General features: G+C 55.2%; 54 protein-coding genes (1 of these 54 cut by a window edge). 27 read left to right on the forward strand and 27 right to left on the reverse strand.

Translation table 11 applies throughout. The annotated features are described in order from the left end of the window. Positions 1-77: 77 nt before the first annotated feature. Positions 78-1568: a PQQ-dependent sugar dehydrogenase gene (locus tag JSS75_09285; GenBank protein ID MBS1903884.1), complete on the reverse strand. Its 1491-nt coding sequence runs from the start codon at positions 1566-1568 to the stop codon at positions 78-80. 155 nt (positions 1569-1723) lie between these two features. Here JSS75_09285 and JSS75_09290 point away from each other — a divergent pair, with 155 nt between their 5' ends. Further along, positions 1724-1960 (forward strand): hypothetical protein, encoded by a 237-nt coding sequence (locus tag JSS75_09290; protein MBS1903885.1) that lies wholly within the window; start codon positions 1724-1726, stop codon positions 1958-1960. 33 nt (positions 1961-1993) lie between these two features. On the opposite strand, the gene JSS75_09295 is transcribed toward JSS75_09290, so the two are convergent. Continuing rightward, positions 1994-2293 carry an NIPSNAP family protein gene (locus JSS75_09295; GenBank protein ID MBS1903886.1) on the reverse strand — a complete coding sequence of 100 codons (300 nt, stop codon included), beginning with the start codon at positions 2291-2293 and terminating at the stop codon, positions 1994-1996. A 167-nt stretch (positions 2294-2460) separates the two neighbouring features. Here JSS75_09295 and JSS75_09300 point away from each other — a divergent pair, with 167 nt between their 5' ends. From JSS75_09300 to JSS75_09310, 3 genes are all read left to right on the forward strand, one after another. Then, a complete protein-coding gene (locus JSS75_09300) occupies positions 2461-3252 on the forward strand; it encodes a CHAD domain-containing protein (protein MBS1903887.1) in 792 nt (263 codons plus the stop codon). Positions 3253-3531: 279 nt separating this feature from the next. Further along, on the forward strand, positions 3532-3945 hold the full coding sequence (locus JSS75_09305; GenBank protein ID MBS1903888.1) for a hypothetical protein: 414 nt from the start codon (positions 3532-3534) through the stop codon (positions 3943-3945). Positions 3946-4249: 304 nt separating this feature from the next. Further along, positions 4250-6991, forward strand: coding sequence for a hypothetical protein (locus JSS75_09310; protein ID MBS1903889.1), 2742 nt, complete (start codon positions 4250-4252; stop codon positions 6989-6991). Here the strand turns inward: JSS75_09310 and JSS75_09315 are convergent. Further along, positions 6974-8548, reverse strand: a complete 1575-nt coding sequence (locus JSS75_09315; GenBank protein ID MBS1903890.1) for a DUF814 domain-containing protein — start codon at positions 8546-8548, stop codon at positions 6974-6976. The genes JSS75_09310 and JSS75_09315 overlap by 18 nt on opposite strands. 465 nt (positions 8549-9013) lie before the next feature. Then, positions 9014-9388 carry a helix-turn-helix transcriptional regulator gene (locus tag JSS75_09320; GenBank protein ID MBS1903891.1) on the reverse strand — a complete coding sequence of 125 codons (375 nt, stop codon included), beginning with the start codon at positions 9386-9388 and terminating at the stop codon, positions 9014-9016. Positions 9389-9560: 172 nt separating this feature from the next. Here JSS75_09320 and JSS75_09325 point away from each other — a divergent pair, with 172 nt between their 5' ends. The 6 genes from JSS75_09325 to JSS75_09350 all read left to right on the forward strand — a co-directional run bounded on the left by JSS75_09325 (position 9561) and on the right by JSS75_09350 (position 16014). Continuing rightward, on the forward strand, positions 9561-10412 hold the full coding sequence (locus JSS75_09325; GenBank protein MBS1903892.1) for a T9SS type A sorting domain-containing protein: 852 nt from the start codon (positions 9561-9563) through the stop codon (positions 10410-10412). Positions 10413-10765: 353 nt separating this feature from the next. Next, positions 10766-11005, forward strand: a complete 240-nt coding sequence (locus JSS75_09330) for a hypothetical protein (protein ID MBS1903893.1) — start codon at positions 10766-10768, stop codon at positions 11003-11005. Between the two features lie 125 nt (positions 11006-11130). After that, positions 11131-11403 carry a hypothetical protein gene (locus JSS75_09335; GenBank protein MBS1903894.1) on the forward strand — a complete coding sequence of 91 codons (273 nt, stop codon included), beginning with the start codon at positions 11131-11133 and terminating at the stop codon, positions 11401-11403. 49 nt (positions 11404-11452) lie between these two features. Continuing rightward, complete coding sequence (locus JSS75_09340) at positions 11453-12946, forward strand: hypothetical protein (protein ID MBS1903895.1); 1494 nt, start codon at positions 11453-11455, stop codon at positions 12944-12946. Between the two features lie 62 nt (positions 12947-13008). Next, complete coding sequence (locus JSS75_09345) at positions 13009-14712, forward strand: hypothetical protein (GenBank protein ID MBS1903896.1); 1704 nt, start codon at positions 13009-13011, stop codon at positions 14710-14712. A gap of 90 nt (positions 14713-14802) precedes the next feature. Further along, positions 14803-16014, forward strand: a complete 1212-nt coding sequence (locus JSS75_09350; protein ID MBS1903897.1) for a phage portal protein — start codon at positions 14803-14805, stop codon at positions 16012-16014. Here JSS75_09350 and JSS75_09355 read toward each other — a convergent pair. The 3 genes from JSS75_09355 to JSS75_09365 all read right to left on the reverse strand — a co-directional run bounded on the left by JSS75_09355 (position 16007) and on the right by JSS75_09365 (position 17800). After that, complete coding sequence (locus JSS75_09355; GenBank protein ID MBS1903898.1) at positions 16007-16552, reverse strand: hypothetical protein; 546 nt, start codon at positions 16550-16552, stop codon at positions 16007-16009. The two genes, JSS75_09350 and JSS75_09355, sit on opposite strands and share 8 nt — an antisense overlap. A gap of 42 nt (positions 16553-16594) precedes the next feature. Then, complete coding sequence (locus tag JSS75_09360; protein ID MBS1903899.1) at positions 16595-17092, reverse strand: hypothetical protein; 498 nt, start codon at positions 17090-17092, stop codon at positions 16595-16597. 150 nt (positions 17093-17242) lie between these two features. After that, complete coding sequence (locus tag JSS75_09365; protein MBS1903900.1) at positions 17243-17800, reverse strand: hypothetical protein; 558 nt, start codon at positions 17798-17800, stop codon at positions 17243-17245. Between the two features lie 42 nt (positions 17801-17842). Between JSS75_09365 and JSS75_09370 the strand changes: the two genes are divergently transcribed. The 6 genes from JSS75_09370 to JSS75_09395 all read left to right on the forward strand — a co-directional run bounded on the left by JSS75_09370 (position 17843) and on the right by JSS75_09395 (position 21798). Continuing rightward, positions 17843-18436, forward strand: coding sequence for a hypothetical protein (locus tag JSS75_09370; protein MBS1903901.1), 594 nt, complete (start codon positions 17843-17845; stop codon positions 18434-18436). Positions 18437-18495: 59 nt separating this feature from the next. Beyond that, entirely contained in the window at positions 18496-19716 is a 1221-nt protein-coding gene (locus JSS75_09375; GenBank protein ID MBS1903902.1) for a phage major capsid protein, read from the forward strand. Positions 19717-19840: 124 nt separating this feature from the next. Then, positions 19841-20422: a hypothetical protein gene (locus JSS75_09380; protein MBS1903903.1), complete on the forward strand. Its 582-nt coding sequence runs from the start codon at positions 19841-19843 to the stop codon at positions 20420-20422. Next, positions 20419-20865, forward strand: a complete 447-nt coding sequence (locus JSS75_09385; protein ID MBS1903904.1) for a hypothetical protein — start codon at positions 20419-20421, stop codon at positions 20863-20865. Before JSS75_09380 ends, JSS75_09385 begins: the two co-directional genes overlap by 4 nt. Before the next feature lie 28 nt (positions 20866-20893). After that, positions 20894-21307 carry a hypothetical protein gene (locus JSS75_09390; protein ID MBS1903905.1) on the forward strand — a complete coding sequence of 138 codons (414 nt, stop codon included), beginning with the start codon at positions 20894-20896 and terminating at the stop codon, positions 21305-21307. Positions 21308-21387: 80 nt separating this feature from the next. Further along, entirely contained in the window at positions 21388-21798 is a 411-nt protein-coding gene (locus JSS75_09395; GenBank protein MBS1903906.1) for a hypothetical protein, read from the forward strand. A 76-nt stretch (positions 21799-21874) separates the two neighbouring features. Here JSS75_09395 and JSS75_09400 read toward each other — a convergent pair whose 3' ends face one another. Continuing rightward, entirely contained in the window at positions 21875-22687 is an 813-nt protein-coding gene (locus tag JSS75_09400) for a T9SS type A sorting domain-containing protein (protein MBS1903907.1), read from the reverse strand. 267 nt (positions 22688-22954) lie between these two features. Between JSS75_09400 and JSS75_09405 the strand changes: the two genes are divergently transcribed. Further along, on the forward strand, positions 22955-25270 hold the full coding sequence (locus JSS75_09405) for a hypothetical protein (GenBank protein ID MBS1903908.1): 2316 nt from the start codon (positions 22955-22957) through the stop codon (positions 25268-25270). A gap of 150 nt (positions 25271-25420) precedes the next feature. Next, a complete protein-coding gene (locus tag JSS75_09410) occupies positions 25421-25912 on the forward strand; it encodes a hypothetical protein (protein ID MBS1903909.1) in 492 nt (163 codons plus the stop codon). Between the two features lie 42 nt (positions 25913-25954). On the opposite strand, the gene dacB is transcribed toward JSS75_09410, so the two are convergent. Then, positions 25955-27496 carry a D-alanyl-D-alanine carboxypeptidase/D-alanyl-D-alanine-endopeptidase gene (gene dacB / locus JSS75_09415; GenBank protein ID MBS1903910.1) on the reverse strand — a complete coding sequence of 514 codons (1542 nt, stop codon included), beginning with the start codon at positions 27494-27496 and terminating at the stop codon, positions 25955-25957. Between the two features lie 105 nt (positions 27497-27601). On the opposite strand from dacB, the gene hppD reads away from it, so the two are divergent. From hppD to JSS75_09430, 3 genes are all read left to right on the forward strand, one after another. After that, on the forward strand, positions 27602-28741 hold the full coding sequence (gene hppD / locus JSS75_09420; protein ID MBS1903911.1) for a 4-hydroxyphenylpyruvate dioxygenase: 1140 nt from the start codon (positions 27602-27604) through the stop codon (positions 28739-28741). 117 nt (positions 28742-28858) lie between these two features. After that, positions 28859-29332: a transposase gene (locus tag JSS75_09425; GenBank protein ID MBS1903912.1), complete on the forward strand. Its 474-nt coding sequence runs from the start codon at positions 28859-28861 to the stop codon at positions 29330-29332. 54 nt (positions 29333-29386) lie between these two features. Beyond that, a complete protein-coding gene (locus JSS75_09430; protein MBS1903913.1) occupies positions 29387-30151 on the forward strand; it encodes an alpha/beta fold hydrolase in 765 nt (254 codons plus the stop codon). 1 nt (position 30152) lies between these two features. On the opposite strand, the gene JSS75_09435 is transcribed toward JSS75_09430, so the two are convergent. After that, entirely contained in the window at positions 30153-30905 is a 753-nt protein-coding gene (locus JSS75_09435) for a zf-HC2 domain-containing protein (protein ID MBS1903914.1), read from the reverse strand. Then, positions 30906-31391, reverse strand: coding sequence for a sigma-70 family RNA polymerase sigma factor (locus JSS75_09440; protein ID MBS1903915.1), 486 nt, complete (start codon positions 31389-31391; stop codon positions 30906-30908). 168 nt (positions 31392-31559) lie between these two features. Between JSS75_09440 and JSS75_09445 the strand changes: the two genes are divergently transcribed. After that, positions 31560-32057 (forward strand): DoxX family protein, encoded by a 498-nt coding sequence (locus JSS75_09445; GenBank protein ID MBS1903916.1) that lies wholly within the window; start codon positions 31560-31562, stop codon positions 32055-32057. Here the strand turns inward: JSS75_09445 and JSS75_09450 are convergent. The 14 genes from JSS75_09450 to JSS75_09515 all read right to left on the reverse strand — a co-directional run bounded on the left by JSS75_09450 (position 32044) and on the right by JSS75_09515 (position 46665). Then, entirely contained in the window at positions 32044-32364 is a 321-nt protein-coding gene (locus JSS75_09450) for a rhodanese-like domain-containing protein (protein ID MBS1903917.1), read from the reverse strand. The two genes, JSS75_09445 and JSS75_09450, sit on opposite strands and share 14 nt — an antisense overlap. An 18-nt stretch (positions 32365-32382) precedes the next feature. Further along, complete coding sequence (locus JSS75_09455; GenBank protein ID MBS1903918.1) at positions 32383-34086, reverse strand: NADH-quinone oxidoreductase subunit N; 1704 nt, start codon at positions 34084-34086, stop codon at positions 32383-32385. Between the two features lie 56 nt (positions 34087-34142). Next, positions 34143-35726 (reverse strand): NADH-quinone oxidoreductase subunit M, encoded by a 1584-nt coding sequence (locus JSS75_09460; protein ID MBS1903919.1) that lies wholly within the window; start codon positions 35724-35726, stop codon positions 34143-34145. A gap of 48 nt (positions 35727-35774) precedes the next feature. After that, entirely contained in the window at positions 35775-38207 is a 2433-nt protein-coding gene (locus JSS75_09465) for a S8 family peptidase (protein MBS1903920.1), read from the reverse strand. Positions 38208-38226: 19 nt separating this feature from the next. Further along, a complete protein-coding gene (nuoL, locus tag JSS75_09470) occupies positions 38227-40422 on the reverse strand; it encodes an NADH-quinone oxidoreductase subunit L (protein MBS1903921.1) in 2196 nt (731 codons plus the stop codon). Between the two features lie 75 nt (positions 40423-40497). Then, complete coding sequence (nuoK, locus tag JSS75_09475; protein ID MBS1903922.1) at positions 40498-40806, reverse strand: NADH-quinone oxidoreductase subunit NuoK; 309 nt, start codon at positions 40804-40806, stop codon at positions 40498-40500. Between the two features lie 14 nt (positions 40807-40820). Beyond that, positions 40821-41495: an NADH-quinone oxidoreductase subunit J gene (locus tag JSS75_09480; GenBank protein MBS1903923.1), complete on the reverse strand. Its 675-nt coding sequence runs from the start codon at positions 41493-41495 to the stop codon at positions 40821-40823. Between the two features lie 93 nt (positions 41496-41588). After that, a complete protein-coding gene (locus JSS75_09485; GenBank protein MBS1903924.1) occupies positions 41589-42257 on the reverse strand; it encodes an NADH-quinone oxidoreductase subunit I in 669 nt (222 codons plus the stop codon). Positions 42258-42316: 59 nt separating this feature from the next. Continuing rightward, entirely contained in the window at positions 42317-42556 is a 240-nt protein-coding gene (locus JSS75_09490; protein MBS1903925.1) for a hypothetical protein, read from the reverse strand. An 8-nt stretch (positions 42557-42564) separates the two neighbouring features. Then, positions 42565-43659 (reverse strand): NADH-quinone oxidoreductase subunit NuoH, encoded by a 1095-nt coding sequence (nuoH, locus tag JSS75_09495; GenBank protein MBS1903926.1) that lies wholly within the window; start codon positions 43657-43659, stop codon positions 42565-42567. Between the two features lie 143 nt (positions 43660-43802). Next, entirely contained in the window at positions 43803-45005 is a 1203-nt protein-coding gene (locus JSS75_09500; protein MBS1903927.1) for an NADH-quinone oxidoreductase subunit D, read from the reverse strand. Beyond that, entirely contained in the window at positions 45005-45505 is a 501-nt protein-coding gene (locus JSS75_09505) for an NADH-quinone oxidoreductase subunit C (GenBank protein ID MBS1903928.1), read from the reverse strand. The genes JSS75_09500 and JSS75_09505 overlap by 1 nt, the downstream gene beginning before the upstream one ends. A gap of 88 nt (positions 45506-45593) precedes the next feature. Further along, a complete protein-coding gene (gene nuoB / locus JSS75_09510) occupies positions 45594-46097 on the reverse strand; it encodes an NADH-quinone oxidoreductase subunit NuoB (GenBank protein MBS1903929.1) in 504 nt (167 codons plus the stop codon). A gap of 94 nt (positions 46098-46191) precedes the next feature. Further along, positions 46192-46665: an NADH-quinone oxidoreductase subunit A gene (locus tag JSS75_09515; protein MBS1903930.1), complete on the reverse strand. Its 474-nt coding sequence runs from the start codon at positions 46663-46665 to the stop codon at positions 46192-46194. 200 nt (positions 46666-46865) lie between these two features. Here JSS75_09515 and JSS75_09520 point away from each other — a divergent pair, with 200 nt between their 5' ends. The 3 genes from JSS75_09520 (at position 46866) to JSS75_09530 (ending at position 53139) form a co-directional block, all read left to right on the forward strand. Further along, the gene (locus JSS75_09520) at positions 46866-47858 is read left to right on the forward strand and encodes a hypothetical protein (protein ID MBS1903931.1); all 993 of its coding nucleotides are present in this window, start codon (positions 46866-46868) and stop codon (positions 47856-47858) included. Then, complete coding sequence (locus tag JSS75_09525) at positions 47815-48795, forward strand: hypothetical protein (protein ID MBS1903932.1); 981 nt, start codon at positions 47815-47817, stop codon at positions 48793-48795. Before JSS75_09520 ends, JSS75_09525 begins: the two co-directional genes overlap by 44 nt. 252 nt (positions 48796-49047) lie before the next feature. Next, complete coding sequence (locus tag JSS75_09530) at positions 49048-53139, forward strand: hypothetical protein (GenBank protein MBS1903933.1); 4092 nt, start codon at positions 49048-49050, stop codon at positions 53137-53139. Positions 53140-53239: 100 nt separating this feature from the next. Here JSS75_09530 and JSS75_09535 read toward each other — a convergent pair whose 3' ends face one another. Then, positions 53240-54763 (reverse strand): hypothetical protein, encoded by a 1524-nt coding sequence (locus JSS75_09535; protein MBS1903934.1) that lies wholly within the window; start codon positions 54761-54763, stop codon positions 53240-53242. A 203-nt stretch (positions 54764-54966) separates the two neighbouring features. On the opposite strand from JSS75_09535, the gene JSS75_09540 reads away from it, so the two are divergent. Continuing rightward, positions 54967-56277 (forward strand): MoxR family ATPase, encoded by a 1311-nt coding sequence (locus tag JSS75_09540; protein MBS1903935.1) that lies wholly within the window; start codon positions 54967-54969, stop codon positions 56275-56277. Between the two features lie 55 nt (positions 56278-56332). Beyond that, a complete protein-coding gene (locus JSS75_09545) occupies positions 56333-57370 on the forward strand; it encodes an RluA family pseudouridine synthase (GenBank protein MBS1903936.1) in 1038 nt (345 codons plus the stop codon). A gap of 60 nt (positions 57371-57430) precedes the next feature. Here the strand turns inward: JSS75_09545 and JSS75_09550 are convergent, their stop codons facing one another. Then, positions 57431-57671: the end of a metallophosphoesterase gene (locus JSS75_09550; GenBank protein MBS1903937.1), read on the reverse strand. It continues 839 nt past the right edge of the window; 241 of the gene's 1080 nt are visible here — the last part of the coding sequence; the start codon falls outside the window, past its right edge; it ends in the stop codon at positions 57431-57433.

Below are 57671 nucleotides of genomic sequence, written 5' to 3' on the forward strand. Positions count from 1 at the left end.
TCGAGGGATTCTTCGCTTCACTCAGGATGACACTCGGAATACAGTCGAAACTGAGCCACTACTCGATCACCCCACGTTTACCGCACAACTACGAACGAGCCGGAAACCCAATGGCTCCCACTCTGGATTCGCACATAGTATAATCCCGATGCAAGCGTCTCTATCGGTATTGTCGTCGTGAAGTCCGAACCAAGGGCACGGTCACTCGAACGACGAACCAATCTGCCGACTGCATCCCGCACCTCAAACACCACCGTACCGCTGGTGTGCGCTCCATACAACGATACCGTGATGACGTTCTGACCCGGCCCAACCGGATCAGGCACGATCGCGAGCCGTGCAGTCGGCATTGCGGAATTGCTTGCAACACCGAATGTTGGGTCATACCATATTTTATAGATCGCCGGTGCACTGTGAGCCCCGCCTTCATCGGACGCAACGTAGAGCGCGCCGACACTATCGAAAAATACGGCACATGGCCGCGCCCATCGCTGATAGTTAAGCGAATCGGTCAGGAACCCCGTTGCAAACTCCCGCACACTCCAACTCCCGTTCGATTGCGCACCACGGAGGATTGACGAGCCGTTCGCAATGAATCGTCCATCCGCCGCATGATACGAGCCATGCAACGCAATGAAGGCATTCCCATAATACTCGCTCGGAAACAGGGTCGCGCGATCGATCGCTACGCCAAGAGCCGTCGAGTGTGCAGGGACGATCATCTGAGGTACATACATTGACGCAACGAGCACGGAATCCGCATGCGTGACGGGCAGCAGTGCTTGATACTCTGTACTAGCGTTGAAATCGTCCCACTGGTGATCGCCATACGCAATCGGCCAGCCATAAAACGCACCGGGTTCGATCTTCGCGACAAAATCGCCCGGAAGGTCCTCGCCGAGGCTATTGCGCTCTGCAACCGCAGCCCACACTGTGCCGGTCATGGGATCCTGCGTCAACCCGACCGCATTCCGTAGCCCGGACGCGTAGATCGATCGATGCGAACCGTCGAGATCGAGACGCAGAATTGCAGCGCGGTTGCTGTCATTCTCGCGGCATGCGTTGCACGGTGCACCCACGCTGAGCAAGATCTGCTTGTGTATTGTATCGAAGAGTATTGTTCGCGTATAGTGGTTCGGAACTCCCTCTGCGAGGTACGGGACGTTGTCGATGAAGCGTGACGAATCGGCATAGCGTCCCTCTGCATTCGGATGCTCGTACTTCATCACATATCGCTCGGCGGCGGTATAGAGGGCACTATTATAAAAAGCAAATCCATGCGCACCGCCATCGCCGCTTGCAAGCACGATCGACGTGTCGGCAACACCCGTTCCGCTTCTCTCGAGTAACGCATAGATTATCCCCGCTCCCATATCCGAGCACGCGATGTGGCCGTTCGGGTCGATTGCAAGCGAACGAGGATGAAAATTCGGTGCGCTGTAGTACACTTCACAGCGAAAACCGGGTGGGAGATTGACCGTATGGACCGAATCGAACAGCGACTGAAATCGACCTGCGACGATGAGATCGCTCGACACAAGCGAATCGCTTGCGGTCTGTGCGTTCACCGACATCGCAAGACACATCACTCCAACCACACACCACAGGGCACAACGCATACACGATCTATGATTGAACACAACAATACCAACACCGACAGATCGAGAAAGTCGCACCCTGCGTACTCGACGCTTGTAGTGCCACTCTATCGTATTTTGCATGTATGAACACGACCGATATTGTTGGCTCCGCAGGCGTATTTCTATTGCTGGTGGCATTCTTTCTGAACCTGATGAAGAAACTGCCAACCGATAGCCGTCTGTATTCGCTCCTGAATGTCGTCGGTGGTGCACTGGCTTGCACCGCATCGATCATGTTGCATTACATTCCGTTCGTCGTGTTGGAGGTCGCATGGACCGTCGTTGCAATGGGCGGATTATTTCGACATGCCAAAAAATAACAAAGCCTCCGTATGTCGGAGGCTTTGCCTGTGTTAGAGATCCACGCTCTTCCACATCTCGCGGTACGATGACTCGCAGAGTGGTTTGAATTTTTCGTACCAGCTTTTCCATGCCGGGTCGCTCATACCTTTTGCCATCTCGGATTCGTACATCGCAAGATTCGGATATTGCGTCTCGAGCACCATGCGATACGCCTGCCCTGTCAGATCGACACTGACCGACATCGGCGTGCTGGTCGCTGCCTTCATAACCGGTGCGATCTCCTTCATTGTGGCAATCGCATCGCGCGCCATGCCGAATTTGAGCTGGAATACATCTCGGACAATGACCATACTACTGCCTCCTCTGGATGAATGTGAATGATCTGCAAAGATACAGTGAAATTTCCTCTGTTCCAAATCCTCGTGCAACCGCGGTATTATCAATATGTTACCGCATGCCAACATAGAATTAATATATGATGAGGCGACATCCCGGAGCCACAGAATGTTTTGAACGCGTGGATTCACTTACTTCATATTACCACTCCCTGCTGCGAACTTATCGCAACACGCTCGATGATGCGTTATCATCGGCGAACGAAGATGCCGTTCACGACCTTCGAGTAACAACGAAACGCCTTAACGCTATCTATCAACTGGTCTCGTTCGTTGATCCGCAATTCAAGGCACAGAAATCCTTCCGGCCGTTCAAAACAATCTTCGATTCGTTCGGTAGTGTCAGGGACCTCGATATCGCTGCAGCAGTCGTTCACCGTACAAAACGCCTCCCCGGGTCCACAACTGCACGACTGGAGCAGTACTTGGTATTACGCAGAGATAAAACGCTCGATTCACTTCGTTCAACGATCAGAAAGCAGAGGAAGCTCGGCGAACCGTCATCTTCCGTCGAAGATATCCTGTCGTCAATCGACGAGAAAGGACTCGGTAGGTTTTTACGGGGGATACAATCCGAAATTGGTGAACAGACAAGGCACGATGCATCGGTTCGCCGACTACATCGGGCACGGAGACTCTATAAAATATATTTGTATCTGAGTGAAGCGGCAGACATGCGTGGCGCCGCACATCCTCTGCGGTTGGAGCGAATTCAATCGACGCAACGCTCGCTCGGCAAATGGCACGACCTTGTAATCGTGATTGAGTGTCTTGAGGAACTGCGCAAGCATGTGCCGATCTCGAAATCGGATTTAACAACAGTGATCAACGAGATCAAAGCCAGGGAACGGAGAACTCGCAAACGAATTCTCAAAACAATCGCAACACAGAAGATCCGGAGCACGGTTTCATAACCAACGGTATACTCACTGCCGGTGTCCGCCCTCGACGTTGTAGCTCAGATTAAGACCTGCATTCCTATTGTCATTCTGAGCAGATTCGCTTCGATCAGGGTAAACTCCACGAAGAATCCCTTGATAAAACCCTGTGAGGCTCCGCCAAAGGGATTCTTCGCTTCGCTCAGAATGACAACTCCTTGCCGTTTCAAACTGAGCCACGATCAGTCCTCGACGGTAGAAACTATTGTATATCCACTATGTTCAAAGTAACATAGACGGTCAACGGAGGATAGTATGAGACCGAATGTACTGTACGGTGTGATTCTTATTTTTTGTGCTGGCATATTCTTGTCCTGTTCGAATAGCAACGGACCGGCAAGCGGTGGAAATGGAACGCTCGCACTCCATGTGCTCACGAACATCGGCGGCCCTGCGGTCGGCCCTTTGGCAGGCGCACCGATCCAGATCGAAACACTCTCGGGTACTGTCGCATCGACACTCGTGAGCGATTCGAGCGGTAATGCTACCACACAGCTTGCTAGCGGCGCGTATATCGTTCATCCGCTCGTCGTTCCGTCTCGACCGGATTTCTATCATCCCCCGACACCGACCCGAATCACGGTCACGACAAATGTGACCCTGTTTGATACTATCTACTACACCAACCCGATCGTTCGCCCTTCGGGGGGTCATGGTTCGACGTGGTGATATGGAACGGTGGGATACGCTGGCAGTCATTACGATCGGAATTGCGATGTTCGGGATGGTCAGTGTTGTCATCCGTTGGCTAAACCCACCGCTGAAGCCGCCCGAAGATGAATGGGATAAGTGGTCGAAGCTGTGAAGCGCATTTATACAGTGTAGTTGAGATTCAAATATCCATCCCCGTCGCCCAGAATTTATGAGCAGTGCGCTGCATACCCGTCTATTCTCCGTTTCCGTCTTTGTGTCTATCGTAGCGACGCTATTGTTTCCACACAACGTGCGCTCGCAATACCAGAACGAACCGACAATGCTTCGGACCTTCCAAGACACCCGCAATCTCCTACGCGAACCACTCGACGAAGCGAGCGACATCGACGGCGAAGCAACGCGCTTTCGCAGATGGGAATATCGCATGGTACCGCGACTTCTGCCCGGCGGATACTTCCCGAAACCATCGATCCTGCTCGACGAACTCGAACGTTACCAGCGTTCGCACGAGCGCTCGAATGCACTGCCGGCAATGCAGGGCGGCAACTGGCGTGTACTCGGACCGAGTTTGTTCGATGCACTCGATAACAATAACGGAGCCACCGGACGCGTGAGTGTCATACGCTTCGCTCCGAACGATACCAATACGATCTTCGTCGGTACGCCCGATGGCGGGGCGTGGCGTACTACCGACGGCGGAACAAACTGGAAGCCGCTCACCGATCGCATCCCGAATCTTGGTGTCTCGGACATTGCAATCGACCCGTCGAATCCCTCGAATATCTATCTTGCAACCGGCGATGCAAAAGATGCCGGCATGTACGGCAACCCGTATTCGTATGGCATTCTCAAAAGCAGCGATGGCGGTGCGAGCTGGGCAATGTCCGGCCTGAGCTGGGATGTGTCGGAGCGCGTCACCATCCCTCGCCTCGTTATCTCTGCGGCTGACCCGAAGATACTGCTCGCCGGAGTCTATGGCGGTACACATCGTGGGATTCAGCGATCCACGGACGGTGGCGCGACATGGTCGCAGCGTGACGGTGGTTCGATATACGATATCCAGTACAACCCAGCAGACCCATCGATCGTCTATGCCTCCGGCTATGGTAACTTCCGTCGCTCGACCGATGGAGGCAGCTCATGGACGACCGTCACCTCGATCCTGCCAACATATACCGGCAATAATGTGAGTCGAACTGCAATCGGCGTGACCCCTGCCGACCCAAACATCGTGTACGTGTTGTATGTCAGTCACACGAACAATCAAATCTACGGGCTCTATAAGTCAACCGATAAAGGCCTGACGTTCACACAGGTATTTCAAAATACGCCGACCGTCTTCGGCAACTACGGCGAGTATAATCTTGTCTTTAGCGTCTCGCCGAAGGATCCGAATCTCCTGATTCTCGGCGAACAATATCTTGCAAAATCAACTGATGGCGGTCTCACCTGGAAGCCGATCCATATTCTGATTCATGTCGACAATCACGCGCTGCAATTCACGCCCAGCGGCGCGAGGATGTTCAGCGGAAACGACGGTGGTATCTATCGTTCGTCCGACGGTGGGAAAAACTGGACGGACCTCAATACCGGTCTTGTGATTACACAGTTTTATCGAGTTGGCAATTACGACGCTCCGCCGAGTCTTCTCTATGCCGGTGCACAGGATAACGGGATCAGTCACGAACAATCAACGATATGGTCGCATGCGCTCACTGGCGCAGACGGCGCCGAATGCGTGGTCGATCCATCCAACCCCGATACGGTCTTCATGGAGTTTCAACAGGGATATCTCTACCGCTCGGATGATGGCGGACAAACGGCGAACTACATCGCTCCGGCCACGAACGGACATTGGATCACGCCGATCGTGATGCATCCGAACGATCCCGATCAAATCTACGCCGCCTACCAAAGTATCTGGCACACGAGTGATCGTGGCGAGACATGGGCCAAGACGTCCGCCCCCATCGTTTCCGGCGACAACATCAAGTCGCTTGCGATCGCGCCGTCCGATCCTCGTATTATGTATGCGGGCACGTACGTCCGGCTCTTCAAATCGACCGACGCGGGGACGACATGGAACGAGCTCACGTCGAACACGCCAACCAGCGATTCGATTGTGCTCACGAGTATCACCGTCAGCCGTACCGACGCGAATAAAATATGGCTGACGTATTCCGGGTTCATCGATGGTCAGCACATGTATAGCTCGACTGACGGGGGTGCGACATGGAAGAATATTACTGGCTCGCTCCCGAACGTCCCGGTCAATACCAGTGTCTATGATAACAATTCGCAGGATGGCATCTATATTGGCACGGATCTCGGCGTGTATTATCGCGATGCGACGATGAACGATTGGGAATCGTTTAACACCGAGTTGCCGAACGTTTCGATCTCCGAACTGGAAATCGATTATGCAAAAGGCCGCTTGCTCGCGGCAACATTCGGTCGTGGAATCTGGTGGTCACTCCTTCGAAACGAAGTCCCGCCTCTAGCACCGTCGTTGCGCCTACCGCCGAACGATACAGTTGGTACGGTGCTGCATCCGTTCTTTTCGTGGGACGGCTATAACGGGTTGCAGTATGGGATCGATGTTGCAACCGACTCGCAGTTTTCAACCATCGTCTTTCATCGCGACTCGTTCGCGAATCACTCGTTCGTCCTTCCACTTTCGCTCGCAACCGGCACGACCTATTACTGGCGCACACACAGTATGAACGCTTTCGGCCCCGGTGCCTGGAGCGACACGTGGCGCTTCACGACAATCGCAACCGACGACGTGCAGATGCACGATGGTGATGAGCAGATGAGCGTTATTCCAAATCCTGCATCACGTACGATTCGCTTCGAACGACCAGCGGGTTGGGACACACCGGCAGAAGTGGTCATCTCGAGTGTGCTCGGCGTCCCTGTGCTTCGGACAACGATCCGAGCGGAGCGTGCCGGCGAGAGATCGGATGGAGTCGATGTGTCCGGATTGTGCAACGGCACGTATCTGTATATGCTTCGTGTCGGCGAGTCCCTCTATCGTGGGTGCTTACAGATCGTGCGCTGATTCGGCAGGCTGCTTGGGCTCTGCCATGACCACTTCCTCGCGCTCGACGACCACCGCACCGGGCGCCGCACCTTTCGGCTTGCGCACATATTTGCGCTTCGTATATGAAACGGGCGCGACCTTCTGCGTCTTTGCTTCGGAATAGAATGCGGCGATCGATGCCGCCGCTTCGATGGCCGCGTACGGCACTTCCTTCCGGCCGGCGCACCGCAGCACCACATGCGAACCGGCGACGTGCCGTGCATGAAACCACAAATCTTCCTTTGCCGCGATCTTCATCGTCAGTTCGTCATTCTGCTTTGCATTTTTTCCTGCAAGCACTTCGAATCCCCCGGCAACACGGAAGCGGCGAAAACGGTCGAGCGTATCGCCGGAGCGCTCGGCGCTTTCGTCGCTGCGCTCAAGCAAAAACGCACGTTCGCGTAGTGAGGCCTCGAACGCATCGAGTGCACGCAACTCGCCGATACGTGCGAGTTCCGCACGGACCTCTGCGATCAGCGCCATATTGCGCTCAAGCTCCGCAAGCCGCCGCGCAAGCGCAGCTTTTGCCTGCTCGCTCTTTCTCGCTTTGTCGTAAAACTTCGCCGCATTCTCGTATGGCGTACATTTCGGGTCAAGCACAGCCGTCGATACGGCGTGTTCCCATTCGTAGCGTACCTCGGTGCTTCCCTTTGGCAGTTCGTGTGCGGCGATCGTGATGGCGTCGGCGATAGCACGGTACCGATCTGCGCGGGCACTCGTCTCGAGCCCGTGTCTGGCATCGCCCGTCGCCTTGCGCGTTCGCGATTCGAGCGTATCGAGCCGTGCGTTGATCGACTTCTTGCGATCTGTCAGTGTCTGCGTTCGCCGACGCGAACGAAGCACTTCCGCAACGGCGGCCGATGCATCCCGCTGTGTCCGTTCGAGCTTCCACTGGATGCTCTCGGCAAGCGAGTGCAGAACGATCGGCGACAGAAGATACTCTTCTGCGTTTCGATACAGTACAACGCCTGTTGAATCTCGCAGCAAACGATCGAAGTCTTCGGCAGCGCCGCGCATCTGTTCGATCGTCGCGTTTCGTGCGGAAGGATTACGCACAAAGAACTCCGTTTCGAGATGCTTCCCCAGCATCGGCAGCAATAACTTTATTGCGGAAGCCGCCGCCGGCGGTTTCCCAGCCTCACGCTGCTCGGGCTCTTTTTTAAACGCGGAGATGACCTTGCCGTCACTGACGAGCAGTGCGTTCGGCGAGTTATAAAATCGTAACTGCAGAGTGTATTGGTCAAACTCGAACGTCACGAGTTTGTCGTCGTGCGCGATGCGGACATCACGAACCGTGCGGCCGCGTATGACTTCGAAGAACGAGATCGAGTTTCTGCGCGGAGCCGATGCATTTGCAACTTCCTGGGCATAGAGTGTCGCATGCGCAGGGTTGAGGATGGCCGTCACAACGGTATCGTCATCCAAGACGAGCAGTAATTCCCCCGGCCGTACTGAGTACGCACCGCGCAACTGCACACCGATCAATCGGCGGAGCTCGGCGACGACACGATGTATGACATAGTAGTTTGACAGCATACGGCGCAGGCTCTAACGAAGTCTGCTGTCGATGCGGTTCGCGTGGCGACGACGATTCTTCCGGGAAGGATGTCTGAAAAAAAAATAGCAGCCCCACACAACTACTTCAGTGAGGCCGCCATCATTCTTTCCCTCTTTTGCATCAGAGGAGGACCAGCGTTGTGAGATAGAACTTACTCACGATCTTCGTACAATCCGATTCATGCAGGGCATTTACATGAGCCCTGCAAGAAATCCGACAGCCAGAAACGCTGCGAGGAATATGACAAATTTGAGTTCTCTCATGACCGTTAGTATTGAATTCACGAGCACGATCGCCCGCTTGCTATAATAATGCCTGAGCCCCCCGATAGTTACACCACGAAATGCAAATTTCACCGTGAGGGAATAAATTGTGCCTTTTCAAACCATAAAAAAAGGCAGCCATTGGCTGCCTTCACAATCGGTGTAACGACACGAAACAAATCACTGTCGGCGACGGCGTACTTCATCACGAATAACGCCAAGCGAACGACGCACCCACTCCATCGTCCCGTCGTCCGGACGATCGCCGCCCATGAAGCGGATCATTGCGGATTCGCTCGCCAGCACTTCATCGATGCTCACCGGCAACGCATCCGAACCTGCAATGCGGTCGGATGGCTTCGGGATATACAGCGATTCGAATGATACGCCAAGAGCATCGGCGATCTTGCGCAGCGTATTGCGTGTCACGCCCGACTCGTCGTTCTCGATGCGCGAGAGGTGAGCCTGCGTGATCCCGGTGGTTTCCGAGATAAACTTCTGTTTGATACCTTTTTCGTCGCGTACACGACGAATGCGTTGACCTTGAGTCTCCATGTGATACGTCGATATTCCCTACAAATATACGATACTAATGTCAAAAATGCAAATTATGGTTCAAATTATGGTAAAATTGCTGTTTTTGATAGAATTTCGGCATCTTTTGAATCGTATTCGATGACGTCTTGCGTGTCGGAACTGATCGGTACGGGTGTCGCTTGCAAATAGAATGGTGCGTGTTACTTTGATCGTCTTGCTCATCGTCGGCGTGTATTCCGACGTGCGCTCGCAGATACTCAACGGCGATTTCGAATCGTGGACAAACGGAAGACCCGATTATTGGACGCCGGTCGATACGATGGGGTCCTACATGCAAGGGATCGACACGTCGAATAACTCCGCATGTTTCAGCTACCATGCTGCGGGCTCTGGCACTGGTGCGTGGTACACAGATTTTCTTTCCAACGCGACTCGAACGGCGCAGTTCGGGAGTGTCATACCACCGGGATCGAAGGTATTGATGTTCCGCTACACGCATAACTGCGATCCGACGAGCGGATATATCTCTGCGACATATAAGCTTCATTTGCCATCGGGGAATACATACGCAAACAGTTCGTTGTTGCTTGCGGCCGGTGGATGGCAGACGATTCGATTTGCGATCCCACCGAACCCGAATCCACTTGCGAAGGCGTATGCCGAAATCAATTTCCGTTTCATCTTTGCGTCGTTATCGAAAACCGTATCGTACTCGTTCGATGCATCCATCGACGATGTCGGGTTCGACTCTGTTACCGATGCATCGACCCAAACTGCAAACACCGTTGATCTGCAAACACCCGGTATCTATCCAAATCCGGCAAGTTCAATCGTTACGATCAAACTCCCCTCACCTCTTGCACCGGCTGCAACCATATTCTTATCGGACGCCGCCGGGCGCATCTGCCGACGAAGCGATGAATTCCTGAGTGTCGACGACCGCACCCTTCTGCTTGACGTTTCGTCACTGCCAAACGGACTCTACTTCATCCATTCCACCGGAGCCTCGAATCTCTCCTCCGCCGTTTTGGTCAGCCATTGAGCACGGAATCCGGATTTTGTCACAATCTTACAACATTTTATTTGTCTGAATTATATTACGTTAGCTATTATACGATAAAAAAGTATAAAAAAAATACTATGGGCACCTTGACAAAGGCAGAAAAATTTCGTATATTTGCATCACGTTATTCAACACAGATTATCACTTATATATTTTATGCCTATGAAAACAACAACCGAACGATCCGCCGGCCATTGCCGGCTTCCGACGTCAGTACTCGGGCCACTACCGAATGAGGTCAGTGGGCTCTGATTGCGGGAACAGTTCAATACCGAAACGGACTTAACCCTGACAACCTTTTTTCGCTGCAACACTTACCCAACGCCACGACCATGAACGTCAAAGCTGAAAAGTACATCATTTCCGCCGAAGGAGTCGAGACTCCGGAGACCACCACACGTTGGGGGTTCGGTGCGGCAAGCGAAGAGATCCAGCGGTTTCTCAACAAGCAGGTCCCGCGCGTCAGGATCCGAATCGACGGTACTCCGAAGGAGGCGGTCTTTGCACAAGACAAAGACTGGAGACTCCTTGACATCAAACAGCGCCTAAAGACGCTGTCGAACCTCGACTAAGTAACACGTCATCACACGACCGAACAGGTCACCTGCGGCATGGGAAGTTTCCCCTGCTGTGCGGAGCATTCCCTGACGAATGCCGACCGAACTCGGCCTATTCATTTTCAACACACATAGACACTATGAACCAACATTCGTATCCTCATCGCTCGCTCGCCAAGCGGGCAACACGCGAGAAAGAACAACAAACGGATATGCGAGTGACCAACGGCGACCTTCATTTCGTCACCGACTTCGTTCGCGGATCCGCATTCTACATCGAAGATCTCGAGGAACGCATCGGCGAAGACCTCGATGACTTCTGGCAGTCGCGCGAACATGCGATGCGCATTCTGACCGACTGGATGATGCAGTCGATGACGCCAACAGCGGCCGTCACCGCAAAAGCAGCCTAAGCACACACAACGCCGGTCCTTCGAGAGGTGCGTGGGTCACATAACGACGATGCACACGACCGATACGCGTCACTCCGAACCACTCGAACAATCGAACACTATCCTCGCGAGGAGCGCCTTCCCGCGCGCCTCTCGAAGGACCGGCAATATTCTTCACTCGGCAACAATGCACCCGTTATCGATCGGACGATTCGCGCAACGCTATCTCGGACTGACCCGGTGGTCGGCGTTCGAGACATTGTTCTCGGCCGTCGAACGTGGCGAGCGAAAAATACTGATTCGAAGTTGCAACGGTGCTGGCAAGACCACGGCCATCGCGGTTATCACTAATTGGATGATGGCTTATCACCCGGAGTCGGTCGTACTGACAAGCGCAGCAACGCATATTCAACTTCGTAGAAATCTGTGGGGGGAGATCCGGCGCCAAGCTCGCGAGACGCATCTGTTTTCCGATCACAGTATCGGCGAACAACACTTGCATGTGAGCGACAAACACTTTGCGATCGGCATCTCCCCTGCCGTCCCGGAGAGTGCGCAGGGCTACCATGCCCCGAAAATCATGATCGCGGTCGACGAAGCAACCGCCCTCGACCGTGACATTATGGAAGCCCTGCTCGCCAACGGGACGGGCGAGGACTCACAAATTATCCTCGCCTATAACCCGCTCGGCACGGCAAGCTACCCGTACGAAGCCGAGCGCAATGGCGAGTGGTTCGTGGTGCACTTATCGGCCTTCGAACACCCGAACCTCACCATCGGCCACGAAACGGTCAAAGGCGCCGTCACGCTGCATTGGGTGCGCCAAAGCCTCGCACAATGGAGCTATCCGGTCGAACCGCACACCGAAGGTTCGCTGGAATTCGAGGGGACATGGTATCGCAAGACGCGCGAGATCGCCACGCGTGTCTTGGGCGAATGGCCTGATGACGACGGTGAAGGATTCTTCGCAATGTATCTGCTCGAACGCTCGGTCGCTTCGACTGCCGAAGGCGGGCAACGTGCGATGGGTGTCGACGTCGCGCACGGCGGCGAGGATGCGACTGTCTTCGCCTTCTTCGATGGCAATATACAACAGGACTTCCAAACGATGCGCACCCGAGACATCGTTGCCATTGCCGAAGCGATTCGCACGCACTACAACGCAGGATGCACGACGATCGCGATCGACGATACCGGTATCGGCGGAGGTGTCACCGATATTCTGCGCTCGTATGGGATCCCGGTGCATGCCGTGAACTTCGCAGCGGCGGCAAAAGGCTTTCAGGAGAAACCGTTTGCCAACGCACGAGCGGAAATGTACTTCATCCTCGAACACGAAGTACGCAACGCTACGATCAAGTTGCTCGACGACGAGGCACTCCTGCAAGAACTCAGCGCACTGCGACTCGACCAGAGCGAATTGACCACGCGATACCGCTTCGAACCGAAAGAAGATCTGCGCAGACGCCTCGGCCGAAGCCCCGACCGAGCCGACGCAACGGCGCTTGCGCGCTACGGGATCTGGTGCGCTCAGTATACGCCGGTAGGTCCACGATTATTATAGCGCTTCATTTATCATCGATATCCACGAAGATTCGTAGTTTTGCGATACCATTCTTCCACGCTATGAAACGATCGCTCTCTATCACCCTTGTCGCACTGCTGGCGGCGACCTGTGCATACTCGCAACCACAGGACAGCCAGAGTGTCAGGAATATCGCTGCGTTTTGCAAATGTTGGGGATTCCTCAAGTACTATCATCCTGCCGTGGCGGACGGGAAGGTGCTCTGGGACGAGCAGTTCGTCAAAACCTACGATCGCATCCGCTCGGCACGAACACGCAAGGAGTGCAACGACGTACTGATATCGCTCTACAAGAGCGCGGAGAGTGCGCGAGACGTGTGGGCGGATCAGCCTTCTGTCGAAGAATTCGATTCCTCGGCAGTAGTATCGAAACCGGACTTGAGCTGGATATTCGATACGACATTATTCACGCCAGAGGTAACCACCCTCATGCGAAACGTAAAAGAGGCGTTTCGACCGCTTGCAAACCGGTACGTGACAGCCTATCGCGGCGCGATGAACCCGGACGTATCGATCGACGATAAGTATTTCGGGCCGAGCGAACCGTTATACCCGACAGAGGCGATCCGGATCCTTGCGCTCGCACGGTATTGGAACATCATTCAGTACTACGATCCCAATCGCGCATTGATCGGCAGACCGTGGGATTCCGTCTTGTTCGATTACATCCCCCGGTTCTCCCAAGCGCAGGATTCGATCCAATATTTGTACACGGTACTACAGCTTCGCGGAGAATTGCACGATAGTCATGCCTTTGTTCGCAGCCCGATCGATAAGTATGTATTCGGCGATGGGTATTTGCCGATCCGACTGATGTACTTGAACTCGCAGACGGTGATCGTGGGCTCCTTCGGTAGCAGCATGGCACGGTTCGACTCGTCGTTGGCGTCGCTCGGACTCCATCGGGGCGATCTGTTGATGAAAATTGGCGGGGTCAACGTCGCAGAACTGCGAGAACGATTGCGGCATTATGTCGGCGGTTCGAACGAGGCCGCAATCGAACGAGATATCAACAACTATCTGCTCCGTGGCAAAGTTGGCGACAGCATTCGGCTGACAATCGACAATGGCGAAAAGGAATTTGAAGTTACCGCACACTACCAGACCGAACTGAGAGCCTCTGACGTTCGAACGAACCTCCTGAGCAACGAATGGTCGATCCTGCAAGGGAATATCGGCTACGTCGATATGGGACAGCTCGAGCGGCGGAACGTACGCACGATGATGAAGTCGCTCATGAGCCTGCCCGCGATCATCTTCGATGTACGAAATTATCCGAGAGGTACGATGTACGACATTATGGCCTATCTAAGTAAACGTGTGCCCTTTGCGTTCTTCACACGACCGGTCGTCTCGCACCCGGGGTATCTCGTCAGCACAGCAAAACAGATGATGGTGTGTGGCGACGATCGCGGTGATAAATACAAGGGGAAGATCATCATCCTGGCGAACGAACTGACGCAGAGCCATGCCGAATTCACGATCATGTCGCTGCAAACGAGGCTCGATGCCATCACGATCGGCAGCCAGACTGCGGGTGCAGACGGGAATATCTCAGAAATCCGACTCCCGGGAAACATCACGACATTCTTTACCGGTCTCGGAGTTTTCTACTCCGGCGGCCTGCCGACGCAACAGATCGGCATTAAGATCAACATCCCCGTCGTCCCGACGATTGCGGGAATACGCGAGGGCCGCGACGAGGTACTCGAACGTGCGGTTCGCTACGCGCTAAGCGGGAAATAGCACTACTCGGTATTTGTATCGTGATCGAATAGCACCCCTCTACGGGGTGGATGGAATTGCTCGGACTTCATACAACACACACGCTCAATCATGGACCTACGACTCGGCACATTCAATATCTCGATCTCGCGCAAGGCTGCCCCCCAGCAAGCGGCGCTGACGATCACCGGCGGCGGCACCAACTCGCCGTTCATTTTCAATCGGTATGACAATCCTCGACAGAATCTTCTGTTCATCCGCGAAACGGTATCGGCGGCGATGCATGCACGCAGCGAAGCGGTCGGACGCGGAACACTCCACGCATACGACACCAGCGGAGGAAAGCAGACTGCGCTTTCGGCGGATCATCCCATCGAACGCATTCTCGCAGCGCCGAACCCGTTGATGAACGGCACCGACCTGCTGGAGCTCATCTCGCAGTGGCTCGACGCCACCGGGAATGCGTTGTTACTCAAAGTCCGCAATGGCTACGGTCAGCCGAGCGAACTATGGCTGCTGCCCGCGACGAGCTATACGATCGAGCGTGGAACAGACGAACTGCCGGCATTCTACCGGTTCTTCCCCTCGAACACCCGCATCCCCGCGGCGGACGTCATTCACATCAAACGCTCCGATATTCGCACAGCGCCATTCAGCGGACACGCAATCCTTTCGGATATTATCGAGACGGCCATGACCGATAGCGCGCTGCGTTTGTATCAGCAGCGATTCTTCGACAACGATGCCATGCCTCGTGCGGTCATGCAATTCCCGAAAGGCACGACTCTCACGCAGGCACAGCTCGACGAGATCCGCGCGACCTGGGAGGCCAAGTACCAAGGGCCGTCGAACGCCGGCAAGCTCGCCATCCTGCCCGACGGCGGTTCTCTCGAAACGCTTGGCGTCGGTGCGAAGGAGCTTGATTTTGCCGAAAGCCGCAAAGCGTTGCGCGATTCGATCCGCGAAGCGTTCAAAGTCCCGAAGATCGTGCTTGGCGATACCGATGGGGTCAATCTCGCGAATGCGGAAACGAGCTACCGCGTGTTTATGCGCGATGTCGTCGATCACGCGCTCGGCAAGATCGCAGCAGCGCTCACACGCGGACTCGCGCTCGAATTTTCCATCTCGTTCGTCATCCGATGCGACGATATCGTACCGGAAGCAGAAGATAAATTACTCGGTCGCCTGCAAGAGCTCAAACAATCTCTGACTGTGGACGAACAACGGAAGCTACTTGGCCTCGGGCCGCTCCCAGCAGGGAAAGGAAATGTCTTTGTGGTCGGGACGAACGTCTACGACGCCAATTGGAAAGAAATCACTTGACGTATTCCATGATCGGCGGCTCGTCGTGAAAGATCGCATTCCCCCGGACTTTTTGTCGGTCGTCGGGTACCCAGAGGTAGAGCCAATCGTTCGTCAGCGATTCGATGAGCAGACGGACCTTTTCGAGATTCCAAGCCAACGCCAGGCCGATCACCGATTTCGAGAGCTTATCCTCGCAGTCGCACGGCTTGCCGACGGTGGCACCGATGCCAGCGCCGATCAGCATTGCCGGGATCGAACTGACGAAATCTCCTTGGACCGGAAGCTTCACCCGATTGATGGCGGTATCGGCAATCACCTGCATGTGGGTGTACGCCAGATATCGAGGGTCGGTTTGCTCGTAGGTCGGCAAGACGACGATCGCCGAATCGCGGATGCTCACAAGGGAATACTCTGTCGTACTTCCGTCGCGTAATTCTACTTCGATGCGATGCTTTGGCGCGCACGACGACAGTATGACGCATACGAGAGCGACTGCAAACGAACGTCGGGCAAGCGGCACGAACGGATAGACGGCACGGTGGCGAACGAGCGGCATCGCAGCTATTAACAGCCGCGTCGCAGGTTTGAATCGAAGAAGTTAATGCGACGTCTCGGCTGCGGGAGTCTGCGGAAATTGAGCGACGTCGGTTTGGAGCATCTGCACGTCTCGGTCGTTCGTGAGTTCGTATTCGCTGAACGACTTGCTCGTGAAGTATTCGAACGAATACCGCACAGCGTCATAGAGTGCCGACACATTATTGCCGAAGGCATTCACTCTGAATGCTCGACGCGTCGAAAAAATGTCAGCGATCGTCGGCAGGAACGTCCCCGCAAAGGACTGGTGATTGCGGCGATAGACACGGTCCACGGCTCGCGTCGGCAGAATCATCTCATGCAGTGAGAGCGCTTCGGCAGGCATGCCGGCCGGATCGATGTCGGAAACGATCAGCGCATCGTCGCCGACGGACAGCAGGTAGCAGTCCTTTAGGCTCGAATCGGTAAATTGCAGCGTGACGTGGTTCACGGATGAGTAATCGCGGGTAATCCCGCAACTTGCGAGCATAACTGCGAGGATCAGTATGGCTGCGTATCTCATCTGGTGTGTCCGTTCTCGAATTCTTCGGGGTCTGTCGTGACCGGTCCCCTTCATATTAAATAACACATCAAATTCGATTTTGATACACAAATGTAGATGAAAAAATGATGACCAATTTCTTACACGCACAACTGACGCATTTTCAATCCGCTACCGGATCTTTGCAAGTTCGGGCGGCTCCTCGTCATGGTAGATCGCACTATGCCGCAGCTTCGCTACATCCTCCGGACGACCGAGATCGAAGACCTGTTCTGCACGATGCGTCGACAAATATCCGACCGTCGCCCCAAGCGCAAGGCCGGAGAGCATACCGAGATAGGTTTCCTTCGTAAACTCGAAACTTCGGACGCCACGTTCGATCTCGGCCTGTGTCGACGGGCGTACGAGATCGCCGATATACGCGCCGGAGACGAGTCCGGCCGCTGAACAAATGCCGATCATCCGCCAATTATCCGACGCCGACTTGCCCACATACCTAACATGCTCGAATGGGATCGAGATCGATGCAGCGATCGTCGCATCGATATGATAGAATTCTTCGGTGTATGGCGAGACGACGAGCGCATGTTCGCGAACGCTCATCAGAAAGAATTCCTGACGTGAAATATCTGCCGTTTCGAGCATGATACGGCTGCCGTCGACAGGTCGACCGCCGGCCGCACAGGACGAGAGTACGACAACAAGCAAGAGCACGGGTACGAACTTCATCATCCAAATATACTGAGTTTGACACACAGAACAGCAACGCCTATGACACAGACACAACTGATCGAACACATCCGAAAGAGCGGCAAACTGCTGGCCGACGACGAGCAGATAAAGATCGCTGCCGACATCCTCTTCCCGCTGACCCCGAGCGACGAACGCGCACTTGCCGGCGAGACGACCACTTCGCGGCAACGCTGGCTCAAGATCGCTACCGCCGATGTCGACCGTGCTGGCGATGAGCTTGTGATCGAAGGAGTCGTTACCGCCAACTTCGAGCGCAACCCGCAATTTCTCTGGCAGCACGGAATGACCGAAGAGCCGATCCATACGATCGGCCGTATCGTGCGGCTCGTGCAAACCAAGAACGCACTCTACGCCCTTGCCGAATATGCTTCGGCCGACATCTCGCCTCTTGCCGGGAAGATATTCGATCTGGATATGGCTGGTCTGCTGCCTGCAAATTCGGTCGGATTCCAACCGATCGAGTGGGAGCCGAATGCACACGGCGGCGTCCGCTTCACGAAATGGGAGCTGATCGAAGTCTCAAAGGTCGAACTCCCCTGCAACCCGTTTGCCATCGACGACGGATTGCCAGGAAAACGCCTCTCGCTTTCCGACGCAGCGGGGCTGCTCTGACCATTCGTCCAGCGTATCGATTCACCAGTACCAACAACTAACATCCAAACCAACCACATATGATCACACACAACGAACACACCGACACACTCACCGCATCGCGTACCGAGCTGAAGCAGCTCATTGACGAAGCGGTCACACGACGCACCAAAGAACAACCGGACCGCTCGGCGCTGAAGGCATTTAATGTACTCGGCACGAAGTCGGCAGAGAAAGAGAAGATCCGCAAGACGTTCCGGTTCTTCTCCGCTCTTTCGGCAGGTGACCACGACGAGATGCGACGCATTCATGCGAGCTACGATCCCGAATACGTCAAGCTCTTGTCGCCACAGATCGAAGGGACGAGCTCGGCGGGCGGATACCTCGTCCCACAAGAGTTCTATGCCGATGTTGTCTTCGCACTCGGTGAATACGGCTTCGCCCGAAAGTATTGCCCGGTCGTGGAGATGAACTCGAACATTCTCAACGTCTCGACACTGGCAGGAAAACCGACGGTGCAATGGGTCGATGAGAATAATGTCATCAATGCATCGAAAGCAACCTTCGGACGCTTGACCCTCACGGCCAAGAAACTCGCTGCGATCTATCCGATCTCGAACGAACTCTTGCAGGATGCGAACATCGACGTGTACAACACGATCGTCCGCATCTTTGCGAACGTCTTTGCACAGGAAGAAGATACGCAGGTCTTCCGCGGCAACGGCACGCCGTTCACCGGCATCCTGAATACGGCGGGTGTCAACACGACATACCTCGGCGGCAGCTCGGCAAGCGGCAAGACGCACTTCCCGGACGTCACGTTCGACGATATGATCTCGCTCGTGCAGTCGCTCGCACCGGCATACCAGCGCGACGCGGCAATCTTCATCGAGCAGAATGCGCTCACCGAACTGCTCAAGAAGAAAGATGCGAACAGCCGCTACCTCTGGGATTTGACGAATGCGATCCTGCCGAACGTCACGCCGAACGGACCGCTTGCTCAGACGGCGCTGAGCTTCCGCGGCTTCCCGATCGTCGTGCTGCCGAACGGCATTCTCACGACGACCTACGATGCCAACCCGCACCCTGCGACACCGTTCGCCATTTTCGGCAACCTGAAGACGGCGGGTGCCTGGCTCGGTCAGCGTGGCGCGATGGACGTCCGGATCTCGTTCGATGCCACGGCCGATACGGTTAATGCATTCACGAACGATCTGCAGATGATGCGCCTGACCGAACGCATCGCCTTCGGCGTCGCACAGCCGAGCTATCTCGCTGTGCTCAGCACCAGCGCGTCGTAACTGCTCCACCCGGCGACGGCCTGTCGCCGAACACGATCAACGACTGAACATTGTACGGACGAGGCATGCCTCGTCCGTACCGGTCGTTCGCCCGATCACCACTCAATCACATCCATTCTCATCTATGCCAACATACACATCACCGGTCACCGTACCGGGCTTTCAGCTCTATATCAACGACCTCAGCGGCGACCCGACGATCCTCGGTTTTTTTCAGACCTTGCTCGACACCGCGACGGAACGAGTCTATACGTATCTCGATCTCGACTTCACCGCCAATGCGACGAAGACCGAGACCTTCGAGGGCAACGGCACCGACTATCTTCGACTGCATCAGCCGGCGAGCTCGGTCACCTCCTGGATCACGACCGACATCAACGGCGTCGCGACACCGCAAAGCATCGCACCGCTGCATCTATTCGAGAGCGGAATACTACTTGTCAACTCGCAAGGGACGTTCGACTCCGGCTATGAGCATAGCATCTCATACAAAACCCCACTGTCGTTAACTTGCCCCGAAACTGTGCGACAAGTCATTACGGAGATTGCAGCCGTGATGCTTCGCGAATCGAAGCAGGGAGCAGGGTCGCTTTCGAAAGCGATCGATTTGTATCGGGACACGGCCTCGCTCGCCCGCAGCGAATATGTCGAGCTGACCGATCGCCACCGTGCTATGCTTTCACCCTATAAGCGCTATGCCGTATGACACGAGAAGATAACTTTCATCACACTTTCGTCCAGCAGTTGGTCGCTTATGCCGTCTGGAAGTTTACGCCGTCGATGGGAATACGCGACATTCCCCTCTCGTCGTTTCCATGCTTCTCGCTCGAACTCGGCGATACGAGCTACACAACATTCGACTTCAACGGCAAAGCGACCCGGGGCCAGCAGGAATTCGAACTGCGTGTGTACCTAGCTGTCGGCGAGAATCAATACAACGAATCTCATACGCTGCGCAGCAATACGGTTGCATCGATCGAGCAGTTCATCAACACGCCCTATTACTCGCCGCCAACGATGTTGCCCGGCGATCTCTATTGCATCGACCGTGCTGAACTCGTCTCGATCGACGCATGGCGTTTCATCGCAAGCGAGTCGCGCTTCGTGCTGCACGTTCGTGCGAAATACACATTCAGTCTCTTTACATAATCACCGACACACTATCTGACCGATCACAATGACACCACTCTACTTACGGTACCGAAACGCAACGACCGATCCCTGGACTGTTCCGCCTGCACTGGGTGCATCCATACCCGGCTTGCCTGCCGGCGCCTTACCGCTCGAACACATGAAGCTATCGACCGGACCGCAGACCGAAACGCCGTGCGGTTGCTCGTCCACCGATCCCTACGTCGAAGATCACTATGGGATGGAAGCGGGGCTCAGCCCGATCCCACAGGCGGCTATGCCATCGGTTGCAACATATCTGCTACGGTTCAAACAGGCCGCGTATCACGAAGCAATGCACTCGCTGTATGCAAGCGGAGGCTTCACGAGCGCGGATCTCTCCGAACTATCGATTGCAAACGCCGACGGTCGCTCGTCGATCAACTTCCGCGTTGCCGCCAAGATCCTGGATGTCGTATGAGCGTATGCACGATTCGAGTTGCTCGAATAGTATTCGTCGTTGTACTGCTATTGTGCAGTGCGCGATGTGCACCCTCGCAGGTGCTTTCCGTTGATTCGCTCGAGCATCATGGGTATCGTGTCCATGTCTATAAGCCGACGCCACTGCGCACACGGACGATCGAAAAACTGGTTCACGATACCATCCGCGAGATCCGCTACCGAATATTGATCGTTCACGATACAATCACGCGCGATCGACGCACGATCGCGATCCAACAGAGCGTACAATACGTCGTGCTGCCTGAGCGATCGAACGACCGGTTCGCTCTCATGCTTGTCGGCAATGCAAATACGAACGGATACGGCATGCATCTGGGAGCACAGGTGTGGATCGGCGAACGCATCTGTTTCTTCATCGGCGGGGGAATGGGCTATAACAGCGTGACAAAGCTTACGCATCTGGACCTGGCAGGCCTACTGACGATACGTCTGTGGGAGCGACCCGATTAAAAACATCAAGGGCGGCTTTCGAGTATGCTTGCGCATACTCTCAGCCGCCCTTGCATTCTTTCCCCCGAAAGAACTCTTACTGAACCATGAGCTTCTGGCTCATGACCACATTCCCTGCCTGTACACGGAGGATGTACAGACCCGGCTTCAGGCCGCTCAGGTCGAGCGTCACCGTCTGCGCAGTGGTATCGGTTACGTTGCCGCTGAAGACTGTCTTCACGGCTGTACCCATCAAGTCATTGATCGTGATGTTCACGTCACTTGCAGCGCTAAGCGTGTAGGTGAACGATGCCGTTGCACCTGTCGGTACCGGATTCGGTACGATCGGCGTGACGACGAGCGGCATTGTGCCACCGCTGCCCGGTCCGCCCTTATGCGGCGGGTTTGGCATTCCACCACAATCCTTGCGGACGGCAATCAAGAGATCCTTGTACTGATCGAGGATCGACTTCAAGTTCTTCGCCAGATCGGTCATCTGCTGATGCAGAGCCTGGAGCTGCGCACGGATCGCAGCGATCGCAACGGAATCATGTGCTTTGAATGCTGCAAAGAGCTGGTGACGAAGCGTATCTGCCTGAGCCTGATCGGTCTGCAGACCATTCATATCTGCGGTGATCATCGCTGCAGAATCGGCCGGGATCTGCGACAGGAATACCTGGAAGCAGGAATCCTTCAGACCAACACGACCACCACGCGGCTTACCGAACGGCGGACGATGCAGCGTATCCATCGGACCGCCATGCAACGAGTCCATCGGACCATGCGGCGGACGAATGGTATCACCCGGAAAACCATGATGACCCGGACCGCCACGATGCTGCGCGAGGCTCAGACCCGAAGTAAGGATCAGGGCCAGAAGTGCTGCGAACACTGTAGTTGACTTTCTCATATCCTATTCAAATATAACGAGTTAGAAGATTGCGCGTCTTTCGTAACCGTCTGCTCTTTCAGTATTGACACAGTAATTTCTATTTCGTTTAAATATTTCGCCTCTTTTTTTCTTTTTTTTTCGTGTCAGGTGTCGTACAGAGGATTTATTGGTCACCCCTGCTTCAAAATTTGGTCACGAAAAATTAGATTTGTAACCGAAACGTCGGGACTTCCGACAAACTGCATGTATTCGGGCAATTCACGATCATTGTATCTCTATAAAAACATGAAGATAATTACCATCCTGCTTCTCTGCGGCACCTCTATTATATCCGCATGGGCACAGAACGGCCATTCGCTTCAAGGTGACGACGGACTCGGACACTACTTCTTGATCAGCGGCAGCGGACTAAATGCCGCAGCGAACAACTATACGCTCAGCCCAGGCGGCGGCCAGATACTAACCTCCGGCGGTCTCAGCGGCCTGGCTTGGATGCTCGGTGGCAATACCGGATCGGCACCGAACAATTATCTCGGGACGCTCGACAATGCACCGCTTGATTTCGTCACCGGCACCGGCGGACCGAACACACGGATGATCATCGATGCCGACGGCGAGGTCGGCATTGGCGTCACGCCGACCTTTGGCACAGTCAACCCGATGCTCTCGGTGCTTTCGACTCGCGCAGCAGATCCGTCCGGTTGGTACGACTGTATCGCCTACGGACATCACTTCTCGCCAACAACGATATGGAACAGCAACGTCACAATGCTCGATCTGTTCGCACAGATCACCAATAGTAGTAATAACTTCAACGGGTCGTACTTTGGTGTGCATTCGCAAGTATCCGTCGGACAAAATTTCAGCGGGGCGTTCAGCGACCTCGAAGGCGGCTTCTTCTTTTCGGACTTCGAAGGAAGCGGCAATGTCAACCAGCAGATCGGCACGATCGGCTGGACGTACAACAATAGCCAATCCGCCGCATCGACGAATACATATACCATCGGTACGTATGGACTGGTCGAGAACAGTGGGAAGGCAACGATCCTCAACGCATACGGATCGTATGCAGCGATGTATAACGTCGGCAGTGGCACGATTACCAATGCATACCTCTTCGGCGCAAACAATCCGGGAACAGCGGGCATCACAAATCTCTATGGTCTGTATGTGCCACAGCTCACTGGCGCAACGAATATTAACGCCATCCGCTACGATCATCCCACACGCCCGTTTGTGGTCGATGGCAACGGCAATGTTGGCGTAGATATGGATGCGCAGATTGGCGTCGCGCTTGCCGTTGGTACCGGCTCGAGCGGACATCCGCTCGTTCGCATCTTCAAGACTACTGCATCAAATCAATATGCTTCGGTAGACTATGCACCGTTCGGTGCAATCACTGCGGCAAACCCGAGATGGGGCAACGGTGTCATGGGCCTTGCATTTCCGAATAACAACTACTCGATCTGGTCCTTCGACGGAGCAAGCGACCACAACCGTGTGACGATCGATCCGGCCGGACTCGTCGGTATCAATACCTGGCCCACCTACCCCACCCTGTCAAGTCAGTTCACCGTCTATAATTCAGGTACTACCGATCCGACAGCGGGAAATCTGAACACGATTATGAACATGGATATCATTCCCTCTGTACCGATCACGCACAACGCCACGACCCTCAATGTGAACGCTGTCGTTGCGAACTCGTCGCAGAACTTCACCGCTGCCCTCGCCGCAGAGCGTGCAACCGCCTGGGCATTCGGTAACTATACCGGAACACTCGGCTACATGCAGGGCGGTAACTTCACTGTACAATTCCAAGCGCCATCCACTCTTTCCGGATGCGACGGCGTCGCAGGGACGGTAGTCAATATCGGTGCAACACCGGTGATCACTCAGGCACGAGGCGTTACCGGGCAGATTCAAAACATCGGGACATGCACGGTAAACACGGCATGGGCTCACTGGGCCGGTTTTCAAAGCTCGGGCGGCGGTAACATCGCAAACGCCATTATGTACGGAGGTGCGAACCCGGCAACGACAGGTATCACCAATCTCTACGGTGTCTATATACCGCAGCTCACTAGCGCGACGAACATCTTTGCATATTATTATGCCCATCCGACAACGCCGTTCGCTGTGACCGGCACCGGGAGTGTTGGTATCGGAACATCAAGTCCGTCCTCCCTCTTCTCCGTCGGTGCAGGCAGCAAATTTCAGATTGACGGAAACGGGGATATGGTTGCCATCAAGAACATCGCCTACTCATGGCCGTCGGCACATGTTGCAACGCTTGCAAGCGGGTATCTGGAGTCAGACAATTCCGGTGCGCTCTCGTGGCGTGGCAGCGTCGTTGTGAGTGCGGCAATCACCTTCAATAATACCGCGACCAATGGCGTCGATAACCAGACGGTCACGGTCAACGGAGCGGCGACCGGTGATGTCGTATCGCTCGGGATCCCGAACGGTGCGATGCCTGCCGGGATGGCATGGTATCAGGCGTGGGTCTCCGCTGCGAACACCGTAACCATCCGTTTCTATAATCAAACCGGTGCGAATCAGGCGCCCAGCGGCACGTTTTCCGTCAAGGTTACACATTAATCAGCTCTGTGTAGTACATACTGCGCCGGCTGCGCATCACGAGAGTGAGGCCAGCCGGCGCAGCGATTATCTTCGGCCCCAAAATATTCGTCTGCCTCAGCCAACATTCATAGTATATTGATACTGACATTGATGGGCACCCCCTCGCTCATGAAACAAGCCTTTACACCATATCGAACCGACGAGGTAATTGCGCTAGCGCGTAACGCCGCCCGACGATTCGCCGGCAGAACGATCGACGAAATCGCCGAGACGGAAGGTATTATTCTCGTTCGTCTCCCGGATGCACATGCCGAGCGCGAAGGATTCTGTTCTATCCTTTCTGTGCCATCGCCAAAACCCTTCGCAAGCGCTGCAGCTACCGATGAGATTCGCTACTCATTTACCGAGGAAATACACGTCACGTATCCTGCAATCGTAATCAATCCGCTTCGATGTAAGAACGAAGCTGTCGTGTTCTGGCATGAGTATTATCACCTGCTATACTCGCCATACCGGTCGTCACAAGCGACATTCTTCGACGGATATTCGACACGTGGCGTGCTGGACAAACAAGAAGAGCGTCGCGCAAACCTCTTCGCAACGCATGTCATCCGTTCCTGCTCGCAAGAGGACGATGATCTCAGTCTTCAAATGGAATGATCTTGCGAGTATACCATGTACTCGCCGCACTTCGGTAGAATATTACTTCAATACCGGATTCCTCATGAAATTAACCAGTCTGAGGATGACGAGGTCCATAAGATTCTGAATTTCCGCACCGGAACAAGTATAGTTATTCACGAGGATCGAGAACGCGATCGGCTCGTCGTCTTTTGTGCGAAGATATCCGCTGAGGCTGCGCGCACCGGTAAGCGAGCCGGTCTTGGCGTGCACATTCCCCATTGCGCGACTGTCATGCAACCGTGAGGACAATGTACCATCGACCCCCATGACCGGCAGCGACGAATCGAAGGCGGGATAAATCTTCTGGTCGGCAGCAACGTAGCGAAGCAGATTGACGATATCCGCCGCCGAGACAAGATCCATACGCGAGAGGCCCGAACCGTCGTAGAGCGCGATGCGGTCCGGTTCGATCCCGGCAAAATTCAGATACCGCTTGACCGCTTCGGCCCCCGTGCGCCAATCGCCTTTGCCAAGTGTTTCTTTGCCGATCGTTCGCATGAGCTGTTCGGCAAATTGGTTGTGCGATTTCTTGTTCACGACTCGCACGATCTCGGTAAGCGGCGGACTCAGATGATTGATCAGAATTCGTGTTGCATTATAATTAATGCGTTCGTCGAGGTCTGCGGCGCTCATCGCGCTGCCCGTCACGGTAATCCCATGCGATGCAAGAATCTCGCGAAAGACCGTTGCGATATAGAGTGGCGGGTCCTCGACCGAGAGCTGTTCGTTCACGGCCGGCGAACCGCGGTCGATGCTGCCTTGAATGCTGATCGTGTTCTCGCCGGATTCGCGAGTGATCGTGATCGAGTTCGACGGAGCCACCGCCGAATCACCCTGTTTGCGAGGCACGTCCCTCGTGACGGCAAGATCATTCACTTCGAAGTACTGCGACTCCGGCGTAATCTCATAGACCGGTTTCGCACCGCCACGTATCCCGGGGCTGACCGTCACACTGACGGCATTATCGGCGAACGACAGCCCCGACGATTGGGTCGCATAGTAATACGGAATATCTTCGAGCGTCCATCCGAGCGGATACTGATCGCTCGTGAAGTAACTTGCATCGCCGACGATGCTGCCGTCGATCTTCTCGATACCGAGCGCTTCGAGCGAATCGGCCCATTCGTCGAGAACGGCCGTCGGGTACGAGCCCGTGAACATCGACGGCGAACCGAGCGTCGGATCGCCCGAACCACGAATGATAATATCACCCTTGAGCACACGACGAACGAGTTTGCCGCCGGTGACCACTTGGGTCGAATACCGAAAGTCCGGCCCGAGCAAATGCAGCGCTGCGGCGGTGGTCACGAGTTTGAGATTCGACGCCGGCAGCAGGTTCTTCTCGGCATCGAGATTGAACAGCCGTTCACCGGTTTGCAACGACCGGACGTCAATCCCGATCTGCGCATTCGAATACTTCGGGTCGGCAAGCGTCGAAACCAGATCGCGCTGAAGGTCGGCGAGGGTGCGTTGTTGTTGCGGGGTTTCAGGGTGCTGCGGCGCGACGAGCGGCTGCGAACGGACGATGGCGCCACAGAGCGCAAGAAATAGGACGAACACAGTCCGACTTCCCGTGCGACTAAGAACCCGTTTGCGGCCGTCCATTGTTCTAAGGCCGGACAAATACCACCATATACTCACGCTCATATCGCAAGGAAAGCAACAATGGCACAAGCAGAATTAGTCGCAGAATCGAAGGCCTCCGGGGCCGCTACGCAGGACTTCCTGCCCCTCAACGGCATTGATCATATCGAATTTTATGTAGGCAATGCAAAGCAGAGCGCCTACTATTATCGCTCGGCGTTCGGCTTCAGCATTCGCGGCTACCAGGGCCTTGAAACCGGTTCGCGCGATCGTACAAGCTATCTCCTTGAGCAAGGGAAAGTACGCATCGTCCTGACGACGCCACTGACAAAAGACCATTATATCAACGAGCATCTCGCAACCCACGGCGACGGTGTGCATTCGATCGCCATCGAAGTCGACGATGTCGAGTCTGCCTACAAGGAGACGACCAAACGTGGCGCTGTCGGCGTGCAGGAGCCGCGCGAGATCACCGACGAGAACGGTACGTATCGCACGGCGTCGATTCGTACGTATGGCGACACGATCCATACCTTCGTCGAGCGCAAGAATTATAAAGGGTTTGCCCCAGGCTTTCGGATGGTGACGGAGCCCGATCCGGTTGCCCGGCCAACGGGTATTGCTGCTGTCGATCACATGGTCGGCAATGTCGGCTGGAACGAGATGAACAAGTGGGTAAAGTGGTATGAAGAGGTAATGGGCTTCCATGTGTTCGTCTCGTTCGACGATAGCGATATCAGCACAGAGTATTCGGCGCTGATGTCGAAAGTGATGGCGAGCGGTTCGGAAAAGATCAAATTCCCGATCAACGAACCCGCGACCGGCAAGAAGAAGTCGCAGATCGAAGAGTATGTCGAATGGTACAATGGCCCCGGCGTGCAGCACATTGCGCTCATCACCGGCGATATTCTCTCGACAGTCACGAAGCTGACCGAGCAGGGTGTCGAGTTCTTGCGCGTGCCGAGTTCGTACTACCGCGACCTCGAAGCCCGCGTCGGGAAGATCAACGAACCGATTGCCGAACTCGAGAAGCTCGGCATCTTGGTCGATCGTGACGACGACGGCTACATGCTTCAGATCTTCACAAAGCCGGTGCAGGACCGCCCGACCGTGTTCTTCGAGATCATCCAACGCCGTGGCGCCCGCAGCTTCGGCAAAGGTAACTTCAAGGCCCTCTTCGAGTCGATCGAGCGCGAACAAGCGCTCCGAGGGAATCTCTAAGTAAGACGGCTTTTCTGAACGAAGCGGCTCCGGCAAACGCCGGAGCCAAAGTAGCTCCGACTTTAGTCGGAGCGCACGCCCGCGAAAGCGGGCGATTGCATTTCTATCGAAAGTACTATGTTTGAAACCACCTCCGAGTTTTCGTCTTACCGGCGCAACCTCCCTCATTGGCAAATCGGAGGCTATACGTATTTTGTTACCTTCCGCGCACTGAGGATTCTGCCAAACAACTCACGCGATATCGTTTGTAAGAAGGTCCGTGACGGACATCATACGACTTACGATCTTCTCTTTGGGGTTGTCATGCCCGATCATGTTCACCTGCTGATACGGCCAACTAAAAAGGACACAGAAACTTGGCACCCGCTTCCCTCGATTCTTCAAAAAATCAAGGGAGGAACTGCTCGTGAGATCAATATAGCCGAACATTCGTCCGGTACACTGTGGCAAAAAGAGAGCTTCGATCGGATGATTCGTAATGAACACGAGTTGCTCGAGAAGTGGGAGTATATTTGGAACAATCCGATCAAAGCCGGGTTAGTTGATTCAATTGTCGAGTATCCATTCTATATTCGACCATCGGTTGGATGAATCCCATCCTGTGGATGGGACGCCGACTAAAGTCGGCGCTACTTTTTTGAACCCATGACCTACACCACCGACACTGCAACGATCTCCTACGAACTCGTTCACGAAGAAAAACGAGGCGATCATATCCCTCTGCTGTTTCTGCACAGCGCCCTCGGGACGCGACGCGAGTTCGACCGACTCAAAGAATACTATCCCGACCGGATGCTCATCCTGCCGGATCTCCCATCGCACGGTGAGAGTACGACAACGCTGCACGCAATCACAATGCACGACCTTGCGATGTGGATGCGGCGACTGGTCATCGAGCATCTGAAGATCCCAACCGTTGATATCATCGGCTACAGCATGGGCGGCTATGTCGCGATCACGCTGGCGCTCCAGGAGCCGCGACTGGTGCGCAGCATCGTTAGTCATGCGATGAAGTTCTACTGGACCCAGACCGCGATATCGGAAGCGCTTGCCGGTCTCGACGCCGATGCTATCAAAGCTCGCTCGGAGAAAGCCTACGCAGCACTGTCCGCGATCCACGAACCCAACGATCTTCACCGCACTGCGGCATTGGCTTCGTCAGTGATCCGGTCATTCGCTCAGAAGCAGTTAACCGAAGAAGACGTGAAGAAACTCGAATGTCCGCTGCTCGTATCGGTTGGCGATAACGACACGATGGTCACGCCGGAAGAAGTTACCCGTCTGTATGGAGCACTCGCACGAGAGAAGGCCTACCTCGCCATCCACCCGAACTCGCCACACCAGATCTCAAAGCTCGATCTTGGATCATTTACCTTTTCAAATCGACTGGTATTTGGTGGAGAGCGATAGATCAGGAGTCGCGAAGCCGAGCAACCAAGGAGTTGAGTTCGCCTTCCTTGAGAACACCAACAATCCAGAAGCGCAACGCACCTTGTGAGAACGACGCAACGGTATAGCCGTTGCGATCCCAACGGTGGAGCTCGTCCGAGAGGTGAGTGCCGCGGGGAAACTCATAGACATCTACCACCTCGCCTCTCAACTTCAACCGAATTACAGCCACCTGCTTACCCGCGACGTGCGCTGAGCGCGCCCCAAGAAGTTCATATCCACCCGACTCACTTGCCGAGAACGTTGGAGTGAACCCGACTGTCTCCCGGACCCACTCGGAGACGGCGGTGTAATCGGCGGAAGCGATCGAGCTTGCGACGCCTTGGGTTACTGCGTTCGTGTGGTCTGTCACGAATTCCGTCGCTTCGGCATCTTCGCTGCTCGGGACACTCCTATGAGTAAAGAACCAGACCGAGCACAGCAACGCCACGACACACGCCGCAACGCCTGCCATCCTCCACGAAATGATCGGGACCAATCGCTTCGCAGGAGGCGCCACCACAGCAGCGGCGCGGATGTGATCGCGAACGGACTCCGGCACCAGTTCTGAGGGAAACGCTGTCTTGAGCCGCTGATGTAATAGACTGTAGGCTCGAACTTGCTCGGCACATTGCGCGCAGGTGCGAAGGTGCTCGACGAAGTACGAGCGTTCTTCGGCCGAGAGTTCGCCATCGAGATACGGATGAAGCTGCGAATGAATATCCGGGGTCTCCACTTACGGTCCGGGATAAAGTTGAAGACGGAGCGAATCGCGCAAGATCGCGCGACCGCGAGATAGCCTGGACATGACAGTCCCGATCGGGATCTCGAGTACAAGCGCGATCTGCTTATAGTCGAGCTCCTCCAACTCTCGAAGCACGATCACTTCTCGAAACTCCGGCGGCAGCGCAGCAACCGCCGAACGCACTGCTAGCGATTCTTCCGATTGCACGAGCGAATCATCCGGCGAGACATCGTCGGACTGTATGCCGAAATGTTGCTCATCAAGCGATTCATGTCCCTGTCGGTTCTTCATTTGCTCGATCCACGTATAATACTGATTACGCACGATCTTCAGCACCCACGTCCGCGCATTGAGGCCTCGAAATGTATCGAAATAGCGCATTGCCCTGAGATATGCGTCCTGGACAATATCCGCGGCATCTGCCCTATTTCCGCACAACCGAAGCGCGAACGAATAGGCCGCATCCAGATGCGGCATGATCTCCTGTTCGAACCGTGCATGCTGTGTTTGGGGCCTCAAGCGATGAAGAGTGCCTCTGCAATAATAGTAATGACCGGAGGAGACCCTAAAATATTCCCAAAATTCTTTCGGGGAATAAGAACGGTCAAGCGGCAGTCAGTAGCAATATTCACAATTCATAACTCTATGCGTACTCGACTCGCTGTATTGAACGACACCCCGACCGACGGACCAAAAGCAACGCTCGTCATTCGACTGATGACAGGCTCAGTATTCTTCTGGGAAGGCATTCTTAAGTTCGTCTATCCCAATCAAGGCGTGGGCCGATTCACGAAGATCGGATTTCCGATGCCTGTGGAGTTGGCGACCTTCGTCGCGCTGCTCGAGATCATCGGTGGGCTTTGTTTGCTGTTTGGATATCGGACACGGATCGTATCCGCGCTGTTCATCGGGCAGATGATCGTCGCCATTCTCTCGACGAAGATCGCTCTCTATCTCGGAACATCTCCCTTGCCGCTCCCGCCCGCTCCGCCGACGGTAGGAATGTGGGCGGTATTGCACGAATCACGAGCGGATGTAGCCCAATTGCTGACGTGCGTGTTTCTGTTCTTGGCTGGTCCTGGTCCGATCTCGCTGGATGCTCGTCGCGTCTCGAGACCGGCAGGTGAGGTCAGTACTTCTTAACCTTCGGGTCGATGCGGTCGCTCCAGGCGTAGATGCCACCCTGAAGATTCTGCGCATTCGGGAAGCCGTTCTGGCGCAGGAAGGAAGTAACCATTGCGCTGCGGCTGCCGGTGCGGCAGACGATAACGAGCGGGATGTCACCGCGCAGTTCGTCGAGGTGTGCGGGAATCTCGCGCATCTCGATGAGCGTCCCGCCGATATTCGAGAACTGGAATTCATCCGGGCGGCGGCAATCAATAAGCTGATGCTCGACATTGCTGTCGAGCATCTTCTTAAATTCTTCTACGGTAATATCGAACGGAGGCATTCGCTCGTGGACGATCGTTTACGACAGGTTAAAGAATCGGATCGCTTGCTTTGCCAGATCGACAAGCGGCGTGAAATACACGCCAAGTACGATCGTTGGTACGAGGAACACGAAAATGTATGCCTGCGAATACCATGAGAATCGGATCGTGCCATCGGCCTGCACATCGGCGGCATCGGTCAACGGCGCGGTCTGCTCGTCAGCCTGCTTGATGAACATCGCCTGCATGACGCGGACATAATAATAGAGCGACACCACCGAGTTCAGCGCCATCACGATCGCAAGCCAGAGCCACTGGGGCTGCTTTAAGATCGCAAGGAAAATATAGAACTTGCCGATGAAGCCTACCGTAAGCGGTATGCCGGTAAGCGAGACTAAGAACAACGAGAATGTGACGGCAAGCATTGGCGACTTTTTCGCAAAGCCCTTATAGTCTTCAACCTCTTCCGAACCGATCTTGTTGGCGATCAGCATCACGACATAGAACCCGCCGAGGTTCATGAAGAGATAAGCGATCAGATACATGATGATCGACACCACGCCTGCATCCGACGCGCCCGGTGAAAGACCGATCACTTTCTGGCCGGCGCCGATCGTCACCAGACCGACAAGCATATACCCGGCATGCGCAATCGTCGAATACGCGAGCATACGTTTCACGTTCGATTGTCGCAATGCCGAGAAATTCCCCAGCGACATCGTCAGTGCTGCAATGACAGCGATTGCAAGCGGCCAATTGATCCATGGCTGCAACGTCTGACCATTTGCCGGCATCGCGAAGATCAGGAACCGCATGAGCATCGCAAATCCGCCGGCCTTCGACGCGACCGAGAGCAATGCAGTGACCGGGATCGGAGCTCCTTCGTACACGTCCGGTGTCCAGAAATGGAACGGGGCTGCGCTCACCTTGTACCCCATGCCGACAAGCGACAGAAGCACGGCACTCCAAAGTGCAGTGGTATTCACCGAGCCCATCACGAATTGTCCTTCAAGAATCTGTCGGATCGCAGTAATGTTCGTCGTACCGGTCAGTCCGTACAGGATAGAAAATCCGTAGATCATCAGCCCGGAACTGAATGCTCCGAAGAGCACATATTTCATCGACGCTTCGGTGCTCTTGGCATTGTCCTTCATGAAGCCTGCCATGATGTAGCTCGAAATGGAGACCAGTTCGAGTGACACATACATCATTACCAGATCCATCGACTCGGCCATCAGGAACATGCCGAGCGTCATGGCGAGCAAGAGTGAGTAGAACTCGCCGTTACGTCGGCCGCGCTCTTCGATCTCGCGAGACATCAACGACATACCGATCACGAGCATACCGGAAAGCGAAATGATCAGCTTGAAAAGCACCGCGAAGTTATCGACAACCGCCATCGAATAGAAGACATCCATTGTCTTCGTCATCGAATTCGCCATCGGCGGGAAGAGCGTCATCGTGTACGGGAAGATGCCTGTGCCACCTTGCCACGATTGATTGGGTGTCCACCACGTCATCTGCGTCAGCGACTCGACGAACGCCGCCGCAAGCACCAGTAGTGCGAACGACCCGACAAGTTTCTTGCCGGCCTTGTCTTTGATGAACAGATCGAGAATGATGGCGAGCAGGAACCCACCGGTCACGATCGTCTCCGGCACGAACTTCGTCATGCTCTCAGCGACGAACTGACCGACGCTTCCGGCGCCCAGTGCGACTGTCTCAAGTAATGATACGTGCATACACTTCGCGTTGAACTCACAAGTCCGCCTCAGACGGCGGACTCATGCAGAAAAAATTACTTCAGGATCGAGGCGGCCTGTGCGGCGTGCGGCGCGGCTTTGTGGACGAAGTCCGCAAGCTGGTTCACACTCGTCATCATCAGGTTCAGGATCGGCGCCGGGTAAATACCCAGGAAGATCACGATCACTGCAAGCGGCACGAGCGCGACAAGCTCGCGGCCGTCGATATCGACGAGACCGTTCCAACGCTCCGGCAGCGTGCCGAGGAACATGCGCTGGAGTGCCCAGAGCATATATGCGGCCGTGAGAATGATACCGAGCGTCGAGAGAATCGTCCAGAACTGGAAGGCCTGGAACGAGCCCAAGAAGACGAACGCCTCGCTAATGAAGCCCGAGAAGCCCGGCAGACCGAGTGACGCGAAGTAGCAGATCACGACGAGCGCGAAGTACTTCGGCATCTTGTTTGCCAAACCGCCGAACTCATTGAGTCCGCGCGTATGAGCCTGATCGTAGAGCACACCAACGCTCAAGAAGAGCATTGCCGTGATCGTCCCGTGATTGAACATCTGGAAAATTGCACCGGCCATGCCCTGCGAATTCAGCGATGCCATGCCAAGGAGCACATAGCCCATGTGGCTGACCGACGAATAGGCGATAAGCTTCTTCAAATCCTTCTGAGCCATGGCACAGAATGCACCATAGACGATATTGATGAAGCCGAAGATCACGAGATACTGACTCGTCGCAACGGCGATCTCGGGGAAGATACCGTAGCAAATACGAAGGATACCATACGTACCCATCTTGAGCAATACGCCTGCAAGAATCACCGAGATAGCAGTCGGTGCTTCGACGTGTGCATCCGGCAACCAGGTATGGAATGGGAACATCGGGATCTTGATGGCGAAGCCGAGGAAGAGTCCGAGATAACCGATGTAGCGCCAGGTCGTCATCGAACCCGCAAAGATCGAGCCGGCCATGTGGTTCGCCGGGTTCATCATGTCGAGCAGGTTGAACGTGTGGTACGGCGTACCGCCCATGTTTACGACCGTCGTCATGTTCAGCCCGATCATGACCAGAAGCATGAAGATCGAACCGAAGAGCGTATAGATGAAGAACTTGATCGCTGCATACTCGCGGCGTGGTCCGCCCCAGATACCGATGAGGAAATACATCGGCAACAGCATCAACTCCCAGAAGATATAGAAGAGGAAGAAGTCGAGCGAGACGAAAACGCCCATCATTCCTGTCACGAGCAAGAGATACATCATGAAGTATCCCTTCTCGTTCTTATGGATCGAGAAACTGGCGATCGCGCCAACGAAGGCGACGAGCGCCGTCAGCAGCACCATCAGGACCGAGAGTCCGTCGATGCCCATCGCATAGTCAATGGCAATGTTGCCGAAGATCGGCAGGCCACCGAGGCGGATCCAGGAGAAGCGCTCCGTAAACTGGAACTGCTTCGGATCGTTGATTCCGGCGATCGAACCGTTAAAGTTCATCCACAAGATGATGGCAAAGATGATCTGCAATGCCGTCACCGCGACGGTGACGCCTCTGAGCATCTTCACATTCGTCTTCGGCAAGAAGGCGATGACGATCATTCCGAGCACCGGAAGGAACGTCAGGATCGATAGGATCGGAAAGTTAAATGGCATAATCGTTACTCAAAATACCTTCAATAAAAATTATTTAATCACCACGCGGCTCACGAGTATATCACCTTCGCCCGTCTGCAGACGCACGATATACACGCCGCTCGCAAGGCCCGCCACCGGCAGTTCCCAGCGGTTTGCACCGGCCGCGAAGACGCCCGCATCGTAAGATCCGACGGTCCGGCCGAGCATATCGCTGATCGAGATTGCGACGCGGCTCTCGCCCGCGAGGTTGAAATACGCCATTGCCACCGTCGAGGCGGGGTTTGGCGACACCCGAAGATCGCTCGTGCGGTTGCCACTCACGGTCGGCACGGCATCGACATACACATTGTCGCCGGTGATCGAGACCGTCAGGTGAAGCGTTGCCGAATAATCGCTCGACTGCACCTGAATATCCATCGGCAACTGCTTGCCGTTGTCGGTCGTATCGCGCACGAAAAGAAAATCGCCGGACTTGGTGCCGCCACTGGCGATCGTCCCGAGCGATACAGCGGTACTATGCACGGTATATCCGCTCTTCGGCAGTAAGGTAGCGGTAAAGTTCGCAGCGCCGCCGGTGTTCTTGAACGTCACCGACAGATCGTACTGCTTATTGATATAATCGAGCGAACCGTTCGTCTTGCCGTCGATACTGTACGAGTTGATCGACAGATTCGGCTTGGTCGTATCGACCCAAACATTGTCGCCAGTGATCTCGAGTGTCAAATACAGGGAGTCTTTATATTTCGCACCGTCGGTGACATAGAACACCATCGGAAGCTGCATGCCGTCGTCCGACGAATCGCGCGTAAACTTGAACACGCCGTTTGCCGTCGCATCGGTATTGAGCGCACCGAACGATGCCGAAGCCTGCTGTACGGTATAGCCGCCCTGCTGCACCAGCCTCACTGAAAGAGCATTGCCATTATTGCCGAGCAGATTACGGAAGGTGATCGAGAGCGCGTACTGCTTATTAAGATAATTCAATGTCCCGCTCGGCGTACCGTCCACACTGTATGACGAGATCACAAGTGCAGGAGTCTTTGCAGGGATCAGCGCATTTGCCGCATTCACTCGGCCCCAGTAGAGGTTACGATCGGTCGGCGACTTCAGCGCATCGACGGTCGAGACGATCTGGCTCTTTAAGATCTTCGGTGTCCAGTTCGGGTATCGCGATGCAAGCAATCCGGCAACACCGACAGTGTACGGACAGGAGAAGGACGTCCCGCCGGAGCTCCCATAGCTCGAATTCCCCGGAAACTCGGTCGACCAGATATTTGCACCCGGAGCATAGACATCCACACGATGGCCGTAGTTCGAAAAGCCAGTCACATGATCGTTCTCATCGGATGCGCCGACGGTCAGTACATTCGCATCGAGCGACGCGGGGATAAACGGAGTCGCGTCGATATTTGCACTGTTGTTGCCGGCCGCTGCAACGACAAGCGCGTTATGTGCGGTGGCATAATCGATGATCGAGTTCAAGAATGCAATATCGCTCGGCGTTGCGCCCGACGCATCGCCACCCCACGAACAATTAATGACCCGGGCCCCATGCATCGCAGCATACGTAATTCCTTCGTATCCGAAGCTGATATTGCCTGCATTCTTCCCGGTATCGGCAGTACACTTGATCGGCAAGTAGTGGCAATTGAACCCGACACCGGCAACGCCGAGTCCATTATCCGGTGTCGCGGCAAGACAGCCGGCGACGAACGTGCCATGTCCTTCATTCGGTCCGGGCATCGGGTCGTTGTCGCCTTTGTAGGTGCTGGTGTGGTCGGCACCCGACGAACTGCCTAGATCCCAGCCGTGCCAATTATCGACATACCCGTCACCATCGTCATCGACGCCGTTCGACCGCTTGTCTTTCCCTTTCGAATCCGTCCCCATCTCGCCCGGATTCGTCTGAAGGTTTGACATCAGATCCTCGTGAAGATAGTTCGTCCCTTCATCGAGCACGGCAAGCACCACCGATGACGAACCCTTCGTGGTGTTCCATGCCGTCGGCACGCTCATGAGGTTCAGGCCATACTGATCGCCGCTGGTGAAGTGCGGATCGTTCGGTTGATAGCACGGTTTGAAAATGAAGCGGCGGCTGACGAGCTCGACTTCCGGCAATGTCATCAGCATCGATTCGATCCGTTCTGCCGAGAGCCCTTCGTTGCTATACACGATATTGGCAATCGTTTTCACGAAGCCGTCCGACTGTCGCGGATCGTCGCCGTCGAGGCCGAGGAATGGTTGGATGTCACGCACACCGATTGTCTCGAACGCACGATCGAGATCGGCAAAACCCGTCGTCGTGCCCGCATGCAGATGCGAGGCCACGATCTTGCTCGACGGCTTGAATTTGATATAGAGAAAATTCTGCTGGAAGACGGCACCGCCCTTGGTGAAGCTCTGCGGCTGTTGGGCGAACGCCACCGTACCGAGCGCCGCCAGCAGCAATGCAATAGAATATGTTCTGATCGAGTGCGTCACGTAGGGTGGTCTCCTCTGGTTACATCAACTTGAAACCGTACGACAACAACAGGAACACGGCGACGACACCGGCGAGCGTCCAGGCCAGATACGTCTGGATGCGTCCCGTCTGGAACGAGCGGAATGCCATGCCGATCACCTGCGAAATTCCGGCGACAAGGTTGACCAGTCCGTCAACGATATACTTATCGATCCAACCGCTGATCATCGATACCGCAACCGTCAGTTTACCGACGCCGTTGACCATGCCGTCGACGATATTCGTATCGAACCATGCGCAAGAGCGCGAGATCAGCATAAACGAACCGACGAAGACAAAATCATAGAGCTCGTCGATGTACCACTTGTTCAAGCTGAAGTTGTAAAGTGGCTTCAAGGCCGAGGCAAGCTTATCGACGAGCGTCGTATTCTTCAGATATAAGAACCACGCAAGCGCAATACCGCTCAGCGCAACGACGATCGAGATGATCATGCCCATACCGGCGACTTCGTGCGTCTTATGCTCGAGCGCTTCCTGATGCGGAGCGAGTTCGATCGCTTCCTGCTTCAGTGCTGAGTGCTCAGTGCTGAGTGCTGAGTGCTCGGCAGCAGCGGGACCTTCCACATGTGCAAATTTCGGCGCAGTATTCGCCGGGACGATCTGAGCAGGCGTTGCTGCCCACTTCTTCATAAACCAGCCGTTCGCCGGATCGATCGGGTTTGCACCGTACCAAATCCAGATCGAGAGCGTCGCAAGAATCATCAACGGTACGGTCATTACCTTCGGCGATTCATGGACGTGCTCGAAAATCTCGGGCTTGCGTGGCTTGCCGAAGAACGTCATGAAGACCTGACGCCACATGTAAAAGGCCGTCATCATCGCAACACCAAACCCGAAGATCGGCAGGATACCTGCGATGCCGCCTTGTAACGCGGAGTAGGCCGTTGTACCGGCAAGAATTTCATCTTTCGACATGAAGCCGCTCATGAGCGGAATACCGCTGATTGCGAGCGTCGCAACGATAAATGTCGTCGCAGTGATCGGCATCTTCTTGTAGAGGCCGCCCATGTTGCGCATATCCTGCGGATCGGTGTGATGATCGTGCAAGTGATGCAGCGAATGGTGCATCGCATGGATCACCGAACCCGAACCGAGGAAGAGACACGCTTTGAACATTGCGTGCGTCACGAGGTGGAAAAATCCTGCGCTGAAGGCGCCCACACCAAGCGCCATGATCATGTACCCAAGCTGTGACACCGTCGAGTATGCAAGTACTTTCTTGATGTCGTTCTGTGTCAGAGCGATCGAAGCGGCGAGGAAGCTCGTGAAGCCGCCGATCATTGCAACGACGAGCATCGCGTCGCCGGTCAGGATCGGGAAGATGCGGCACGTCAGATACACACCGGCTGCAACCATCGTTGCAGCGTGGATCAGTGCGGACACTGGCGTCGGGCCTTCCATTGCATCGGGAAGCCACACATGCAACGGGAATTGTGCGCTCTTGCCGACCGCACCGCAAAAGATCAATACGCCGGCAACCGTGAGCGTTGTCTCGGGGCTCAAGCCCAAGAGACTGAAATTCGCCGGAAGCCCGGCATGAATCGCGGCAAAGATCTTCGAGAAATCGAATGTGTGGAACGTCGTGAACATCAACATCAACCCTGTCCACATGCCGACGTCGCCGACACGATTGACGATGAATGCTTTCTTCGACGCCTGCTGTGGGCCTGGCTTCTCATACCAGTGCGAGATCAGCGCATAACTCGAAAATCCGACAAGCTCCCAGAAGATATAGAGCGAGAGTAAATTATTGCCGAGGACGATACCGAGCATCGAGAAGGTAAAGATGCCGAGATAGGCGAAGTACCGCGAGTAGCGGATATCGTCGTGCATGTACTCGCTGGAAAACAGATGCACCAGGAACGAGATCAAGGTCACGACCACAAGCATGATCGCCGTCAGGTTGTCGATCATGACGCCGGTCGTCAGGTCCCACTGTCCGACGCCGGGGACGTTGCCGAAGCTGATCCAGTTGGTCGTCCAGTTGATCGTTTCTGCCGATCCGGTGAGCTTATTGACGCAGATATAGATCGCCAGCGCCAGTGCAGTGCCGAGGATCGGCAAGCCCACCATGTGCGCCTTGTGCATCAATCGTTTCTGATTGAAGATAATGATCAGGAACGACAGCAGCGGCAGTCCCAGAATTACCAGCGATAATGCTATCAGTTGGTGCATAATACTCAGTAGCTCAGTATATAGTGGAACCGGCGTTGAGCCGGTTCGCTCCGGCAAGAAGCCGGAGCCACTTCCTTAGTCCCGCAACGAATCTGCGTCGGCAGGATTGACGGTCTTGAAATTTTTGAATACGTTCAGTACGATCGCCAGCGCGACTGCTGCTTCGGCAGCGGCGACGACGATCACAAAGATCGAGGCCATCTGGCCGCCGATATTGATGCCACCGAACCGGCTAAAGCCGATGAAGTTCAGATTAGCGGCATTCAAGATCAGCTCGGCACCCATAAGGATGGCGATGACATTCCGGCGCGAGAGCATCGTAAAGACGCCCAGCACGAAGAGTGCGGCGCTGGCGAACAAGTAGTGATTGAGTCCGATGGTCATACGAGATTGTTCGCTTAGTTGTTGGCGGTTAACGCATCGCTCAGGGCTTCTTCCTTCGGTGTCGGCTCTTTGCGCGCGATCATTGCTGCCCCAATTAGTGCGACAAGCAATACGACCGACACGATCTCGAACGGCAGCAGATAATCGTTGAGCATCAACTTGCCGATCTCGGTTGCCGTACCGCTCGAGCCTTCGCCCTTCTTCATTTCTTCCGGCGTACCGTACTTGACGTTCAGGATGCGCTCGTTCGCATCTTTATTCCACGGGCTCGACGCCCAAGGCTGGCTCTTGTAGGTCGGGAAGGTAGAAACGGTCTGCGACTTACCGTCTGGCGTCTTGATCGTCTTCGTCGCATCGCTGCCGAAATATGCCATGCAGAGAATAGCGAATAGGCCGAGCGACAATAGCCCCGCCGCCCATCGCGATCCCGAACTCATCGTGATGTTCGCGCTCGCGATGCGGTTGGTGAGCATGACGCCGAAGATCAAGAGGATCAGGATGCCGCCGACATACACCATCAACTGCGTGATGGCCAGGAAGTCGGCATTTGCCATGACGTACAGCCCTGCAACCCCGAAGAATGTAAAGAGCAGCGCGAACGCCGCATACACGATATTCTTCGAGAATGCCGTGACGAAGGCACCACCAAGGGTGACCACGAGAAATATATAGAAGATCAGATCGAACATGTACGTTTCTTCCGAATGTACTGTATAACTTTGGCGGTGCTACCGTCGGACGAATCGGATCGGACCGGCGGCGCAACACAACTCACACTTTACTCAGCTCTTCGCCTGGAACGGGGGCGGCTTCACTCCGCCCGGCTTCGCAGCGAATGGCGGTGGCTTGACCCCACCGGCGGCTGCAGGCGGCGGCGTTACCGGTGCTGCAGCCGGAGCGGCTGCGGCGGCCTTTGCCTTTTCTTCGGCCTGCTTTGCGCGTTCGGCGGCCAGACGCTCTTCGTCCTTCTTGGCAGCCTCCGTGCGCTTGGCAGCCTCATCCGCGTTCATCGTCGCGTAATTATAGATCAGATTCACGCGATCGAATTCGCTAAACTCATAGACATCCGTCATGCGGATGCATTCGGTCGGGCATGGGAACGTGCACAGACCGCAATAGCAGCATTTCGCAATATCGATATCGAACCGCGTTACCCAGAGCGACTTCTTCTTGCCCTGCGATGTCGTACCGAGTTGGTCGCCGGGGACGCCCTTAGCCGTATCGATAGTGATACAATTCACCGGGCACGCACGCGCACACTGGTCGCAGCCGATGCAATCGTCCATATTGACATAGAGACGGTTGCGGGCACGCTCCGGCATGATGTAGCGGTCCTCGGGGTTCGGATATTGACGCGTGACCTTCGGCTGAAGCAAATGCTTCATCACGATGCCCATTCCCTTGAGCGCCGTTCCGAGTCCGTCTTTGATATCGCTAAAGTATCCTGCCATGTTTTGAATTGACAATTGAGATCCGAGCGGCTCGGGCGACCCCGAACGTCTCTCGGACGTCATTCATCGATATACACATTCTCCTGCCACTCATTTGCTTCGGCATCCGGCACCAGCATCGCGCCGATGACCCCGATGATCTGGATCGAATGGCCGCCGATCGTCAGTACCTGGGCGATGTTGCCCGGGACGACAGCCTGAAGCCACCGTGCAATGTAGCCGACCGACGCAAGCCAGCCGGTCGCTGCGGCAAGCGTCCCGAATAAGAAGATCGCTCCGAACGCAAGCCGTTTCTCCACATCGCTCCTTAGTGCACCAGCCAGGTCACGAGCGTTCCGATGACGAGCACCGTCGCCATGCCGAACGGGATCATGACCTTCCAGCAGATATTCATCAGTTGGTCGACGCGCAAGCGCGGCAGTGTCCAACGGATCCAGATCTGAATGAGCACAAAAAAGATCGCTTTCCCGACGAACCAGAACAGGCCCATCACCGGCCCACCGAGCACATCGCCGAACGGCGAATTCCACCCGCCGAGAAACAACACCGAGGCGATCGCGCTGACGACGAACATATTCGCATATTCCGCCAGGAAGAACAGCGCGAACTTCATAGCCGAATACTCCGTGTGATACCCGGCGACGAGTTCGGATTCTGCTTCGGGAATATCGAACGGCACACGGTTCGTTTCCGCGAGCGATGCGACGATATAAATCACAAAGGCGACAAGCATGAACGGCGTCAGCAACCAGGAGTAGCCGCCGCCAAACCCGGCCAAATGCTTCGGACCGCCGAAGAGAAACCAGTTTTGAATACCGCCTTCCTGCAACTTCGAGATGGTCTGCATATCCATCGAACCGGCAACCATCACGACACAAAGGATGGCAAGCCCGGTCGGAATTTCGTAGCTGACGATCTGTGCGACCGAACGCATCGAGCCGAAGAGCGAATACTTATTGTTCGATCCCCATCCTGCCATCAAGAGACCAACGACCACGAGGCCGCTCGCCGCGACGATATAGAAAATACCGAGATTGATTCGGGCGCCGATATATGCAGCCGAGAACGGCAGCGCAGCAAAGCCGAGATAGCTCCCGATAAAGACGATAAACGGCGACATATTGAAGAGCTTCTTATCGGCATCCTTCGGCGAAATATCTTCCTTTTGCAGAAGTTTCAGGATGTCGGCGATCGGCTGCAGCAAACCCATCGGCCCGGTGCGCATCGGTCCGAGTCGGTCCTGCAAGAATGCGGAAAGTTTCATTTCCGCATAGATCGCGAAGAGTGCATAGAGCAAGATCACCACAAGCGGCATCGCCGAATACACGACGACCGCAAGGATGTCGGAAAGGTCTCCCTTCCCGAGCAAGCTTACCAACAGATCTCGAAGTCCGTCAAACATGTACTGTTTGCTTTGTCAGTTACTACTCAACGATTATCACTGCGAGCGAAGCGAAGCAATCTATGATCTCGAAGCGGGCGATGCACCCGAACATTCCAGATTGCTTCGTCGGGCTAAAGCCCTCCTCGCAATATCATTAATATTTACCGATCCACTTCTCCGAGCACGATATCGATCGAGCCGAGGATGATGATCAAGTCCGCCATCAGGTAGCCGCGCGAGATGATCGGCAGCAACGCTAAGTTCGTGAAGGCTGGCGAGCGAACTTTGACACGCCACGGATTCACGTTGTCTTTCGACACAATGTAATACCCAAGCTCTCCGCGCGGATTCTCGGTACGCGAGTAGATCTCGCCGACCGGCGGCTTGATGCGCTTCGGGATCGCCTTCTGGACGTCCGTCTTGTCATTCTGCGGGAATTGCTCGAGGATCTGCTCGATGATATTGAGCGACTGTTCCCACTCGAGCATTCTGACCCAGTGACGATCGAAGCAATCGCCGACTTGCCCGATCATTCCGGTGCCGACGGCGACCTCGAACTCAAAACGATCATATATGGAATATGGGTCGTCGCGGCGAAGGTCCCACTTCACGCCCGAACCGCGGAGCATCGGTCCGCTGGCGCCCATATTGATCGCGACGTCCGGCTTGAGGACGCCGACGTTCGCTGTGCGCTCGAGGAAGATCTTGTTGAACGTCAGCAGTTCGTTGACTTCCTTATGTGTGGCGCGATTCTTCTTGACGAATGCGCGCACCATGCCGAGCACATCGGGATGCAGATCGTGCGAAAGACCGCCGACCCAGATATAATTATAGAGCAAACGCGCACCGCAGGTCTTCTCGAACATCTCGAGGATATCCTCGCGGTCACGGAAGCAATAGAGGAAGGGAGTGAAGGCACCGACGTCGAGACCGAACGTGCCGACCGCGATCAAGTGCGACGCGATACGCTGCAGCTCCGCGAAGAGCACGCGGATATACTCGACCTTCTCGGGCACTTCGATACCCATCAAACGCTCGACTGCAAGTGCATAGCCGTGCTCGGAGTTCATTGCCGCGAGGTAGTCCATACGATCGACGTACGGCACGACCTGCGGGTAGGTCATGGCCTCGCAATGCTTCTCGAAACAACGGTGCAAATAGCCAAGATGCGGCACAACGTCGATCACGAGTTCGCCGTCGAGCACAGCCTCCAGGCGCAACACACCGTGGGTGGACGGGTGCTGGGGCCCGATGTTGAGGATCATCTCCTCGGTCTTCAGACGGTTCGTCTCGACCTTCTCGGCCGGCACGACCTTCACCGGTACCGGCGCGGTCGTCAAGTTGGGGTGAAGAACTTCAGCCATTAATACTGTACCTTCATTCCTCTGTAAAACTCGGGGTGCTTGTAGTCCTTGCGAAGCGGATGGCCGACCCAGTCGTCATCGAGCAGGATGCGGCGCAGATCGGGATGTTCGAGAAACTTGATCCCGATCATATCATATCCCTCACGCTCGTGCCAGTTCGCGCTGGCCCACAGATCGGTCACCGACGGGACGATCGGGTGATCGACCGGCACCGTGACCTTCAGTGCGAAGGCGTGCTTCTTGGACATCGACTCCATGTGGTACGCGACGTAGAGCGTCTTATCGCCATTGTCGCCACAGGAGACACTATTAAGATTCTCGAACGCCAGATCGCTGTCATCGCGCAGGTACTGGCAGATCTCGTGAACCGCACCGGGCTCGGCGACATCCGCATAGCTCGAGGTGCGCTTGGCGTACTCGGAGCCGGTCTGCTCGTTGAAGTCGCCGATTTTGTTGCCAAAAACGGCTTTCAGCTTTTCGTAGATCTCTTTGTTCGTCATACACTTTTCAAGTAGCGCCGACGTTCGTCGGCGGGTCCCAACCGCAAACCTTCGGTTTGCGGGCGCCGACTGAAGTCGGCGCTACTACTTAACTCAATACCGTCCGCGCAACCGACTGCTTGCGAACCTTCTCTTGCAGCTTCATCAGTCCTTCAAGAAGTGCTTCCGGACGCGGCGGACAGCCGGGGATATACACGTCTACCGGAATCACACGGTCGACGCCCTTCAGGACGTGATACCCATGTTCCCAGTACGGGCCGCCGCAGTTGGAGCAGGAGCCCATCGAGAGAATGTACTTGGGGTCCGGCATCTGTTCGTAGAGCATCTTCGTGCGGCTGGCCATTTTCAGGGTCACCGTGCCGGAGATGATCATAATATCCGACTGCCGCGGGCTCGGACGCGGAATGACGCCGAAACGACCGATGTCGTAGTGCGATGCCGAAGCAGCCATCATCTCGATAGCGCAGCATGCCAGGCCGAAGCCCATCATCCACAAGCTCGACAATCGCGACCAGTTCAGCAGTGTGTCCACGCCGGTGATCACGATGTTCCCGCTATCGAACGGATTGTCGTACTTATTGAGTAATCCCATACTTTCGTAAACGGATGAAGGATGAATGAGGAAGGATCACCGAAGTCGTCCGCCGCTCATTCTTCGCAATTCACAGTTCAAACTTCACACGTCGTCAGTTCACAAGCTGCTCGACGGGCATCGGCATCACATCGGCCGGAACCGGCGTCGGGCTCTTGCGCGGCTGTGCGCGGAGCACGAGGTCGCCGAGATCGGCAACGTACGGCTTCGGGCGCACCCAGTCGAGGTCGCCCTTCACCCATGCGTACGCAAAGCCGACGATCAGGATGGCAAGGAACACCAGCATTTCGCTGTATGCCAGCCAGCCCATCTGCTTATAGACGAGCGCCCAGGGAAAGAGAAAGACGATTTCGACGTCGAACAACAGAAAGATCAGGGCTACGATATAGAAGCGGATATTGAATTTGATCCAACCGGACCCGATCGGATCTTCGCCGCATTCGTAGGCGGAATTCTTGAGAGTATTCGGCTTGGTAGGACGGATGAGCATGTTGGTGACAATGCCCCCTGCCGTAAAGATGATCGCTAATATGAAAAACGCAAAAACGTGACTAAATTCGCCGAGCATCGTTAATGCCTTTCAGTAAAGGAATAGCTCTAAACAGATTCCCCACGGAGAAAATTGCCCGCAGTGGAAAATCGTACAAATATACGAGGGTATCCGGCCCACTGTCGGCAATTAGTCTAAGACCGAAGCGCGAGCAGCCGTGTATCGCTATTTGACCAACACGATGAGAACGCAGGCGATATCGTGCACGTTTGGACGTTATGACTCCGCATAGTTGCTCTCGGGTTCTCGGTATTCTCACCTACTCGATGCTTGCCATTGGGCAATTGCTCACGGCCGGATGTCGTTCATCCGTTACCGCTCCAACGGAAACTCCTGTACTGAAAGATTCGGTCACATACCGGGTGACTGCCAAAAGCTCCAATGTCACTGCAGACTCCTTAATCGAACTCCGGCTCACACCGACTCCGCCGGGAATCGTGTCATATCGATGGTCGTATACGGATACAGCGGGACATGCGGAGTACACAGATTCCAACCGCTTCAACGCAGCCATCCACTTCCCCGGTCTCTATACAATTCAAGTCGAGGCATTCGCATCCGGCAGTACGAAGGCGATGGTTGTCGAAACCGGCTTTGTCTACGTGCACCCCCACGCCATTGAGCTGTCACTCATTCAACAGTTTCAAAAGGTACGGATCGACGTTCGCTTTTCAGGCTGGTATCGTGACAGTGTGTATCATCACGCCGGTTCGCTTCGCACAGTGTATGATTCGCTCCGTGGGTTGTTCGATGACGGTAAGTCAGTGACGCTCGACGTGCTTGTCGATCCATTGGGTAGCTTTTCCGCAAGCACGCACCCGCCTCAAACATCGTCAGGTACCCCACCCGAATACGCTTCCGGGCAAGACGCCTACATCTCCGGCGAGCTGTCGTATGATGGGACCCAGCTTGACGATGCAGATCTGCGTGGAGATGCGGGCTCATTCATGAACCTCGATGGGCACCAATCCCAAGACGATCGTTCGGTCTCCCTCTTGTTTCGCTCGCTGCATGTAGTGGACGTGTTCACTGATTCCGTTCGGTTCATGGAATTTGGGAATACATTACGGTCAGCGGTCCAGGTTCAAGATGATTCGGTGTCGAGCTATTCCTACGCGAATACGCACGAATATTTTTCCCACCGCCTCCTTCAAATAGATACAACCGATGGATATCATCGAGCATATTGCACGGTCACGTTCTTCCGCTAAGCGAAGCCTCGTGCTCGCAGCCGCGATATGGTTGTTCCTTTGTGGCTGTCATTCGTCTGGCGACCCGCTTCAGCCGGTTCCATCCTCTGGTCCCAAGCCGGCGGCGCCGAAAGATACCCTCCGAATTGTACCGAGTTCGACTGTCGAGCTTCCGACCGACACCCTAGAATTTTTCGCTACGACTACACTTGCGCTCCCCAGACCGATGCTCTTTGAATGGGAGTTCGATGATTCATTCCATGTGATCACAGGTCTCGACCTCGATACGATTCGGTACTATTTCCGTGAGCCCGGTGAACATGTCGTCCGGCTGAAACTGATTGAACCGAAGTCTCAATTGGTGTACGATACTGCGTCAACGACGATCCAACGCACGCCAAGTGACGCGGAGCGTACGTTTGCGATTTTGCAGAAATTCTCGAACTTGTCGGTAACAATGACCGCGAAGAATCACTACTCAACGAATACGAACAACGATACCGTGGCCTCGGAGACAACTGTGTTCCAACCGTATGCTTCGTTGAACTGGCACTATCATCAATGCGGCGTTCTATACTCGTTTTACCAGCCTCCGAATTCATACCCGCATCGCACTGACTCCCGGTCCACATACATCAAATTCTCCGACGACGGGAAACGTATCGATTCCCTCGACATCGCCATCTACCAGGCTACCGAAGGCCAGATCCAACCTGCCGACCCTAACCTGAAATTCACAATCTCACAGAGGCTGACCCTGATAAACCTGCCACTAACGTACTACAGCAAAGACAGCGTAGTGGTGAATCTGAAGGGCCCGGAGGTAGAGCCCAAGGTGATCGAATATGGAACGGGCCTATACCTGCAGTCGAGCACGGACTTCTACTACCGAAACTCCACCTCCACCGACTGGGGCTCGCCCGACTCGCCGCCGGAATTGCGGTTGACCTTGTGGTAGCTACTGGGGAAATGATGGGAGACGGCTGGACCCTCGATTCCATCGGTTGGCACTCGACGAAGGTGACCCCAACACTGCGGCTAATCTTTACCAAATACTGAAGACCGGTGTAACCGATTGTATATACAGGATATTTGCTGTTTGGGCTACGTGTCGGATACAGATGCCTATGTGCGCCAATAAAAAAGAAAAAAATTGTAACCAATGACCGGGGGATGAGTTACTATTAAGTAATACACACAGTCCGTACCCATGCGACGATACCGGTTCGTCCTATCCCTCTTTTTGTTGCTTGTTGCAGGCCTGGCGGCGCGCGCGCAACAACCCCAGTGGCGCCTGCTCGCGCCGAATATCATGCAGACCTCGCGCAACACGGCGTTCGCACCCGCTGAGTATGGGTCGATCAAAGCGAAGGATTCGGTCATCCTTGCCGGATGGGCCAATTTGGTGCTTTCAACCGATTACGGCGCGACCTGGACGACGCTGACTACTCCGCCAATTGGGAATTGGATCGGCGATGTCGATATCTGGGATGTCGATCACTTTGCATTCGTCACACGCGATAAAGGCGCGTTCTACACGACCGACCGCGGCAATACATGGAAGAGCCTGGTCCCTTCGACTGGCGGACATTGCATCCTCTACGATTTCGCACCGGACCGGTTCATCCTCTATGCCGATATGGGCGTGGTAACCAAGGTCACGCTCGGGAGCACGCCAATCCGTACTAGTACCGGATCGTGGGGATATATCACCGTCGCCGCAGACAGCACATACCGCATTTCCGCCGGGGGCTCATTCTATTACAGTACCGATCACGGTGTTTCCTGGGTCAAGACTGCAACCGGTGTAACGTATCAAGACTGCAACACCTCGATCTCCGATCAAACCGACCCGAATATCCACATTGTGATCAATGAAAACTGGGCGTTTCGCAGCCCGGTATTCTCGCAGATGTTTCGGACGACCGACAACGGAGTGACCTGGAATTTGTGCTATAAGGTCTCGCTCGGAGCGTTTACTGATCTCAAAGGCAATTCCACTCGCGGCTGCCACGATTATTTTGTCGGAGAAGAGGGCAACGGAATCCTGCGCTCGTCCGATCAGGGAGTAACCTGGACACCGATGATCTCGCCGGTCTCGGCTGTAGATTCACACAACATTTTTGCCGTCGACGACAGCCTCCTGTACGTCATCGATACCCTCGGTTCGATCTGGGGTACTGCCGCTCCCGGAACGTCGAGCGGACTGGGGATTCAGGGTCAGCACTTGTTCAAGCCGTTTTCGCTTTCGATCTGCGACACACCGATTTATAACTATTTCGTCCTCTCGCCGTCGACGTGCCGACCGAAGTGGGCGGTCTCGGCCGAGATCGACGGCCAAGACATTTCGAGCTACCTGCTGTTGAAGCAGCCAACGCTGCCGCCGCCGGACCATGACACCATCTATGTGCGGTTTAATCCGGTGAGCGTCGGTGCGAAGCATGGGCGCGTCAAGCTGACACTCAACGACGGATCAATCACCTATATCGATCTCGACGGATCTGTTTCACCACCGACACTCGATACGAAACCGTCGAGACTCTTTACCGATGATACGATCGATTTCTGCTCGAGCGCACTTGACAGTCTTCTCCTCAAAGCAGCTTGCCCCGTTGTCTTTTCATCGGTCACCATCATCGGCCAGGATGCATCATCGTTCGTGATTGTCGGCTCGAAACCGAAACTGCTCCCATCCGACTCCATGCTGCGTGTGCTCTGTAGCCCGAAGCGTTCGGGTATGCTTCACGCGTTTGTGCATTTTGTTGGGAAAGACGGCGGCAGTTGGGATGTGCCCCTCGATCTGTACGTACGAACGCTGCCGTTTACCTATTCGCCACCGGCCCTCTTCGTCGGCGATACGATTGCCGGCTGCAATACGCGGCTCGACAGTCTGATTGTTCACGCCCCATGCCCGACATCGTTCTTGTCTGTGACAGTGCTCGGATCCGATTCACTTTCGTACACCATCGTCGGTAACAAACTACTGAATATTCCTTCGGACTCGGTGCTGCACGTACTTTGTACTCCGCATCGCGCCGGTCGTTTGCATGCGCGGCTGCATATCGTCCGTTCAGATGGGGGCACAATCGACTTGCCGCTCGATCTCGATGCCGATACCATTGGTGTGACGGTATCACCACTCACCTCTTCTCGCGTCGATACGATCTATATCTGCCAGCTTCACACCGACAGCATTCTTCTGCGCGCACCGTGCGCGGTCGGGATTGGTTCGTTCACGATCAGCGGGCCGGACTCCGCATCGTTCCGCTCTTCGCGCCGCTCGGCAGTGTTGCCGGCGGACTCGCTCGTGAGTATCGTCTGCGACCCCACACACACCGGCGACCTGACGGCTACACTACATATCGCCACGCTTGACGGCAGAAGCTGGGACGTGCTGTTGCATGTCGTCGTGCTCACGGCGCCGATCGCGGTCGAGCCGCCGGAGCTGTTCCATGGCGATACACTCTATCTCTGTTCGCGTGAACTCGATAGCCTGCGGATCGTCTCGCCATGTCCGTTCGCGATCGACTCTGCAACGATCCTCGGGCCGGACTCCGCATCGTTCACGTTCACAAGTTTGAACGCCTCCGCATCGGATTCGTTGGTACGAGTGCTCTGTACACCTCGTCACGACGGCACCCTCACTGCATCCGTCCATGTCGTTGCTTCGGACGGACGCACCGAGGACATTCCCCTCTCGGTAGTTGTGAGCCCCGATCAAACGATCGCTCGTGCGCTGGCAAGTTTGCAAGGCGACACACTCTATCCGTGCCAGAGCCGCGTCGGTACGATCGAGCTGCGGTCCCCATGCAGTAACGACATTGTTACGGCGACGCTCCAAGGGCAAGACGCTGCGCTCTTCTCGCTTTCATTGACAACCGCACATCTGCCCGAAGATTCGCTCCTGACGGTCGATCTCGCCCCGACAACGAACGGACACTACCGTACGACACTCCATCTCGAAGCAGCCGATGGACGTACGTGGGATTTCCCGATCGATGTATTCCGCGCTGCAACTCAGATCTCGTACGCACCGGCAGCTCTCTTTCGCGGGGATACAGTTTCGATGTGTGTCGGTGGGTCGGATACGATCGTGTTACGAACGCCGTGTCCGCTGTCGCTTTCTTCGATGTCGATCACGGGTGTCGATGCAGCATCGTATACATTACTCACGACTTCGACGCAACTTCCCGCCGATTCGGTGGTCATTGTGCGTTGCACGCCGAAACACCTTGGGATGCTCGATGCAACTCTTCATGTAAGCGACGCCGAAGGCGGGAGCCACGATATATCGCTCGCTGTCGTTGTCGCCGGAGCGACCGTCACGCTCTCGCCGGCGGTGCTGTTCGATAACGATTCGCTCTCAGTGTGTACCAGCATCGCGGATTCTGTTTCGATCCGCATCCCGTGTCCGGTGGACCTGGCGGATATCTCCGTCACCGGTCCGGACGCATCGTCGTTCGTGCTGACGGCCACCGCTCCGCTGACGGTAACACACGACTCGACGATCGTGCTGACCTGTGTACCCGTGCATCCGGGTAAACTCGATGCGAAGCTGCACATGAGCGCAACGGATGGTCGTTCGTGGGATGTGCCGCTGGCACCGTTCGTAAACGCACTTCCTACCGTATTCTTCGATCAACACAGCATGACACCTGCGTATACTGACACCGTGGGCGGCGATGCATTCATCCCGATCGTGATCGAGCATACGGGAGCACAAACCGATGTCGAGTTTACGGTAAACTTCGACCCCAGACCACTGGTGTATCGGGGAGTGTTCGACCGGCAAGGACGCGACGTAACGATCGGACATCCGTCCGCTTCGCAAGCGCGCGTACGGTTCAATACGCGCAACGATACGACCCTCGAAGCGTACTTCTCGTTCTACCCGGTCGATTCGGCATGTACGCATGTCACGATCGATTCGGTGACCGGCGCCGATGGGTCGCTTGCTTGTCTGAGTGTCCTCTCACAGCCGATCGGTACCGATGTGTGTTCACCGACCGGCTGCGCATGGGGCCCGCTTGCAAACTACCTCCGGTTCCGCACGATGCCGAACCTGAAGATTATCCCCAATCCTGCGAATACATCCTTCATCTTGCGCACAAGCGAACGCATCGAGCATGCGACCGTCGAGATTGTCGATGTATTCGGCACACGAACCAGAGTTGCCGATGATGTGACGATTTCGCAGGACGGCCTGAACTGTAGCACCGATCGGTTTGCAAGCGGCGTCTACGAAACGGTGGTCACCGCAAGCGCAGGAACGATCCACGCGCGAGTCGTGGTGATGCGATAGTCTTACCCCCCAAATAACATACGAAGGGTGCGAAGTCAGCTACGGACTTCGCACCCTCTCGTGTGACACACGTGAACTCTCTGCTGCGACGAGAGTATCGTTATTGTTTGATCACCAACACATTGAACTGCGCGTTATCGGGGATCGCAACGTTATTCTCGTTGAAGATTTCCCACTTGCTGCGAGTCGTGTTATAGTATACGCCGATCGGGCTGTTATTATAGGTGATATTCGACGGATTAAGCTTCTGCGTCACGAAGAGAAAACAGTTCGGATCGCCGTTGCACATCGCATTGTCCACGTCCGTCCCGTTTGCCGAGAGTTTGTTCGCCGCCGTTGCTGTATGCACGAAGGCAGCTTTGTTCGTACCGCTCAACTGAATAGCGCCATTGCCGATTTGCAGTGCGACGCCGAGCCCGCTCCCCGAGTATCTCGCCGCCACACCGATACCGTTCGGTGAATATACTTCACCGCGGACACCGACGGTTGCTGCGTTCGCATCGGTTGCTATGCCATACACTCCGTATCCTTTGGGCGTTTCGCCATACACGCCCCAGCCGCTGCCTGCTTGGTAACCGATGACACCAATCCCAAGCCCGCCGGTCCCGTTATTGACGCCACGCACACCCGCCGAATAGCCACCCGGCCCTTCGCGAGAAACAAGCCCCACGACGCCGCTTGCACCGGCGCTTGCTCCGGTCCCGTTCGACTTACTTTGTGTTTCGCCGAACACGCCGGTCGACATTCCGGCGGTATCCTGCGAGATACCGTGGATCGCGCTCACACCGTTTGCGCTCGCCGTGGCTCGCACAGCCTCGCCGATACCGACGGTCGACACTTCGAGTGCGTTGGCCGTATTGATCGGGTTAATGATGCGAAACGCCCCGGCGATTCCTGCGCCGCTCATCGCAGCGACACCGACACCGTTCTCGCTGATCGCTTGCAAGCCGCTCGTAAATCCGCCGCCGCGAGCCAGGACACCGGCGTATGCATCCGAACCCCCGTCACTATAGCCCGCAACACCGAAATATCCGGCGCCACCAGAACCCCAAATCGCCGAACCGGTCATCACGCCGATCGTGGAGCCGCCACCGCCAAGACCGACGATCGTGCTGCCGCCGGATCCGGAGTTCGAGACTTGCAAGACAGGATTCGTCCCGTTCGCACCAACGCCCGAGAATGGCAAGTACAGGCTATCCGTCGAGCCGGAGTGCATCGAGACATCCGCACGATTCGCATGCTCGGAGTTCAGAGCATACGGCGCCGGCATGAATGCTGTTCTCGGCGTGAGCTCGGTGGTGCCATCGACCGCGACACCGAGGAAATAGGCATGATCGAACGCCAGGCTGGCCGGCAGCGGGATCGCCGAACCGAGCAGGACGTTGAAAATCCCTTTGACGACGACGACATTCTGCGTTTCGGTGAAGAGTGTCGCTCCGCCGGTCGCTGTCGAATAGATACTGAGCGTAAGGGTGTGATTCCCATCCGGCACAGTTGTGCCATCCGATTGAAGCAAGATCCCCTGATAGGCGATCTGCCGTGGGATTTGGGCCCGAACAATAGTGCCGAACGAGACGAGTGCGACACAAACGATGCAAAGAAAACGCATGTAGCGAGTAAGCATAGCAATCCTTTCTAAACTGTAATGGTGCAGTCTTGGGGAGCCGCTTCTGTAAATGCGTCTGGGAAGTGTCGGTCAAATATACAGCCATTCGGGCGAAAGTGTACCGATTATCTCGGAAGATAATTTCGTGAGGGCGTCTTTGATGCCTGTGGGGCCGATTCTTCCGTATTTTGTTGTTCTTCAATTACATCACTGAACGACCCATGCAGGCACCGTCAGGATACAACCGGGAGGAGTTTATTGCCCGGCTCAAGGCAGCAATGGAATTTGTCGAGCGGCGCGTGATCAACCGCTCCGAAGTCGTCGAGCAGATCTTTCTCGCGTTGCTCGTCGGCGAACACATACTCATCGAAAGCCGAACCGGCGTCGGGAAAACATTGCTCGCCGATCAGGTCTTCGCCATGTTCGACGAAGCCCGCATTTTCAAGGTACAGGCGTCGAAAGAACAACAACCCGATACGTATTTCGGCGGCCTCGATATCGAAGAGCTCAAGAAAGGCCTCATCATTCACAATACCGAAGGTTCGCTGATCGAAAGCGAATTCGGTTTCATCGACGAGATCTTCGACGCAAACGACTACACCCTTCGAGCGCTGCTAACGACACTCAACGAACGCGCCCTGATCCGTGGCTTGCAGCAAAAGCCCGCCGCGATCCACACGGTGATCGCTGCGACCAATTACCTGCGTATCTCGGAAATCACCGAAGCCTTGCTCGACCGATTCCTGTTCAAATCGCTCGTCATCCCCGACAAAGATCCGTTCATGCAGTATCTTATCGGCGAGCAATATCTCAAAGCATCCGGCAAGACGCTCGAGCCGCCGACGAAGGTGCATTACTCCTGGCTGAAATATGCGTCCGGGGTGATCAAAGGGGAATCGCAGGACGAAGAGGTCGCCGTCAGTTCGGAACACCTGTATTTTACGAACCTCGTGATCCGGCATTACGAAGTCCAGCGTAACCGCATGCTGCAGGAGCGGCCACACGAGGAGCGCATCCGTCATAAAGATTATTATATTTCTCCGCGCACACAGGCCAAGTCGCTCGACCTTTTGCGAGCCCTTGCCTTCCTGAAGAACCGGACGTCAGTCGATCTGACGGACGTACAGCGGCTGCACTATATTCTCTGTACCTCCGGCATTGCTGCCGAGAAGGCGTTATTCGTCAAGTCGTATGAGACGCTGAATCACCTCTACGGCGCAAGCGGCGGGTTCGAGCAGCTTGCGCAGCTATTAACGATCGAGTCGCTGTTGCGGAGTCTTAAAGCCGATCCGAAGGCCATCCAGGAACCGATTGCCGAGCTCGAAGGAGTGACGAAAAAACGGTCGATCGTCGAATGGGCAAAAGAAAAATTCGGCTCCGCCGACAAAGACGCTGGGGCAAAACGCCGACAATTCGAAGCGGTCGTTGCTGCCATTCAGCCGCTGACCGAAGACCTCAAACAACTCAAGATTCATATCGAGAAGGAAATCCGCACTGTCTTCGGTTCGCACGACGGCGAACTGACGGCATAAGAGTGGCCGCACGCCGACTCAACTAAGCCCCTCGCTTCGCTGTTGTGTGCTCTCCATGTCGCCAACGAAGCACAGCGATGAATCTGCCATCGAGAAGCCTTGGAAGCTTTCGGACTTCCGTGTGTTTTCCGTAACCGTCGCCGCAGGCGAAACACCGGAACGGCTCGATCATTATCTTTCGCGTGTCATTGCCAACACATCGCGCTCCAAAGTCCGCGAGGCGATCGATTCGTGTGCCGTCTTTATCAACAACAAGATCGAGACACGCGCGGCCTACAAGATCAAAGGCGGTGACGAGATCGAAGTGTTTATTCCGAAGCCACCTCGCCAAAAAGCGGAGGCCGAGGCGATTCCACTCGATATCGTTTTTGAAGACGACGACATCATCGTCATCAATAAACCGGCCGGTATGGTTGTGCATCCGTCGCCGACCACCACGAGCGGCACGCTGCTCAATGCGCTGATGCATCATGTCGAAGGGATTGCCGAACACCTCGACGATCACGAACGCGCCGGTATCGTCCACCGGCTCGATAAAGACACCTCCGGGCTGCTCGTCGTCGCAAAGAATATGTTCTCGCACCGCAAACTCTCGAAGCAGTTCTTCGATCACACGGCGCACCGAGTGTACCAGTGTATTGTCTGGGGACTTCCAAAAAAGCGATTCGGCCGCATCGAGACGCAGATCGGCCGCGATCCGAAAGAGCGCAAGCGCTTCGCCGTTGTACCAGAAGGCGGCAAGACGGCAATCACCGAATATATTGTCATCGAGGAATACGCCGGTTTTTCACTGCTTGAGCTGCGCCTCGAAACCGGCCGCACCCACCAGATCCGCGTGCACATGCAGCACATCGGTCATCCGGTCTTCGGCGACCCAACATACGGCGGCCGCGTGATGCATGTGAAGCGGATCGACGTGCAAGGCTTCAAGCATCGCATCGAGGACATGCTCACGGGCTTCCACCGTCAAGCATTGCATGCCAAGACGCTTCGCCTTTATCATCCCCGCACCGGCGAACTCATGGAATGGACGACCGAACTGCCGGACGATATGATCGCGATCATCAAAGCGCTGAGAAAGCTTTCCAAATAGAATCGAAACGGACATGCCCTCCGTGAGAACATGTCCGCCCGATCTGCATACAACTCTGTGTTACCAGCTAATGATCTGCGAATCGCGAACCGTCGTTGGATACGAAGACGCAGGTGAAGGGTCGAGGTAGCCAGAGAAATTGCGGCCATAACTCTTCTCGATCACTTTTCCACTTTTGAGAACCTGCACAACGGTGTATCCGTAATTCTGTTCGGCCGTCGTAACACCCGTCTCGAGCTTACTACCGCCATTGCCTGCTATGATCTCCCACGTCTTGTTGGTCGGACGGAGAATTGTGTGG

The sequence above is a fragment of the Bacteroidota bacterium genome (assembly GCA_018266755.1).
In the GTDB taxonomy this organism is placed as follows: domain Bacteria; phylum Bacteroidota; class Ignavibacteria; order Palsa-1295; family Palsa-1295; genus JAFDZW01.

Excerpts from the sequence above, each read along its gene's own strand:
- JSS75_09290 (MBS1903885.1), top strand. The coding sequence starts at position 1,724 with ATGAACACGACCGATATTGTTGGCTCCGCAGGCGTATTTCTATTGCTG.
- JSS75_09295 (MBS1903886.1), bottom strand. The coding sequence starts at position 2,293 with ATGGTCATTGTCCGAGATGTATTCCAGCTCAAATTCGGCATGGCGCGC.
- JSS75_09305 (MBS1903888.1), top strand. The coding sequence starts at position 3,532 with ATGAGACCGAATGTACTGTACGGTGTGATTCTTATTTTTTGTGCTGGC.
- JSS75_09310 (MBS1903889.1), top strand. The coding sequence starts at position 4,250 with ATGCTTCGGACCTTCCAAGACACCCGCAATCTCCTACGCGAACCACTC.
- JSS75_09315 (MBS1903890.1), bottom strand. The coding sequence starts at position 8,548 with ATGCTGTCAAACTACTATGTCATACATCGTGTCGTCGCCGAGCTCCGC.
- JSS75_09320 (MBS1903891.1), bottom strand. The coding sequence starts at position 9,388 with ATGGAGACTCAAGGTCAACGCATTCGTCGTGTACGCGACGAAAAAGGT.
- JSS75_09325 (MBS1903892.1), top strand. The coding sequence starts at position 9,561 with ATGGTGCGTGTTACTTTGATCGTCTTGCTCATCGTCGGCGTGTATTCC.
- JSS75_09330 (MBS1903893.1), top strand. The coding sequence starts at position 10,766 with ATGAACGTCAAAGCTGAAAAGTACATCATTTCCGCCGAAGGAGTCGAG.
- JSS75_09335 (MBS1903894.1), top strand. The coding sequence starts at position 11,131 with ATGAACCAACATTCGTATCCTCATCGCTCGCTCGCCAAGCGGGCAACA.
- JSS75_09340 (MBS1903895.1), top strand. The coding sequence starts at position 11,453 with ATGCACACGACCGATACGCGTCACTCCGAACCACTCGAACAATCGAAC.
- JSS75_09345 (MBS1903896.1), top strand. The coding sequence starts at position 13,009 with ATGAAACGATCGCTCTCTATCACCCTTGTCGCACTGCTGGCGGCGACC.
- JSS75_09350 (MBS1903897.1), top strand. The coding sequence starts at position 14,803 with ATGGACCTACGACTCGGCACATTCAATATCTCGATCTCGCGCAAGGCT.
- JSS75_09355 (MBS1903898.1), bottom strand. The coding sequence starts at position 16,552 with ATGCCGCTCGTTCGCCACCGTGCCGTCTATCCGTTCGTGCCGCTTGCC.
- JSS75_09360 (MBS1903899.1), bottom strand. The coding sequence starts at position 17,092 with ATGAGATACGCAGCCATACTGATCCTCGCAGTTATGCTCGCAAGTTGC.
- JSS75_09365 (MBS1903900.1), bottom strand. The coding sequence starts at position 17,800 with ATGAAGTTCGTACCCGTGCTCTTGCTTGTTGTCGTACTCTCGTCCTGT.
- JSS75_09370 (MBS1903901.1), top strand. The coding sequence starts at position 17,843 with ATGACACAGACACAACTGATCGAACACATCCGAAAGAGCGGCAAACTG.
- JSS75_09375 (MBS1903902.1), top strand. The coding sequence starts at position 18,496 with ATGATCACACACAACGAACACACCGACACACTCACCGCATCGCGTACC.
- JSS75_09380 (MBS1903903.1), top strand. The coding sequence starts at position 19,841 with ATGCCAACATACACATCACCGGTCACCGTACCGGGCTTTCAGCTCTAT.
- JSS75_09385 (MBS1903904.1), top strand. The coding sequence starts at position 20,419 with ATGACACGAGAAGATAACTTTCATCACACTTTCGTCCAGCAGTTGGTC.
- JSS75_09390 (MBS1903905.1), top strand. The coding sequence starts at position 20,894 with ATGACACCACTCTACTTACGGTACCGAAACGCAACGACCGATCCCTGG.
- JSS75_09400 (MBS1903907.1), bottom strand. The coding sequence starts at position 22,687 with ATGAGAAAGTCAACTACAGTGTTCGCAGCACTTCTGGCCCTGATCCTT.
- JSS75_09405 (MBS1903908.1), top strand. The coding sequence starts at position 22,955 with ATGAAGATAATTACCATCCTGCTTCTCTGCGGCACCTCTATTATATCC.
- JSS75_09410 (MBS1903909.1), top strand. The coding sequence starts at position 25,421 with ATGAAACAAGCCTTTACACCATATCGAACCGACGAGGTAATTGCGCTA.
- hppD (MBS1903911.1), top strand. The coding sequence starts at position 27,602 with ATGGCACAAGCAGAATTAGTCGCAGAATCGAAGGCCTCCGGGGCCGCT.
- JSS75_09425 (MBS1903912.1), top strand. The coding sequence starts at position 28,859 with ATGTTTGAAACCACCTCCGAGTTTTCGTCTTACCGGCGCAACCTCCCT.
- JSS75_09430 (MBS1903913.1), top strand. The coding sequence starts at position 29,387 with ATGACCTACACCACCGACACTGCAACGATCTCCTACGAACTCGTTCAC.
- JSS75_09440 (MBS1903915.1), bottom strand. The coding sequence starts at position 31,391 with ATGCCGCATCTGGATGCGGCCTATTCGTTCGCGCTTCGGTTGTGCGGA.
- JSS75_09445 (MBS1903916.1), top strand. The coding sequence starts at position 31,560 with ATGCGTACTCGACTCGCTGTATTGAACGACACCCCGACCGACGGACCA.
- JSS75_09450 (MBS1903917.1), bottom strand. The coding sequence starts at position 32,364 with ATGCCTCCGTTCGATATTACCGTAGAAGAATTTAAGAAGATGCTCGAC.
- JSS75_09455 (MBS1903918.1), bottom strand. The coding sequence starts at position 34,086 with ATGCACGTATCATTACTTGAGACAGTCGCACTGGGCGCCGGAAGCGTC.
- nuoL (MBS1903921.1), bottom strand. The coding sequence starts at position 40,422 with ATGCACCAACTGATAGCATTATCGCTGGTAATTCTGGGACTGCCGCTG.
- nuoK (MBS1903922.1), bottom strand. The coding sequence starts at position 40,806 with ATGACCATCGGACTCAATCACTACTTGTTCGCCAGCGCCGCACTCTTC.
- JSS75_09480 (MBS1903923.1), bottom strand. The coding sequence starts at position 41,495 with ATGTTCGATCTGATCTTCTATATATTTCTCGTGGTCACCCTTGGTGGT.
- JSS75_09485 (MBS1903924.1), bottom strand. The coding sequence starts at position 42,257 with ATGGCAGGATACTTTAGCGATATCAAAGACGGACTCGGAACGGCGCTC.
- nuoH (MBS1903926.1), bottom strand. The coding sequence starts at position 43,659 with ATGTTTGACGGACTTCGAGATCTGTTGGTAAGCTTGCTCGGGAAGGGA.
- JSS75_09500 (MBS1903927.1), bottom strand. The coding sequence starts at position 45,005 with ATGGCTGAAGTTCTTCACCCCAACTTGACGACCGCGCCGGTACCGGTG.
- JSS75_09505 (MBS1903928.1), bottom strand. The coding sequence starts at position 45,505 with ATGACGAACAAAGAGATCTACGAAAAGCTGAAAGCCGTTTTTGGCAAC.
- nuoB (MBS1903929.1), bottom strand. The coding sequence starts at position 46,097 with ATGGGATTACTCAATAAGTACGACAATCCGTTCGATAGCGGGAACATC.
- JSS75_09515 (MBS1903930.1), bottom strand. The coding sequence starts at position 46,665 with ATGCTCGGCGAATTTAGTCACGTTTTTGCGTTTTTCATATTAGCGATC.
- JSS75_09520 (MBS1903931.1), top strand. The coding sequence starts at position 46,866 with ATGACTCCGCATAGTTGCTCTCGGGTTCTCGGTATTCTCACCTACTCG.
- JSS75_09525 (MBS1903932.1), top strand. The coding sequence starts at position 47,815 with ATGGATATCATCGAGCATATTGCACGGTCACGTTCTTCCGCTAAGCGA.
- JSS75_09530 (MBS1903933.1), top strand. The coding sequence starts at position 49,048 with ATGCGACGATACCGGTTCGTCCTATCCCTCTTTTTGTTGCTTGTTGCA.
- JSS75_09535 (MBS1903934.1), bottom strand. The coding sequence starts at position 54,763 with ATGCTTACTCGCTACATGCGTTTTCTTTGCATCGTTTGTGTCGCACTC.
- JSS75_09540 (MBS1903935.1), top strand. The coding sequence starts at position 54,967 with ATGCAGGCACCGTCAGGATACAACCGGGAGGAGTTTATTGCCCGGCTC.
- JSS75_09545 (MBS1903936.1), top strand. The coding sequence starts at position 56,333 with ATGTCGCCAACGAAGCACAGCGATGAATCTGCCATCGAGAAGCCTTGG.